We start from the raw sequence: 57,671 nt of genomic DNA on the forward strand, positions 1-57,671 counted from the left end.
GCTGGTGGTCGCCTCCACCGCAAGGCATTCGGCGCAGAACATCGCGTTTCACGAAGTTGGCCGGCAGGCGATCATGGCGGACCCGGCCTGGGGCGAGGGAGACTATTACGCGAGCGGGGCCAGCCCCGACAACGGCCTGGCGGTGGCGCGGATGGCGGCGCATATCACCTACCTTTCCGAAGAAGGGCTGACGGAGAAGTTCGGGCGGCGCTTGCAGGATCGCACGTCCAAGAGTTTTGGTTTCGACGCCGACTTTCAGGTCGAGTCCTATCTGCGTTATCAGGGCAGCGGCTTCACCCGCCGCTTCGATGCCAATTCCTACCTCTATATCACCCGCGCGATGGACTATTTCGATCTTGCCGAAGAGCATGGCGGCAAGCTCGCCAATGCCTTTGCAGACAGCACCGCGCGGTTCTGTCTGGTGAGCTTTGACAGCGACTGGCTCTACCCCACTGCCGAGAGCCGGCACATTGTCCACGCGCTTAACGCAGCCGGAGCGAAGGTGAGCTTCGTCGAGTTGAGCGCGCCCAACGGCCATGACAGCTTTCTGCTCGAACACGAACAGCTCGACCGCGTGGTGCGGGGGTTTGTCGAATGAGCCAGAGCCCAAACTCAACCCTGCGCCCTGACCTCGCGGCGATTGCCGACCATGTCGCGCCCGCATCGCGCGTGCTCGATATCGGCTGCGGCGATGGCGGGCTCATGGGTGTGCTCGAAGCCGACAAGCAATGCGATGTGCGCGGGATCGAGATTGACGGGAGTCTGGTCGAGCGCTGCGTCGCGCGCGGGCTTTCGGTAGTGCAGGGCGATGCCAATATCGACCTTGCCGACTATCCCGACAAGGCGTTCGACTATGCGATCCTGAGTCAGACGCTCCAGACCGCAACACGGCCGGACCTGATGCTGGACGAGCTTCTGCGGGTGGGCCGCCGCGCCTTTGTCTCGTTCCCCAATTTCGCCCATTGGCGCACCCGAACCGCGCTGCTGCTCGGCGGGCGGATGCCGGTCACGCGCGCGCTTCCGGTCAGTTGGTACGAGACCGAGAACATTCACCACGTCACCGTTGAGGACTTCTGCGACCTCGCCACTGCCAAAGGCGCGGTGATCGAGCGGCGGTGGTTCTTTGCGAATGAGCGCGCCATTTCACCCATCGGGGCAAACTGGCGCGCTGAGTTCGCGGTATTTGAGCTGAGTCGGTAGCCGTTTGTTTGCGGCTCGCTAATGCTCGCGTGCCGTAGCCACCCGCGCCCTCCACCCTTCCACCCGGAGCCTACCGGGACACAATCCGGGTGGAAGGGTGGAGGGCGCGGGTGGCTACGGCCAAGGGACGGGCGGAGGCCCGTCCCGCACGTATCAAGAAGGCCGGTGGATGCCGCAGACCTTGTGGCCGTCGGGATCGGTGAAGTAGCACAGGTTCATCACGCCCATGCTGCCCTCGCGCGGGCCGGGAGGGTCTTCGATGCTGGTGCCGCCATTGGCGACCGCGACATCATGAAGCTCTTGGATTTGCTCCAGCGAATCGCATTTCAGGCCGATGGTAAAGCCGTTGGCGACATTGGCCGGCTCGCCATTGATCGGCTCGCTGATCGAGAAGGTGTCGCCATTGTGGTTGTAGAACAGCCGCGTCTGCCCGGTGTCGTTGACATGGGCGAAGGGCTCGCCCGCGCCCAGCACGCCGAGAACCGCATTGTAGAAGGATTTGGACCGTTCGATATCGTTCGAACCGATCATCACGTGATTGAGCATGGTTTGAGTCTCCTGTTTGAAACCTGTCTCTGTGAGGTAGGGGCGCGCCAGCGGCTCCACAAGAGTGTTCTTGGCAGTTCATGCGCGACCCTCTCTCGCATTCCCGTAGCCAGCGGTTCATCTGCGCGCCTATAGGAAGAGGCATGACCTCGCTCTTCCTCGCTGCGATTGCGGCACCGCTCGCCCTTCAGGCTGCCGCGCCCTCTACCGGCACCGCCGAGACTCCCGCCGCGCCCGCGATCGCGTCCTTCGATGAGCTGCCGATCGAGCAGTCCGCCGCGCCGCGCTGCGCGATTGCCTTTGCGGTTGTGTCCCGCTGGCAGAAGGCAGGCGATGCGCGCGGTGCGCCCTATGACGACATGGAAACCAATGGCGGGCGCGAGTTCTTCGTTCAGTCGCTCGCCGCACTGATGGAGCAGGCGCAGCTGCAGCAGGGCGACGTGCTGGATCTGGCCTTTGCCGAGGTCGACAAGCTCGACAATGCCGATGGCGCGCTGCGGGTTGAGGCGATGATGCCAGCCTGCCTGTTGATGAAGGAGGCCGCGGGTCTGTGAGAGCGCTGGATTCGTCTTCGCACTTGCGGCAATAGGACGGACACGATGTGGCAACTCTACCAATTCCCCCTGTGTCCCTTTTCGCGCAAGATCAGGCTGCTGATGGGCGAGAAGGGCGTTGCCTATGATCTGGTGCGCGAGGACCCCTGGGCGGCCTCCGACCATTTCCTCAACCTCAACGCCGCTGGCCGCACGCCGGTTCTCGTGAACGAGGAGAAGGGGATCACGCTCGCCGATAGCCGCGCGATCGCTGAGTATCTCGAAGAGACCATCGACACCTCGCCAATGATCAACGGCACCGCGACCACCCGGGCTGAGATCCGGCGGCTGGTCGCTCTGTTTGACGAGAACTTCTACAACGATGTCACCGCCCCGCTGCTGCTGGAGCGGATGAAGAAGCGCATCGTGCTGCGCCAACCGCCCGACAGCCGCGCTTTGCGCGAAGCGATGCGGATGGCGCACGGGCATCTCGACTATATGGACTGGCTGATCGACAACCGCCCGTGGCTGGCCGGATCGACCATGAGCCTTGCCGACCTTGCCGCCGCCGCGCAGATCAGCGTGGCCGACTACCTTGGCGGGATCGACTGGGCCGGGCACGAACAGTCGCGCGGCTGGTACTCTGTGTTCAAGAGCCGCCCGAGCTTCCGCCCGCTGCTGTCCGAACGCATGGACGTGATCAAGCCGCCTGCGCATTACGCGCTTGTCGATGGCTAGGGGGTCGATGGCTAGGCTGATCGGGCTGGACTTGGAACGCGCAGGCCGCCTGTTTAAGAAATTGACTTTCTCCCCAAAGCTCTGAAAACACTGCGCGAATGCCGGTTTCGGCGTGGGCAATGTGTCAACTTTCACTTTCGGCGCACCAAAACCACCGTCACCCCTGCGCAGGCAGGGGTCTATCCACGCTATCGAGGTCAGCTGGGCCCCTGCCTGCGCAGCGGCGACGGGATTGGTGTTTTGCACGAGGCCAATCTACCAATCGCGCGCGCTGTAGGAAAACTCGAAGCCTGTCCTCAGCCGCTTGCAGATCGCGCCTTCGGCCCCGATATTGGGCGCCCAGTTGAAAGGCACCTTTTATGAGCGATGATCCCAAAGCCCTCACAGAAGCCGAATGGCGTGAGCGCCTGTCAGCCGAGCAGTTCCACATCCTGCGCGAAGCGGGCACCGAGCGCGCCTTTACCGGCGAATATGACAAGTTCTACGAAGCGGGCGAATATATGTGCGCAGGCTGCGGCACGCGGTTGTTCATCAGCGCGGCCAAATACAATAGCGGCTGCGGCTGGCCCGCCTTCACCAAACCGGCAGAAGGCGGCACCGTGGACGAGCACCGCGACACCTCGCACGGCATGATCCGAACCGAAGTCACCTGCGGCAATTGCGGCGGCCACCTAGGCCACGTCTTCCCCGACGGCCCGCCCGAAGAAGGCGGCCTGCGCTATTGCATCAATTCGGCTGCGCTGAGCTTTGCGCCCGAGGAGTAGGGTGATGGCGGCTTAGAAGCGAAGGTCGCGTCTGGTGCCTATGACCAGGGCTGGGTGTGATAGCGGACGTAGCACGAGGCCGCAGTCCATTTGTCAATGAACTCCCACGCGCACCAAGACTGCAGGCTCTACCTAAGAAAAGTACGTAGATCGATTGAGATGGCGTTTGGAAATTGCGAGAAGTTTGGGCCGAGACAGTGGTGATTCGGCGACTTGCCCTCGAAAAATTGGGCCGTTTTGAGATATAGGAATTCGGCTATTACCAGCATAAGAGAATGGATCCAGGTCGAGCGCTGGATGCATCGTTGATCTGTTCATTGCCACAGGCAATATTCCGGTCAGCCTTCAATCATTCGCGGGTAAAGTCCAGGCGCTCAAGCCAATCATTGGCATTGAAGCGCAGCATCAATCGCTGACGCTGATAATTCGTCGGTATAAGTGATCCAAATTTCCGAACGCCCGTCAATCAACTTTGTACTTACTCTAATGCGGCCGTCGTCGGCTATAAATGTGCTCCCATTGCCGCAGTATCCACCTACCGATCCCTTCCCTCCGCAGACCCCAACTCGTGTCAAATTGGGGTGGAATTTTTTGGAAGCAATATCGACACATCTACTAACCGAATAAATTGAACGATCAGAATCCAGCTTCCAAACGCCAACATCTTTCCGTTCAATCCGATCAATATAAATTGCCAGTGACGCTAAGATTATGAGAATACCTGACAAATAGAAAATTCTATTATTAAGAATTCGAATCACTATTACACCCACTTTCGATCGTTATTTGACAGTGATCTGCAATACTGGAGCATTATTTAAGACGGCCTGATATTGCTCCTGGCAAGCGCTCGGGCCTCCCCTTGAGCAATGGTAGATAACCGCAGCATTTGAAAACCTCGCCGCATATGCATCGTTTGCGGATTCAAAATTTGCCAACATTCGTTCGAGCTCGCCGATATTTGAAGCTGGAGCGAAAATCGAACCGGCCACACAGTTGCCTTCAATTCTCGAGTATTGAATATTCAGAGCGAGAGCCAGATCGAACCGGAAATGCTGGCGTAGCGCATAGGCAGCAAAGGACAAATCTTCCCGCACAAATCCTTCTTCCGGAATGCATAGATCCACTGACATCAGGCTCGAGTATGACGGCGGCCTAAAGTCAGCTTCAGCAACGAACAAAAGGTCGGAGATGTCGATCATGTCAGACGTGGGAATTCCTGCCCTTTCGAAGAGCACCAAATCGCCAAATGAACGGTCGCTTCTGTCAGACTATTGCCAGTTTCCAAACGGTGAAACTTGGGGTGAATGCGAAAATTCCTTTTCAAATTACAGACTTAGCGCGCCTACCTTTGAACGATGGTCAGTTTTCCTGCCGCTTCGTCTACCACTACCAATTTGTCCAAGAAGTATGGGAAGCCGATATGCCCATCGATACTATCATCAGGGTGATCTAACCGCGTGGTTCTAACAATCGCCGAAAACCGGCCCACATCGAGTCTGGTGTTTTGGCGTACTTCAGACGCTCTCACGTTTCCGGTAGCATCGGCGCTCATCGTTCGCTCAACGCCAACATTGTCGGAGAAGAAATTTTCCCAAGAATGTTCGAAAATGGTCAATTGATGATTGCTTCCTAGATCCAATTTCAGCCTGGCAGGTTTCCCATCGACCAATGTGTCGATGACACCATTTACCATCGTCAGATTTTGGATGTTGCCACCAGACAGGTTCATTGTCCCGCTTGGAACGAATAACACTCGACTGAATTGCGGGTCGACAACGTAAGTCAGATTACTGAGAACATCATTACCAAGCACCAACCCAATTCGACGACCAATACGCGCTGAAATGGGTTCAAAATCGACAGCATACAGATCGGCGGTAAACTCAATTTGTGTTGGGATATTGAGATTGATCTGCCGAGCGACCCGTGTTTCGAGCTGGCCAGAAGGAGCTCGGATTCCATTTTGCAACACAGTTAGATCGCTTCCAACTGCCTCGGCAAGGCTTGTGTCGATAACCGTGTTCGCCGCGCCATTATCCAATAATATCCAAACTTCCTGCCCGTTCACCAGCGCTTTGAAAAAGACGACCCCTTTACTGAGATCAACAGGCATCAATTCCGGGCTACCAGAGTGGAGAAAGTCGACTTCGAATGTGTTGGCTGTAGTCGGGGGGCTCGGTGTACTGCTTGATTCGCTTGCCTGAACGGCCTGCACTGCAAGTGCAGTGCAGGCCAAAGCGAGCAGAGAGACTAAACGTACCATTCTGCTGTTACCTTATTCAGTTATCTAGAATGTGACACTGATTCCACCAGAGATACTAAAACCTCCATTGCCTGACACTGAACCAGATACTGATCCTGTCACACCACCACCAAAGTCAACGTTATAGGTTCCGGATGCCGTTTGACTTAAGACATTTCCAGTTATGCTGAAATCAGGAGTAGTAATCGTAACGGTAGGGATATTCAAATTATTCAAATCAAACTCGAGGCTAATGACGCCAACATCTGTCAAGGCATTGATCGTCAACGATCCGCTACTTGGATCGACCTCCGCACTGACACCTCCGCCCAGATCAATGTTGCTGTCGCCGTCTGCGCCGTAGACGATAATACCCCATTGAGCCAAAAACTGGTCCAACCACCATCAAACTTGAAAAACAATCAAGTTTTCAAAGGTTTTGTTGGTAGCGGAGGAGGGACTTGAACCCCCGACACGCGGATTATGATTCCGCGTATAAGCAGCGGAATACTGCGGCTCTAGCGTCTCATGTTGCACAGGTGTTGCATTGAGCCAAATTCACCGGCTGCTATTGAGTGGGACTTAGCGCCCCTACAATGTCCGAAACTTGAGGTTGGTTACAGCCAACTAGTCAAGAGAATTGTCGCAGCGCAGAATTGGTATTAAACTGGGTAGATAAACCTCATGGCGCCAAACAAAGTGCTGCCAGCTTGTATTGCGAGCACAACACTTGCCATCCAGTACCCCCAAGCTGTTTCAGGGTTTTTTCGCGCCAAAACCGTGCAAAAATAGGCAAGCCCCCCCAAGGCCAAGAACCAAGAAATGAAGGCAATCAAGTAAAGTGCAAATATCACCTCTCTAAAACCCTTACCCTTCCAGCCGTTAATTCTTCCATTCCTCTTGGTGGAACCACATAGAATGGATTTCTTGATTGAAAAACAAAGTTGCTACAGCCGTTAGTATTTCCCGCCAGTTTGGGCGAGCCTTTTTTAAATTCCAATGCGTCTAGGATAGCATGGCTCCATTCCCTCGCTGAAACAACACCTTCAAAGTTTCCTTCATACCAATCCGCTCGCTTCTGGATACAGTTTGGAATTGAGAAGCTAGCGCGCTCTAGCAGGACCAATGCGACAATGGGGTTCATGTGAAATTTAATTGATGCACTCTCGGTAAGAATTACTGGTTTCTCTATTGTCATAAGGAGTTCGGCACATGCGGAATGGCAGATTGCTCCTACAACGACACCTGCAAACTTGTCATCAACCAGTTCAGAAAGTTCAATCATAGCATCGGCATCTCCGCCCGGTGAGTTAATAAAGAGCCATGGTTTGTGAGTTGCAATCTTCTCGCCGTGCTCCTCTAGATTGCCTCTAAGATCATCAAGTGCCTCTTCGGAAATTGCGGCAGTAAACCCAAATACGGGGGCAGACTCATCGAAGTTTTCGACAACCGTATCACGGTCCTCTGCACGGAGGAATGATGTGTGTTGGACGGCCAGAAGGCCGCCCAACAATGTTGTCGCAATTAACCGTTTGCGCAATGGTCTGCAGCCTGTGTACGGTCCATGTTCTCGGTTTGAGCCGGATACTCATAGCCGAGGGCTTCACCTAGGTTATCAATCAACTGACCGAGCGGCCCTAAGTAATTATTCCCTTCTGACGCTCGTGTGTCTTGTATGTCTTCTGTGCCTGCATCGACGCACGAATCGAAGTCTGCCCATACCCCGCCGTCTGCATCAATGAAATAGCCTGTGTTTTGGTCAATATAGCCACCGCCATCGCCATTTTGCACCCAGCCAAACGCAAGAGCAGCGCCGTCTGTCGGTACAAGACTGAAGGTAAAATAGTCTGGCTGGTCATCCCCCAACGGATTCAAAGCTGCGTCCCCGTCAATATGGAGAACTTCGCCTCCGCCTACCGCTTCGATCTCGGTCATGTCCAATGTCCTAAAACCAGTCTTCGTTTCTATCACATTTTTATGAAGCATGCGCCTCTCTCCATTTGTCTGCACCTTTGTTGATTCCAACCGAGGCGGCGCAGGTTGACCTCAGCTAGTTTGTCACATCTGAAACATCGTTGTTGTCGGTGTCTGATGCGGGATTGGTTTGGGGTGCGGCAGTAGATGCATTCTGCGATTGCAATTGTGCGAGTTGGGCTTTGCGTTGTGCTCGCATCTTTGCCGCAAACTGTCGGTCGACTGCCTGCCCGGCCATGACCTCGAAAACCTCCTGCGCCGCCTCCAACGTCGCGGGTCTATGTGCGACAGCGATGCGGGTGATCTCCAACGTCTGAAGCGTCTTCAGAATCTTCGCTTCGTTTTCGGCGTCGAGGTTCGCGGTGCCCTCGTCGAGGATGAGGACCTTGGGATCGGGGTAGAGCGCCCTTGCGAGCAGCACCCGCTGCAACTGCCCGCCGGAGAGGACCGAGCCCATGTCGCCGACGAGCGTTTCGTAGCCCATCGGCATAGCCTCGATCTCGCCCTCGATCTGCGCCATGCGGGAGACTTCGCGCACACGGTCCATGTCGATCTCGGGGTCGAAGAAGGCGATGTTTTCGGCCAGCGATCCGGCATAGAGCATGTCGCCTTGGGCCACCGAGCCGATACAGCGGCGATACTTGGATTTGCGGTACGATGAGATCGGACGCTCGCCGAGACGGATAGCTCCGTTGGTCGGTTCGAACAGGCCCATCAGGATCTTCATCAGCGTGGTTTTGCCGCCGCCAGATGGGCCGGTGATCGCGATAAATTCGCCGGGTTCGATCTTAAGATTGACACCTTGAAGCACCATCGGTTCGTTGGTGCCGTAGCGATAGAATACGCGGTCGAGCAGCAGTGGCTTGGTAAAGTCAGGTTCTTCGTTGCTCTTTTCCGCTTCGCCCTCTTCCAGCGGTGACAAGGCGATGTCGGCGATGCGGGTGAGGTGGACCTTGACGATCTGGTAGTTGATCATCTGCTCGGTCAGCCGCATTCCGGCGTCCAGGAACTGCTGCTTATAGGCCTGGAAGGCGAAGATCATGCCGATGGTCAGCACGCTGTCGAACGCCAGACCGATCGCGATATAGACGAACAATACCCGCTCGGCCCCGATGATGAACTGCCCCAGTGCATCAAACCCGGCTTGTAACCGGCCCAGCTTTACCTGCGCGTTGACCGCATCCGCCTTGCTCTTCTGCCACAGGCGCTGGCGGTTGCCCTCCTGCCCGAAGGCCTTGATCGCAGAGATACCGCGCACACTCTCGATAAAGTTCGAGTTCTCCTTCGCCATTGTGGTGATGACATCGAGATTGCGCAGCTTGATGGATTGCAGGAACGCAAGCCGCAGACCGACATAGAGCGCCAGCGCGGCGCAGGCGACCCCGCCAAGCAGCGGCGAGTAGACGAACATCAGCGCCAGTGTGAGGATCGCCATCAACCCGTCGACAAAGGCCGCGATCATCCCTTGGCTGATCAACTGGCTTATCGGCTGCGTTGAACCAAAGCGCGAGATGATGTCGCCGACATGACGCTTCTCAAAATAGTCGAGCGGCAGCCGCATCAGATGCCGGAACAGGTTGACGATCACCTGATAGGATAGCGAGTTGGAAAGCGTCACCAAGACCAGCGAACGCAGCCAGCTTGCGAGCAAGTTCACGATCACCAGCCCGCCAAAGCCCAACGCCAACATCAGCAGCAGATCGCTGTCGAAGGCTGGGAACACCGTGTCGATCGAGATTTGCAGGAAAAACGGCGTGGCCAGCACCACCAGCTGCATCACCAGCGACAGCAGCACGATCTGCCTGATCGTGCTCCAGAAGCCGGTCATCTTTGACCAGAGCTGGGTGATATTGAGCTGTTTGCGCTCGATCTTGGGCTTGAAGCTTTCCGAACGCAGCAGATCGAGCGCAACACCGGTCCAGTGCCGCGACACGTCCTCCTCGCTCAGCACCAATGCGCCGCGAGCCGGATCGTGGATGTGATAACGCCGCCCACGCACGCCGCCGGTGATCGCGGTCAACACAACGAAGTGATTGAGGTTCCAGTGGAGGATCGCCGGCATGGCCAGATGCGGCATATCTTCAACTTCACCGCGCAGTGGCCGCGCGTTGAAGCCGATGTCTTCGGCAACCTGCATCACCTGTTTAAGGTTCGCGCCTTTGAGGCTCATGCCATAACGCTGGCGCAGCGCGATCAGGTCTGTCTTATAGCCGTGAAAGCCAGCCACCATCGCAAGACAGGCCAGCGCACACTCACTCGCCTCACCCTGCGGTATATAAGGCGTCTTCTGCCGCCCTGTGAACTCAACAAGATCAAGCGGCGAATTCATCAGGTTCTATTGAGCACCGCGTTTAGGGGTTGAAGAATCCAAGCAAGGAAACTCTGGCGCTCGAGCACGATATTGGCTTGCAGTGTCATGCCCGGTTGCAACGGCGCGGGTTCGCCGAACGCCTCGATGCGCTGTTGATCTAGGTTGACCCGAACGCGGTAAACCGGCTCCTCGAAGGGAAAGGGAATTTCGGTCTCGCGCGGATCAACCGCTATGCGTGAGATTGAGGCAACACGGCCTTCGAAACTGCCAAAGCGTTGATAGGGAAATGCGTCATAAAGCAGGCGTGTCTCCTCGCCCGGTTCAACGAACCCGATCGAACGTGTGGGAGCATATAGCTCCGCTTGCAGCTGAGCATCGGTCGGCACAATCACCATCAAGGGTCGGGCGGTTGCTGCAGCGCGCCCCTCTCCGGTTGTTAATGCGGTTACACGTCCGGCGATTGGTGCCTTAATCACATAGCTCTGCTCACCTTCAAGTCGGGCTTGCTCCGAAAGCATCGACTGAAGGTTGCCCTGGATTTGTGAGATGCCCTGAGCGGCATCGATATTGACGCTGGCAAGCTGACTGCGGGCCTGTGTTGCATCTGACAAATGAGCTGAGCGACGCTGCTGGAGGCTGGCGAGCGATTGTTGCGAAGAAAGAAGTGTTTGTCTGCGCCGCTCAAATTCGACTTGCGAGACGAAACCCTGCTCGACCACTTCGACAACCCGGTCGAATATCTCCTGATTGGAAGCGACCACCTGTTCTTGAAGTGCGATTTGCTCGCCAAGGCTCGCCGCCTGATCTTCAGCCGAGGCGATCATTGCCGTCAGCCGTGAGCGCTCAGCCGAGGCTCGGCTCCCTGCCAGAACAACCTGTGCCTCGCTTAGCTGCCTGCGCGCCTCAATCGCTCCGATCCCGCGGCTCGCAACGTCCCCGCCTGCTGCGGTTTGCCGATCAGAGTTGATGACGAGCAAAATCTCGCCCTGATCCACAAGCTGGCCTTCAACCACATTGAGTTCGACGATGACACCAGGCTGCGGCGCAATAACCTTGGCACTGGGAATATCGGTAACAAGGATGCCGGGAACCGTCTCGATACGAGCATAGGTCCCAACCGAAACCCAGATCGCCGCAATCGCAAGGATGACAAACAGCGCGCCAGCAAACAGTTTGGTCGAAAGCGGCTGGGTAAATACCACTTCGCCATGCAGCCGATCCTGGGTGGCCTCAACGACCTCTTTGCGAAACAGTGTCAATTGCGATCCCGAACTCTTGATTCGCAATGTACGCTATCGGAGTCGGTGTTTCCGCCTACTTCAGAAAATCTGTAGTGCGTTGAATTTCGCGGTATTCTTTCTGTTGTTATCCGCAATACGGTCTTCTGGTTGTTCAACTCGAAGCAAGAGTTTTCTCAGGTTGGGGTAGATATTGCGTGGCCTTCTCGTGTCGGAAACTGGGTGTGAGCAGAACGCCAGCCTTCCAGTTCCCGAAAACAGAAGTCCGACCTTTTCCGACTAGCCCGTCCCACCCCAACAATCCCCGATCTCCTCGCTTGCGCCGTTCACGCCATGTTACAAGTGCCCTATACATTGCCTAAAGGCGAATGTGTGGGTGCTTCCAAGGTGCGAATAGGAATTCATGTCGAAGCGGGGTGAACGTCTGACCAACAAGAACAAGCGAGGCTCGCGCCGCGCGGCGAGCGAGCGCGCCAAGAGCGGCTCGGGCGGCGGGTCCAGCTCGGGTAAGAAGCGCCTTTCGCGCAGTGGCAAGAGCAAGAAAGAGGGTGAGCCCGGCGAGCCTTCCTTCCTGTGGAAGTGGACCAAGCGGATCACCCTGTGGGGCGGCGCGGCGGCGCTGCTTGGCGCGATCTTCCTCGCCTTTGCGGTTGGCTTTGCCGCGCGGTCGATCCCCAGCTTCTACCAGCTAAAGGCCAGCCAGACCGGCCAGACCATTCTGGTGAGAGCGCGCGACGGGACCGAAATTGTCGAGATCGGGCCAAGCTTCGGCAACTGGCTCGAATATGACGAAATCCCGGAGAATATGCGCAACGCGATGATCGCGGTCGAGGATAAGCGCTTTGAATCGCATTACGGGATCGACCCGATCCGGCTGACCGGCGCGCTTGTTGAAGGCGTTACCGGTGCGCGCTCGCGTCTGGGCGGCACGTCGACCATCTCGCAGCAGCTGGCGCGCAACCTGTTCCTGTCCTCGAACCGGACGTTTGACCGCAAGGCGCGCGAGGCGGTGCTTGCGATGGCGCTCGAATGGCGGTTCTCCAAGGAGCAGATCCTCGAGCTGTATCTGAACAAGGTCTATTTCGGCGGCGGGGCCTACGGTGTCGACAGCGCGAGCCGCAAATTCTTCAGCCATCCCGGCACCGAATTGTCGGTCGCTGAAGCGTCGATCATCGCCGGCCTTGTGAAAGCGCCGAGCCGCTATTCGCCGACTGCCGACACGCAGGCCGCGGTGGACCGCGCGCAGGTCGTGCTGCGGCTGATGCGCGAGCAGGGCTATATCACTTCTGAGCAGGCCAGCGTCGATGTCGATACGGTCGAACTGAAACAGCAATCGGGCCAGAATTCGGTGCGTTACTTCACCGATTGGGCGCTGCCGCAGCTCGACATATTGCTGCCCGAAACCAACGCTCCGCTGGAGGTCTGGACGACGCTGGACGTGGGCATGCAGCGCGCGGCGACGGCGGCGATTGATTCCAACACGCCTGACGGCTCGCAAGGGGCATTGGTCAGTCTCGACCGCGACGGTGCGATCCTCGCGCTGGTGGGCGGGACCGACTATGTCGAGACCAACTTCAACCGCGCGACCAATGCGATGCGCCAGCCCGGCTCTTCGTGGAAACTGTTCGTGTTCCTCGCCGCGCTGGAGGCGGGTTACACCCCCGATGACCGCGTGGTCGATACGCCGGTGACAATCGACGGCTGGTCCCCGCGCAATTCCAACGGGCGCAATGTCGGTGAGACCGATTTGCGCACCGCCTTTGCCTATTCGATCAACACGGTCGCTGCGCAGCTGGGCAATGAAGTCGGCTTCGGCACGGTAGCCTCGATGGCGCGGCGCTTTGGCGTGACCAGCCCGATCTCGACCTTCCCTTCGATGGTGCTGGGATCATCGGAGGTGCGCCTGATCGAGATGACCAGAGCCTTTGCCGCCGTTTCCGCAAAGGGCACGGCGGTCGAGCCCTACGGCATCGTGCGCGTCCAGACCGCCGATGGTGAGGTGATTTACGAGCATGAAAGCGCGCGCGAGACGCAGCTGGTGCCCGATTACGTTGCCGCCGGAATCACCGATTTGCTGCAAGCCGCCGTGCAAACAGGAACGGGGCGTGCGGCGCAGATCGGCAGGCCGGTTGCGGGCAAGACCGGCACGACCAGTTCGAACAAGGACGGGTGGTTTGTCGGTTTTTCCAGCGGGATCACCACCGGCGTGTGGATGGGCCGCGACGATGCGCGCGCTGTGCCCGGATTGCAGGGCGGTCGTGCGCCCGCGCAGGCCTTTTCCGCCTATATGCGCTATGCGGTGAAGGACCGCGCGGTAGAGGAGTTCGATGTCGAGCTGAACCTGCCCGAATGGCGGCTTGAACCCGATGAAGAGGCGCTGTTCGGCGATCCGGACGATTACTATTTCATCGACGAGCAAGGCAATCTGATCGAACCGGGTCGCCGCGATCCGTCCTCACCCGACTTTGACATCGAAGGCGAGCGCCCGCCGCCCGTTGCCGAGCCGCCGCCTGCGGTGAGCGAGGACTTTCTGGAGGAGGCCATCGGCGCTCCGGTGAGCGGGGATGGACCGAGAAACGAGCCCAGAGCGCCGCCCGCTCCGCCCCCGCGACCTCCGCCTGATGGCGAGCGGGTGGATGACGATTTCCTCGACGCGCTCTAGCGAAAACAAAACCCCCGGAAGCGAAGTGCTTCCGGGGGTTTTTGTTTGGTCGTGAGTTCCTGCGGAAGCAGAAGTCCATTCGCAAGGCTTGCAATGGGTTCCTGCCTTCGCAGGAACTCACGCTAGCCCTTCTTACCTCATCCGCACCGGCACAAAGCGCGGGGGAGCGCCGCGGCGCTGGATGCGCAGCAGCACGGCTTCGCGGTTGTCGGATTGTGCAGCGGTCACCTGCTCGCGCAGGCCTTCGATCGTGCTGACGACCTGATAATTGGCGGACAGGATGATGTCGCCCCGGCGCAGGCCCTTGCGGCCCGCATCCGAATTGGGATCAACCGCGCCGATCACCAGACCTTCCGTATCAGCGCCCACGCCCAGACTGCGCGCGATCTGCGGGGTCATTTCGAGCACTTGCAGGCCGAGCACTTCAGCGATCATGGTGTCGGATTCGTCTGGCTCCATAACCTCTTCGCTGTCAGGGTCGAAATTCTGGTTTTGCTGGGCGAGTTCAGCCTCACTCGGGCGGCGGCCAAGGGTCGCGTTGACGGTGAGCGAACGCCCATCGCGCAGCACTTCGATCGGAATGCTCTCACCCGGCGCGATATTGGCGACGAGGAAGGAGACCGTTTGGTCCGAGGTCACATCCTGCCCGTTAATGCTGGTGATGATGTCGCCTTCGCGCAGGCCCGCATTGGACGCTGCGCTATCGGGCTGGATCGACTGCACGATCTCGCCGCGATTGCGCGGAACGCCGAGCGAGTCGGCGAGATCATCGGTCATGGATTCGAGGCCCACGCCAAGGAAGCCGCGCTCAATCTCGCGCCCTTCGCGCAGCTGCGCGACAATCGGCTCGGCGATTTCGCTGGGGATGGCAAAGCCGATCCCGACGCTGCCGCCCGAAGGCGAGAAGATCGCATTGTTGATGCCGATCACATTGCCGCGCATGTCGAACAAAGGCCCGCCCGAATTGCCGCGATTGATACTGGCATCGGTCTGGATGAAACGGTCATAGGCGCCGCCCTGACCGGTGTTGCGATAGACCGCCGAGACGATGCCCGAAGTCACCGTTCCGCCAAGCCCGAAGGGATTGCCGATTGCAACCACCCATTCGCCCACGCGGGTCTGCGCCGAATCGCCGAAACGCACAAAGGGGAAGGACTGGTCCGAATTGATCTTGAGCACAGCGAGGTCCGACTGCGCATCCGCGCCGACCAGTTCAGCTTCGTATTCGGTGCCGTCAGGCATGGTGACGGTGATTTCTTCAAGCGTCGCGCGGTTATCGGGCGCAACAACGTGATTGTTGGTCACGACATAGCCATCGGCGCTGATGATGAAGCCCGAACCCAGCGATTGCGCCTCGCGCGTTTGCGGTTCGTCGCTGCGGCCGCGCCGATTGAACAGTTCGGCAAAGGGCGTGCCGGCGAAAGGATTGCGGTTGACCTGGATCGACTGGCGCGTGGCGATGTTCACCACCGCCGGCTGCAATTGTTCGGTCAGGTCGGCGAAGCTTGCCGGAGCGCCTTCGATCGGCACCACCCGGTCCATCACCGCGCTGTCGTTTTGCGCCACCTGCGCGCCTGCGGGGAATCCGGTCATCAGCGAGACCGCCGCACCCCCCACCAAAAGCGCGCTCGTCAGTCCATAAACATACCGCACGTTGCTCACGTCCTCTCGTTCCTTCCATAGTAGAGCGCCGTCAAAGGGCGCTCCGATTACGTTACAAATACGTGTCCACTATCAGGGCAGACGCACTTAACCGCGATTGAACACAGTTGTAGTCGGTCGCACCATGTCAGCGTTTCGTCGGTGCGTGGCAATTCGCCGGACGCCTATCGCCCGTTGAACTGGTTGAAATATGCATTGTCGGCATCGAGCACCATTGTGCTGTCTCCGCTGCCGTCAACAAAGGTCCGCCGATAACTCTCCATCGCGCGATAGAAATCGTAGAATTGCGGGTCTTTGCCGTAAGCCTCTGCATAGGTCGACGCCGCATCGGCATCGGCCTCTGCGCGGATGATCTGCGCATTCTTGCGGCCCTGCGCACGGATCGTTTCCGCTTGTTCCTGCCGCTCCGAAATCATCCGGTTGAGCGCAGCCGTCAGCGGCGTGCCTTCGGGCAGGTCGGCCGCCTTGATCCGCACATCGATGATCTGCACGCCGTATTCGCGCGACTGCGTGTCGAGGCTGTCGCGGATCTCGGTCATCGCGCTGCCGCGTTCGGCGGTGAGCAGGCTGGCGAAGGTCCGGCGACCCAGCTCCTGCCGCAATACCGAGCGAAGGATACGGGCAAGCTGCGTGTTGAGCTGACCTTCATCGCCCGCACGTTCAATCATCGTGACAGGCTGGATGATGCGATAGCGAGCATAGGCGTTCACCCGCAGGCGTTGCTGATCGCTGGTGAGCACCTGTTCGTTGTCCATGTCGAGATCGAGCACACGGCGCTCTACCATCTGGACGCGGTCCACGAATGGAATGCGGTACCAGATGCCCGCACCGGTCTGGCCAAAGGGCTGATCCGGGCGATACATATTGACGATATCGAGCGGCTCACCGGTACGGATGATAACCGCCTGCTTGGTTTCAGGCGTCACGAATAAAGTCGATGCCAGCCCGACCAGAAAGACTGCGGCCAGGACAATCGCAATGCGGTATTGGGTCCAGATGTTTTGCATCTTACTGGCCTCCCTGTTCGGTAGCCGGTGTCGGGGGCTGCACGGTTATGGTTCGCTCGCGCTCGACTTCGCGCAAGGGAAGATAGGGCGTGACCCCGTCGGCATCGATTATGGTCTTGTTCGTGCGCGACAGGACGGTTTCCATTGTCTCGTAATAGAGCCGGCGCCGCGTCACTTCGGGAGCGAGGCGGTATTCGGCATAAAGCTGATTGAACTCTTCCGCGCTACCTTCTGCCGTTGCCAACTGGCGCTGTGCATAAAGCCGCGCGCCGTTGAGCGCGCGTTCGGCATCCTGCTGCGCGGCGAGCACGTCGTTAAACGCCTCGACCACATTTTCAGGCGGGTCGGTTTCGTCGACTTCGATAGCGAGCACGGCAATGCCTGCGCCATAGCCATCGAGGATGTCCTGCATGCGGGTTTGCACATTGGCCTGAATGTCGGCGCGGCCTTCACCCGAGATCACGGTGTCGAATGTCTTTTCCGCGACCGAGGAGCGCATCGCGGTCTCGGCAGCCTCGCGAACGGTTTCGATCGGGTCTTCGAGCTGGAACTGGAACAGCGGAAGGTCGCTGATATTCCAACGCACAGAGTAAGAAAGGTCGACGAGGTTCTGGTCGCCGGTGAGAATCAGCTTGCTCGGCACTTCCTCAATCCGCGCGGCTTCGACATTTTCAATATCGACAATGCTGATCGGCCACGGAAGGGACCAGTTGGTGCCCTGATTGAAAGTGTCGACATATTCGCCGCCAAAGCGGGTGACGGTTGCCTGCTCACCCGGCTGGATGAAGTGGACGCTGCTAAAGGCGAGCCATGCGAGGCCTGCGCCGACTGCGAGGACCGGAAGCCACGAACCGCCACCGGGGCGCTCGGGAATGCGGAAGCCCGCTCCGCCGCCGCCGCCAGTGCGGTTGGGGCCTTCGGGTCCGCGGTTCTTGAAGATGTCTTCGATGCTGGCGGATTTGCGCCCGCCGCGTTTCTGGCCATCGCCGCCGCCGGGCAGCCACGGATTGCGCGGCCCTTCCTTGGGTCCGTCGTCGGAGCCGCCCGAAGGCGGTTCTCCATCCGAGCCGTCGCTGCCGCCAGAGCCACCATCACTCCCCGGCTTACCCCAGGGATTTTTCTTGCCTGCCATTGCAAGGCCAAGATTTTTCTTGAAACCATCGAAAATACGCATGCACCTCTTATAGGAACGCCGATTGAGGAAAAACAGGGGTTGGCTAAGCGAAATTGGTGGTAGAGGGCCAACTTCATGACTCAAACTGATGATCCAGGGCGAAATCCGTCCGAAGAAGAGACGCTTATCCGCGAATGCCTGCCGGTGGAGATCCACGGGCGGCTGCGTTCCGCGCGGATCAAGGAGCGCCGCGCGATTATCGTTGCCGAAGCCGGCGATCTGGGCGCGAAAGCGCGCGAGGAGCTTGAAGGGCTGATCGAAAATGCGGTTGGCGAACTGGCGCAAGTTGACGAAGTTCGCGTCGCTTTGATCGCGGATCGCAAGCGGCGCATGGTGATCGCGGTCGGATCGGGCAAAGGCGGCGTGGGCAAATCGACGCTCACCACCAATCTCGCGGTCGCTCTGGCGCGCAAGGGACGCAAGGTCGGGGTGATCGACGGCGATGTTTACGGGCCCTCGCAGCCGCGCCTGCTCGCAGTCGACCGCGAAAAGCCGAGGGTTGAGGGCGACAAGCTGGTCCCGATTGACAGCCCGCACGGGGTCAAGGTGCTCTCAATGGGCAATCTGGTCGCACCGGGCAAAGCGCTCGCATGGCGCGGGCCGATGGCGGGCAAGGCGCTGAGCCAGCTGATCGACGCGGCGTGGGGCGATACCGAACTGCTGCTGATCGACCTGCCGCCGGGCACAGGCGATGTGCAGATCACGATGATGGCCGATGCCAAGCCTGACGGCGCGGTGCTGGTTTCGACCCCGCAAGACCTCGCGCTGCTCGACGCGGCGCGCGCGGGGCAATTGTTCGACGATGGCGAAGTGCCGATCATCGGTCTGGTTGAGAATATGGCGGGCTATGCCTGCCCCCATTGCGGCGAGATCAGCGATCCCTTTGGCACTGGCGGGGTGGAAAGATTCGCCGCATCGCTCGAAATCCCGTTCCTTGGCCGCGTGCCGCTGACGATGGAAACGCGCATTGCCGGTGATGCTGGCACGCCGCCTGCGGCCGGCGATGGCGAAGGGGCCGCGCCGTTCCTTGCGATTGCCGACAAGCTCGACCGCTGGCTGACGAGCGGGGCTGTCTAAGCGCATGCAGGTATCGCGCCGGGGATTGATGACAGGAGCCGCTGTGGGCGGCGGCTTGATCGTCGCGTGGTGGTTCCTGCCGCGCTCCTATCCCAACCCGCTCGAACCGTCGGCGGGCGAGCATGTTTACGATGCGTGGATCAAGATTGCCGAGGACGGCGTAGTCACGGTCGCGGTGCCGCAGCTCGAAATGGGGCAAGGGATCACGACCTTGCTGCCGCAGATCGTCGCGCAGGAACTGGGCGCGGACTGGCGGCAGATCGCGGTCGAGCCTGCGCCGGTTGCGGCGGCCTATCCCAATGTCCCGCTGGCGAAACGCTGGACCGAATTGTGGGAGCCGCTCGCATCGGGTTTGTCCGAGACCACGGACGACATGTTCGCGCGGCAATTCGCCCGCAATTCGCGCTTTACCGCGACTGCGGACGGCACCTCGCTCGCCGCCTATGAGGCGCCCTGCCGGGAGGCTGCGGCGGCGGCGCGCGCAATGTTGGCGCTCGAAGCGGCAGACCGTTGGGGCACTTCGTGGGAGGAATGCGAGGTTTCGCGCGGGATCGTACGCTGGCGCGACAACAGCGCCACATTTGGCGAGCTCGCCGCAGGCGCTGCCGAGCAATCGCCGCCCAGTCCCCCGCCGATCAGACCTGAAGCTCCGAGCGAATCGCCGCTGCTTGGCGTAGGAGGCGAAGCGCAGGGGCCGAGCATTTCGACCGTCAATGCAAGCACGGTTGGATCGGACAATGCCGCCGCCGCTTATCCGCGCATCGACCTGCCCTCCAAAGTCGATGGCAGTTACATGTTCGCAGGCGATGTGCGGCTGCCCGGCATGGTCTTTGCCGCGATCCGCCACGGTCCCAACAATGGCAGCGAGCTGACCGGCTTCAACGAAAGCGGCGCCGAAGGCATTCGAGGGCTGGTCGGCGCGGTCAAGACATCGCGCTGGCTCGCCGTCGCGGCAACGACATGGTGGAGCGCCGAACGCGCGCTCGACGCGATGCAGCCGCAGTTCACCACCAGCTTTCCGGTCGATAGCGACGATGTGGCAGGCAGGCTCGACACATTCCTGACCAGTGGGGACTCGTTCAAGATCGCCGAAACCGGCTTTGGCGAAGAGGCGATGACGCGGGTCGATCTGGCCCGCCGATACGAGATCGAACCGGCCCATGCCGCCCCGCTCGAAACCGCGACCGCAGCCGCGCGTTACAAGGACGGGCGGCTCGAATTGTGGATCGCCAGCCAAGCCCCTGAACAGACCCGCATCGCCGCCGCCCGTGCGGTCGGCATCGCGGCCGAGGACGTTGCGCTCTACCCCATGCCCGCAGGCGGGAGCTTCGACGCGCGGCTCGAACACGATCACGCCATAGAAGTCGTGCATATCGCCAAGACGCTCGACCGCCCGGTTCAGCTGACATGGAAGCGGCGCGAGGAAATGATCCGCTCGCGCCCACGCGCACCGGCCTATACGCTGGTTGGCGCGCAGCTTTCAGCGGCTGGCGACGGAGCCATCGATGCGCTCAAGCTGCGGATCGCGACCCCGCCTGCGAGCCACGAATTTGGCGAGCGGCTGTTCGGCAATCGCACCGCATGGGCCGCAATCCGCGAAAGCTCGGGCCGCAAGGATGCGCTGGCCTGCGAAGGCGCGGTGCCGCCTTACGAGCTGCCCAGTGTCACGGTGCGCCACATTCCGGTCGAGATCGGCCAGCCGGTCGGGCGGGTGCGCGGCAATTCCCATGTGCCCGGTGCCTTCGCGATCGAAAGCTTCATCGACGAGGTCGCCGCAAGCGCTGCGCGCGAGCCTTTGTCCTACCGCATGTCGATGCTGGGCAGCGATATCCGCCTCGCCGCTTGCCTGCAGCGCGCGGCTTCGATGGCCGAGTGGAATGGCGGGGTGAACCAGAGCGGGCAGGGGATTGCCTGCCACCGGATCGGCGATGGGGAGACAGGCGGGCGGATTGCCTGCGTTGCGACTGCGCGGCAGGGAGAGGGCGGCGTGCGGGTTACGCGGCTTTCGGCAGCGGTCGATATCGGGCGGATCATCAATCTCGACATTGCCCGCCAACAGATTGAGGGCGGATTGCTGTTCGGCCTCGGCATGGCGCTGGGCAATGCGCTCAAGATGCGCGGCGGGCTTCCGGCGAGCTTCGACTATGCCGATCTGGGCCTGCCATCTTTGGCCGAATGTCCCGAGATCGAGGTGGATTTCATACCTTCCGGAGCCGCCCCTGCCGACCCCGGAGAGCTGGGCGTAGCGGTTGCGCCGCCTGCGATAGCCAATGCGCTGTTTTCCGCGACAGGCTTGCGGCTGCGGCGACTGCCCCTACTTTCGGACGGGTTATGACCTGGAGCGAGCAGAACCTTCCTAGTGACCACCCGCCAGTAAAGAGCGGCAAGGTCGGCGTGTTGCTGGTCAATCTCGGCACGCCTGATGCGCCCGATGCGAAGTCGGTGAAGCGCTATCTCAAACAGTTCCTGTCCGACCGGCGCGTGATCGAAATTCCGCCGATTGCGTGGCAGCCGATCCTGCGCGGGATCATCCTAAACACGCGGCCCAAGAAAAGCGCCAAGGCCTATAAGAAGGTCTGGACGGATCGCGGATCGCCGCTGGCCGATATCACCTCGCGGCAGGCAGAGGCGGTGGCGGATGCGCTGGGCGAAGCTGCGGTGGTGGACTACGCCATGCGCTATGGCTCACCGTCGATTGAGCGGCGGATCGGCGAGCTGACCGAAAAGGGCTGCGACCGCATCCTGATCGCGCCGCTCTATCCGCAATATTGCGCCGCGACGAGCGCGACCGTTTTCGACGAAGTGGCGCGGATCATGGCAGAGCTGCGCTGGCAACCGGCTTTGCGCTTCCTGCCGCCCTATCACGACGATCCGGCCTATCTCGATGCGCTCGCCCGCGATCTGACGCGGCAGGTTGGCACGCTCGCCTTCAAGCCCGAAGTGATGCTCTTAAGCTTCCACGGAATGCCGCAGCGCACGCTTGAGCTGGGCGATCCCTATCACTGCCACTGCATGAAGACCTCGCGGCTTTTGCAGGAACGGCTCGCCGCGCGAGAAGAGTTTGCCGGCGTGCGTTTTGCGACCAGCTTTCAGTCGCGCTTTGGCAAGGCGAAGTGGCTTGAGCCTGCCACCGACACCACATTGGAGGCGGAGGGCGCCAAGGGCACCAAAGGCCTCGTCGTCGCGGCTCCCGGCTTCTCGGCCGATTGCGTCGAGACGCTCGAAGAGCTGGCTCTCGAAGGCCGCGACATCTTCCTCGAGGCGGGCGGGAGCGATTATGCGGTTCTCGACTGCCTCAACGTGTCAGCCGACGGGGTGCAGATGCTCGATCAGGTTGTGCGGCGCGAGCTTTCCGGCTGGCTCTGATCTTTGGCCCAACTGGGCGGATTGATCCTATCGTATTCATGCGAGGCTTATTTACACTGTGGTAAGTTAAGGGCAGGATAGAGCGTTCTTGCTGCCCACCCACACCCTCGGAGTTCGCCTGAAATGGCCACCCTCGCCAATCCTGCCGACAAGCCCGCCGACGCTGCCAATGAAGCGCAAAGCTTCGACCATTGGAGCGAAGGTCTGCCCGATGAAGCCGCGATCGCGCATATTCCGGGCGAGGCCGGCTGGCCGCTGGTGGGCAACACATTCCGCCAGCTCGCCGACCCGCACGGCTTCACCCAGCGCATGGTTGAGAAATACGGCAAGGTTTACAAGACCCACGCCTTTGGCGGCTGGAATGTTGCGCTGATCGGCGCGGATGCGAACGAGCTGGTGCTGTTCAACAAGGACAAGATCTTCTCCAGCGAACAGGGCTGGGGTCCGGTGCTCGACCAGCTGTTCCCGCGCGGGCTGATGCTGATCGATTTCGACCACCACCGGATTGACCGGCGCGCACTGTCTATCGCGTTCAAGCCGGGGCCGATGCGGCATTATATGGGCTCGCTCAATTCCGGTATCGCGCGTGAGGTTGAAGGCTGGGCCGGTCCGATGAAGTTCCAGCCCGCGATCAAGCAGCTGACGCTCGATCTGGCTGCGGAGAGCTTTCTCGGCATTCCGTGGGGGCCGGAAGCCGACGCAATCAATCAGGCCTTTGTCGATATGGTGCAGGCCTCGGTCGCGCCAATTCGCACGCCCTTGCCCTTTACCAAGATGAAAAAGGGCGTCGATGGCCGCGCCTATATGGTCGATTATCTGACCAAGGAAACGCATCGCCGCCGCGCGGAAGGCGCCGATAGCACTCGGGGCCAGGACATGTTCAGCCAGTTCGCCAATGCGACGCGCGAGGACGGCTCGCTGCTGCCGGTGGACCAGGTGGTCGACCATATGAGCTTCCTGCTGATGGCCGCGCATGACACGATCACATCCTCTGCGACGTCGATGCTGTTCTACCTTGCGACCCAGAGCGAATGGCAGGAGAAGCTGCGCGAAGAGGTGATCGCAGTCACCGGCGGCCCCGACGCAGACGGCAATCCGCGCCCGCTTTCCTACGACGATCTGGGCAAGCTCGATCTGACCGAGATGTTCTTCAAAGAGACCCTGCGGATGATCCCCCCTGTCCCCTCCATGCCGCGCCGCGCGCTGAAGGATTTCGAGTTTGGGGGCTATCACATTCCGGCAGGCCAGATGGTCGGTATCAACATCCACTGGACCCACCATTCGGAGGAATACTGGGACAATCCGGCGGTGTTCGACCCGATGCGCTTCACGCCCGACAAGGTGAAGGCGCGGCACAAATATGCCTGGGTCCCCTTTGGCGGCGGCGCGCATATGTGCCTGGGTCTGCACTTTGCCTATATGCAGGTGAAGGTGCTGATGGTGCAGCTGCTCCAGCGCTACCGCGTCAAAGCAGCAGAAGGCTACACGCCCGAATGGCAACCATGGCCGATCCCGCAGCCGAAAGACGGGCTGAGGGTGGAGTTTAAGAGTCTTTGATTTCCGCAGCGGCTCCGCGCTGCGATTTCCTCGCTCATGCGACCTAAAGGTCGCGTCGCTGCGGGCGGGCGGTCGCCCTTGCGGTTGCTACGCAACCGTCTGGTGATCTTCAGTGAGATCACTAGCCCTCAAAAATCCACCGCGATCCCGTCCTTCTCCCAGTCGCCATAGCGGGTGGGGGAGAGCTTCTCGTCGTGCTTCACCGGCTTCGGCTCGGGCGCGGGGTCGTTGGACCAGTGCGCGGGCTTCTTGAAGGTCTTAGCTGCCCGAGACTTCTGGGGGGATTTTTGTTTGGTCATGTCGCTTTATCCATGCGCGCGCTGGCGCTTGGTTGCAAGCACGGTTAGAGCCGCGCGCGATGGCTCAACCTTCCGGAATTCACGCGCGCCGCGCCGCGCTCAAAATGCTCGACGCGGTTATGCGCCGGGGCGAGACGCTCGAACAAGCGGCGCCCTCTGCCTTGCGCGATGTGCGCGACGGCAAGGACCAGGCCTTGGCGCGCGCGATTGCGGGGGAAAGCCTGCGCTGGCTTACCGATATCGACGCTCTGATCGACAGCGCGACCAAGAAACGCCTGCCTGACGATGCCAAGCCGCGCATGGTGCTGCGCATGATGCTGGCCCAAGCGCTCAGGCTGGAGACACCGCCGCACGCAGTGCTCGCCACGGGGCTGGACTTGCTCTCTGGCGGGCCGAGGCGGCTTGCGCATGGGGTGTTTTCAACGCTGACCAAGCGCGAAGTGACTTTGCCCGAAGTGCCGACCTTGCCCGAACGGGTGGTGGAGCGCTGGGGTGAGCGCGCTGCGCCCATCGCCGCCGGTCTGGTCCACCCGCCCGAAGTTGATCTGGCGCTTTTGCGGCCAGAGGAAACCGCCGAATGGCAGGCGAAGCTGGGCGGGATCAGCCTCGCCACGGGCCATGTCCGCGTGCCGCGCGGGACGCCGGTTGAACAGCTTGCCGGTTATGACGACGGCGCGTGGTGGGTGCAGGACCTCGCCGCGCAGATCGCGCCGTCGCTGCTGGGTGCTGGGGAAGGCAGGCACGCGCTTGACCTCTGCGCTGCGCCGGGCGGCAAGACGATGGCGCTCGCAGCAGCGGGCTTCGAAGTGACCGCGCTCGACATGTCGAAGCGCCGTCTTGATGTGCTCAAGGCCAACCTCAAACGCACTGGCCTCAAGGCCTCGCCCGTGCGCGCCGATGCGATGGCGTGGGAGCCGAAGCACCAATTCGACGTGATCCTGCTCGACGCGCCGTGCACCGCGACCGGCACCTGCCGCCGCCACCCCGACGTGCTCCACCGCATCGGCCCGCGCCAGATCGGCGAGATGATCGAGCTCCAGCAATCGCTGCTGCTGCGCGCGGTCGCGTGGCTGAAGCCCGGAGGCACACTGCTCTATGCGGTGTGCTCGCTGGAGGCCGAAGAGGGCGAGGAACAGGCGGCGTGGCTGAGCGAAAACAGCGATCTCGCGCTTGCACCGATCACCGCAGAAGAACTTCCCGCTGGCCTGAAGCCCTCAGCAGAAGGCTGGCTGCGTACCGATCCGGCAATGCTGGCCGATCAGGGCGGGCTCGACGGGTTCTTTATCGCCCGCTGGAAGAAGCGCTAGCCCCACTCCATCGCGATTTTCGCGCAGGATCGCTCAAGCTGCGACACGGTGAGTTCAACACTGCTCGCTGATGGCCGCTCGATCGCGATGTCGATCCGCGTGCCCAGCTCGATATAGCGGTGCATGTCCATCTCGGCCCCTGTGATGGTGTGCGCGATGGTGCGCGCCTCGCCCTCGCTCACCAGATAGGCCGCTTGCCGCCCGATCTCGGCCAGATGCGGCGCGTTCACATGATCGCCTGAACCGCTGAAATAGGGATGGCCCGGCATCAGGCCGTTCTCGCGCGTGACCAGAGCGGCGCTGCGGAGCGTGCCGCCGACTTCCTCCAGTGGCGCGAGCAAGGGAGGTTCCGCCTCCGGCAGTCCCAGAGCCTCGCGCGGGGCATAGGTGAAGGTGCTGTGGTCAGGCGCGGAGCTTCGCACATCGGCTTTGGACTTGCCGCGCCAGCTTTCGAAATTGCGCGTGCGGAACACCACACCCTTGCCGCGAATGCGCGTGATCAGCCGGTCCTGCGCATCGAACAGGCGGGTGCAGAAATCGAGCTTGTCGCCCTCTCCGGTCCGCTCAAACACGCCGCGAACAGCCATTCCCGCATCGCGGTCGCCCAGCACCCAATCGGTCCAGGTGAGCGCGCTCCACTTGCTGTCATCGCGGGTGCGCGCTGCCTGGGTCGCGCCGACGCTGCACCAGAAATTCTGGGTCTGGATCACCAGCGGATGCTGCGCGGGAAGCGCCAGCCATGGCCATTCGCCGCTATCGGTCGAGCAGGTGAAGGCGACCGAACCGCCTGGCTCTATCGCGCAATCGGAGACATAGGATCGATCGAGCGCGGGCATGGCTGCCCTAGTCCTTCACATATTTCTGGAAGCTCTTGCGCAGCTTCATGATCTTGGGCGGGATCACCGCGAGGCAATAGGGATTGCGCTGGCCTTCGCCGTCCCAATATTCCTGATGGTAATCCTCTGCCGGATACCATTCTGCGGGGCCTTCCACGGTGGTGACAGCCGTGCCGGAATTGTCCGCATTCCAGCGTTCGATTGCGGCCTCCGCCTCTGCCTTCTGATCGTCCGACAAAGGGAAGATCGCGCTGCGATATTGGGTGCCGACATCATTGCCCTGCCGGTTCAGCTGGGTCGGATCATGGGTGCCGAGGAAGACGTCGTAAATCTCGGGTAGAGTGATTTGCGCGGGGTCAAAGGTAACGCGGATACCCTCGGCATGGCCGGTCGATCCGGTGCAGACCTCTTTGTAGGTCGGGCTGGCGACATGCCCGCCAATATAGCCGCTTTCGACTTCGCTCACGCCGATGACATCGCGGAACACCGCTTCGGTGCACCAGAAACATCCGCCTGCGATGATTGCCTGTTCCATACCGCTCTGATCTCCTTTTCGATGAACGACATAGTGCGGACGACAGGGATTGCCAGAGCGACCAGCCCTCGCAGCAGCGCATCTTGTCTTTCGCCCGCCTTGGCGTCAGGAGGTAGCCACGTATTTCGACTGGAGAGGACTGAACCCATGAAACTTGCCCTTTTGGCTCCCATCGCCGCGCTTGCCGCCGGTACCGCGCTTGTCACTTTTTCCGGCCCGCTGGCCGCCGAAGCACACACCGACACTGCTGCTCCGACGCTTGAACAAGTGCTCGCAATGGAACATCGCGACGATGATCGTGCGCGCGACCAATATCGCCGCCCTGCTGAAACACTGGCGTTTTTTCAGGTTGAACCGACCATGACCGTGGCCGAATATGGACCGGGCGGCGCATGGTACACCCGCGTGCTCGCGCCGTGGATCATGCCGCAGGGCACTTACATTGCCTTCAACGGAGACAGCGACGCGCGCACCTATCGCAGCCGTGCGCAAGAGGCTCGCTCCAAGGCTTGGACCGAAAACTTCATCCGCGGGATGGAAGAGGGATCGGGCATGGAAGTTGACCCCAATACCGTGTTCGAAATCGATGAGATGCCTGAAAGCGTCCACGGCACGGTCGACCGCGTGTTGATCTTCCGCTCGATGCACGGCCTTGCCAATGGCAACGTCGCTGATGATGTGCTCGACGCCGTGCGCACCATGCTGAAGGATGACGGCATGGTCGGCGTGGTCCAGCACCGCAAACCCGATGATGCACCGGATTACGATTACGGCTCTGCGCTTGGCTATATGAAGACCGCGCAAGTCGTCGCGATCTTTGCCGCCAACGGCTTTGAATTGGTCGATTCTTCCGAGATCAACGCCAATCCGAACGATCCAGCGGACTGGGCGCGCGGCGTGTGGACGCTGCCGCCCGTGCTGACCACCGGCGAAGATGACCCGCGCCGTGCCGAATATCTCGCCATCGGCGAAAGCGACCGGATGACGCTGCTCTTCCGCAAGGCCGACTAAATCGCTATCGGGCGGCGCATGAGCACACTCACTGTCGCCGCCCTTCAGCTCCCGCTTGCAAGCGAGGACGAGGCCGAAAATATCGCTGCGGTTGCCGCATTGGTCGAAGAGGCCGCTGCGCGCGGGGCAAAGCTTGTCCTGCCGCCAGAGCTCTTTTCCGGCCCCTATTTCTGCCGCGAGGAAGACGAGGCGCTGTTCGCGCTCGCCCGCCCTACGGCAGAGCATCCCTCGGTGCTGGCGATGCAGGAACTGGCAGCGAAGCACGCAATTGCGATCCCGACCAGCTTCTTTGAGCGCGACGGGCATCATTATTACAACACGCTCGCCATGATCGGAGCCGACGGCGCGATTGCGGGCACTTACCGCAAGAGCCACATTCCCGATGGTCCGGGCTATGAGGAAAAGTTCTACTTCCGCCCCGGCAATGACGGGTTCAAGGTCTGGGACGTCGCCGCCGATGATGGCAGCACGGTGCGCATCGGCGTCGGCATTTGCTGGGACCAGTGGTATCCCGAATGCGCGCGGGTGATGGCGCTCAAAGGGGCGGAAGTTTTGCTCTACCCCACCGCCATCGGCTCTGAGCCCTATGATGCCGACCTTGACACCAGCCGCATGTGGCGGCGCGCGATGATCGGCCATGCGGTGTCGAACTGCATGCCGGTGATGGCCGCCAATCGGATCGGAACTGAAGGCCCAGAGGGCGCGCAAAGCTTTTACGGCCATTCCTTCATCAGCGACGAATGGGGCGATCTGCTCGCCAGTTTCGGCGCTGAGGAGACAGGCGTTCTCACCGCGGCGCTCGATCTCGCGCAGGCGGCCAAACACCGCGCGGGCATGGGATTCTTCCGCGATCGCCGCCCGCAGCTTTATTCGCGCATCGCCGAAGACATCTAAGTCCGTTCGGCTTTCGTAACTCCTTATCGTGATACACACCTATCTGATCGCGCTGGGCAGCAATATGCGCTCGCACCGCCACGGGCCACCGCGCGAAGTGCTGGCGCGTGCGGCGGAAATGATTTCGCTTGTCGGGATCGAAGTGGTCGCGGTCGCAAAGCCGATTGCGAGCCGCCCGATTGGCCCTTCCAGCCGCGAATATGCCAATGGAGCCGCGATTGTGCGCGGCACGATGGAGCCGCGCGGCATGCTGCTGCTGATGCAGGATATCGAGCGCAAATTCGGGCGCGAGCGGCGCGGACAACGCTGGCGTGCGCGGGTGCTGGACCTCGACATCGTGCTTTGGAGCGGGGGCACTTATCACTCGCCCGAGCTCACCATCCCGCACCCCGAATTTCGCCACCGCGATTTCGTGCTGGGTCCGGCGGCGAGCATTGCAGGCGATTGGCGCGACCCGGAAACCGGGCTGAGTGTGCGGCAACTCGCCGCTCGGCTGGCGAAGGGCGCCCCAAGATAGAACAAGGCATTGAAAATTGGCCCGCCAGTTACTCCGCAAGGCGCACCGGCCAAGTGCAAGATCGGCGAAGATTGGGCAATCATTGACGCCGAGCGAAGCGGCAATTTCGCCGCCCGCGCAAGTCACGCTTGACGGTGAGGCCGACCCTGCCTAGGTGAGCGCTCCGCACAGCGCCGCGAACCGCCGCGCCGTGACCCTCAGGGGGCCCTTAGCTCAGTCGGTAGAGCAACTGACTTTTAATCAGTAGGTCGCTGGTTCGAACCCAGCAGGGCTCACCATCCATCCTCCTGAAATACAAGAGAAACTTAATGTCCTTGCCTCTCAGGAGGTGGTGGAGGGCGAAGTGGCAACCGCAAGGCAACCACTCCGCAGGAAACTAGACGGGTCTGCCTCCTCCAGTGTTTACCTGTTCGCCCGCCTCGACAAAGGCCTCTAGATCGCGTGGTCTGTAGCGGACCAACCGCCCGCCTAGCTTTACGAACACAGGCCCGCCTCCCTCATAACGCCACGCCTCAAGGGTCCGCTTGGTCGTGCCAAGGCAGGCTGCGGCTTGGTCGGTTGTCAGGAGCGGTTCAAGCATTGCCACCGCCTCTCTTCGACAAAGAGGCCGGGGCCCGCCTAGACCCGGGTAAGGGGGGACTGGCACGGTCGCTCTCACTTATTTGCGGGGCCTCGGAAGTTTGGGCCAAATTTTGCAAGCGCTGGCGGCTGACTGAACTACTCATCATTCCCGCCTCCGTCGGCTTGAGGTTCCCAAACGCGAAAGCCCTCCCCAATCGAATAGGCAGCGAATACTCCCGGTTCATTTTGTTTGGCGAAGTGCTTGCTATGGATGAGCGAGCCGTAACGATCCCAAATCGTATCGACCGTGCGGCTATACTGATCGCTGTCGCCCAACGCACGGTATAGGTGTCTATTGAGGACGAGTCCCGGCGCTTGCGAAACAAATCGGACATATGCCGCCGCTTGACTTCTGGGTATCTCAACAGCGCTTTTGCCATTCTCCCGAAAGCATATTGGGCCATCGAATGCGGGTCGGATTTCGAATGCACCGCAGTTGGGGCAGATTGGGAAGCGCGCAATTGAGCTGATTTGATTGAGGTTAGGCATGTTGCAGTCTCCTAAAGGTGACAAGGTTTCAACCCAGTCCCGCAGGAGCCCGGTCGGATGGCGCGGGGTGACCATCCACCAGATACCCAAGGTTCTTACGGCTTTGCCTGCCTTGGGGCTCGCATTTTGCAGCCCATTTCCTGACTGCCGCCTCTTGGGGCTCTTCACCTCCCTCGTCTCCCGGGAATGAAAGAGACAGATCAGGTCTGAGGCAACGGCCCAAGCGCTCTTCCGCCATCCGTGCTCGGTTTGCTGCTGACGCGCAATAAGAGACCCGCACCAGCGTCAGTGGAGTTGGGCGCTAGAATCCCATATTTCAAGTGAAATAGGATTCGACCGTCGACGCCGCTTCAAAACTGGACTTGGCCGCAGGCCGAAATTCTCGATGGATGCCGAGATCAAATAGTCATGGTTTCATAAATCTTGGGATTATGTTGACTAGTTACCCCGAGCAATGCCTTGATTGGCTAAGTTTAAGTGTACGACGTAAATCGCGACACACAAGTGAGCAAGCTTGGCGCCTTTGGAGGACAGAATGAGTTTTGCACATTGGAGGAAATGCGACTTTCAAGTCCACACTCCTCGTGATCCGGGTTGGAAAGGAGCACGCCCTGTTGGACTTGGTGAAGAGTATCAAGGACGCATAGCAACTTCAGAAGATGTTGATCGAGATCGAGAGAAGTGGGCGTACGAGTTTGTCGATTGGTGTATCAAGAGAGGGCTAGAAGCGGTTGCCCTTACTGATCATCATGAGATGGTGATGTTCCCCTATGTTGCGGCTGAAGCAGCCAAACGACATGAGGCTGACGAATCATTTGGCTTATGGTTCTTCCCCGGAATGGAATTGACCTGCAGGGGGGGCGTTCAGTGCATTATTATCTTTGATGCCGATTTAGCGGCAGAATGGCGTACGACGGCTCAGGCTAGACTTGGTATTGTCGCTGCCAGCCTTAATGAGTCCGCGCGGCAGGGCCCAGCAGTGACGCAGCTAGATTACGACTACCCCGACATTGCGTCGCGCCTTGAGCCAGTCGAAGAACTGAGAGGCCGTTTCATTGTATTGCCCAACGTGTCTGATGGTGGAGCTCATACGGTTGTCACGCAAGGCGCACACGCCAACTTCAAAGCGATGCCCTATGTAGGTGGCTACGTCGATTGCGGACAATCAATCGATACCATACCTCACAAGCTCCGTGTACGCCTCTCTGGTGAAGATCCTTATTGGGGCGATAGATACATCTACCCTCTGCCAACATCCGATGCACGATCCGCAGATTACTCGAAGCTCGGTAACAATAGCTGCTGGATCAAGCTTGCCGAACCGACCGCTGAGGCCATCAGACAAGCCTTTCTTGGTCACCCATCGCGAATACTCATTACTCCGCCAGTCACCCCCTCAATTGCAGTGCAGTCTTTATCGGTTTCAGGCTCCTCGATCCTCTCCGATCAAGAACTGCGTTTCAGCCCAGAGTTTAACTCGATCATTGGTGGCCGAGGTAGCGGAAAGAGCACCGTCCTTGAGTATCTTGCATACGGCCTTGGGCGAAGCTGTTCCGACATCAGCAAAGGGAGCTATTCAGGATCAGACAGGCTCAAAGGTGTCATTGCGGATACGCTTGTTGCTAGCGGAGCCACAATTGAGATTGGTATCGAGCAGGATCGAGCTAACTTTTATGTCAGGCGCGGAGCTGAAACGGGACATGTCGCTACGGTAACCTATCCTGATGGCACCAAGCATGAGATGTCAGTGGCGGAACTTCGAGCCCTCTTTCCTGCAGTGGTGTATAGTCAGGGTGAACTATCCGAACTCGGCAAGATTGCTGGGAGCCGCGCCCAGCTATCCCAATTACTCCAATTTGTTGATCCAGAATTCAAGCGGAAAGATCGACGGCTTAGCAATGAGATCGAGCAATCTAAGCTGGCAATTCGGAGGGCGATTCAAGCGCTTGTGAATGGATGGCTACAAGAAGAGAAGGTTAGAAAGCTCAACGCCGCCAGAGCCACTTTGGAGCAACGGATAGCGGCCCTTCAGAAGTCTCTTCCGACCCTTTCTAAAGAGGAACAAGCACATATCGTACGATATGAAGCGCTCGCAGAATTGGATGGCAAGCGGCAGGCTGCCGAAGCTCAAGCACAAACAGTACTAGATGAATTCACCGGACTTTGGCAGACATCTCGTTCTCCGGTCGATCTATTGTCAACCGCTCCTGAAGCGGCGGATTTTCAAGCAGCCTACGAAGAATTCAGAAAGGTGTTCTCACGTGGCGTGGAAGCGCTAGGGAAGGATCTGGAGGCTCGTCGCGTCGGAATGGCGACGAAAGGCGCAGAGATCGGCCGCACCCTCATTGATGCAAAGTCTGAGCGTGACAGGGTGATGGAGGAGTTGACCGAGCACAAAGTCCAGACAACACAAATAGCGAAACTTCAAGAAGAGCTGCAAGCCTTAGTTGGCCATATCGCAAGCCTCGAATCACGTCAGGTGTCCGTCTCGGAGAAGCAAGGCGAATTCAATGCTGCTATCGACAACCTGAAGGCACTGGTTGAGGAAGGTGCCAAGACGACTGAGCGTTGGGTCGGCGCAATAGAAATGCTTTCCGGCAATTGCATTGACGCCGAATTCGTTGCTGCTGGCGATCACTCAGAGGTTCACGCCTCAATTGATGCTCTAGTTGCCCAGACTGGATCGCAAGAGGCAACCCGCAAGCATCGAGTAGTCGAGCAACTCGCGGATTCTGGGGTCTGGCCATTTTTAGACACCATCCGGGCTGAGTGCCTTTCACTCCTAAGGTGGAAGACACTTTCTCCAGAAGGAGGTGGCGGTGCTCCTGCATTTCCGACGATAGAGAATGCGATAGGCGGGACAGAGAACATGAAGACTCGCCTGAAGGAGCTAATTGATCTTCAGCGAGTGGAGGCAATTGCTACCGCAACACCGAAGCCCGATGTGTCCTTGTACTATGTCGATGGAGGCAATCGATACGCGTTTGAGAAAGCTTCGGAGGGACAGCGCGCCGCCGCCCTGCTTCTTATGCTACTCGAACAGGCGGGAGGACCCCTGCTTGTCGATCAACCTGAGGGCGATCTCGACAATAAGGTCGTATCTGATTTGGCCGAGAAGCTACATTCGGCGAAGCAGCATCGACAGGTTATCTTTGCGAGTCACAATGCAAACATCGTCGTAAACGGCTCGTCAGAGTTGGTCGTGTCGATGGAAATCACACAAGATGCTAAGCGCTCAGCCTCCGGCCCGGGCGCAATTGACCGCCAAGATATTCGCCTGAAGATTACTGAGACAATGGAAGGGGGCGAGAAGGCATTCAAGGATCGTAAGAACAAGTACGGGTACTGACCACCTCCCCTTAGACCCCTCCCCTGCTCGTTCGGGTAGACCCTCTCTACTGGAGACCCTCCGTAAGGAAGCTGGTCAGTAGGATGAGGTTAGGGGAGGTGGTGGAGGTAGGGGGTTCTCTTCCTAGGTGCAGGCCCGGGGCGGCTGGCAAGGCTCGCTGAGATGCCAATAGGGTGTGACCCGATAGGGGGTCTCTATATAGTAGCTACGAGTGGCAGAGAGCTATTCTGAGGCCAGCCTGAGAAGGTCCGCTGCCTCAACCTCCAACGCCCTAGCCAGCAAGCCCAGCGCATGAACAGAAGGGTTTCGTGTTCCGCGTTCAAGATCAGAGAGGTAGCTGCGGGTTAGCCCAGCCTCCTCCGCAACCTCCTCCTGCGTTCGACCTTGGCGCAGCCGCTCCTTGCGGACATTCTCTCCAAGTAAGCGCACCAAATCCATTCGCCCGATTGACACGATTGGAGAACATTGGTCTGTCTACTGTCCGTGTCATTAGAGGTTGAGGGCGAATTGTGATGGATGAATTGAATGGCCGACAGGCAATCAATCAAGCTGAGGCCACCGGGGCGCTCTTTCTCCCTGCCATCGTCGCTTGCGCGGCTGGAGGTTACAAGCTGGCCTCGCACCCTTGGCCCAGCACCAATGGCCAATTGCTGCTCATGCTCGGCGTTCTAACGCTGTTTGGGGCCTTTGGAGTGGGGTCTCGGCCGCGCCTTGCTTTGTTCGCAGTGCCGCTAGCGATATACACCTTTATCATCATCGGCTGTCTAGCCCTCGGGTTGGCAATCTCTGAGGGTAGCGGATGGTGGACCATTGGAGAGGCAGCGTTTTGGGTCCTGTTCGGCTGGTATGTTTCCTTTAGGATTACACGCTCTCTAAAGACCGCACAGTCTACCTAGCCTTCTCGATTGCGCTTCCTTGCCAAGGCTCTTTCCATTGCCTCAATCTGCGGTTTCATTTCCTTGAATATCTGCTCTTTTTCTTCTGGGGTCATTTCGTCATGAGGGTTCGCGGCATCGTAGCGCCAGCCGGAAACCATCTGGTCGTAAATCTCGTGGATCGTAGTTTGAAGCGAGAGGGGCGGATAAGCGGCAAATTTCATCGACCCTTGTTTCTTTAACTCGTCCTCGTTCGCCGCATAGTATGAAGCTATCTCCCGGAGTCCCGGCCTTAGCTTCTCAATGTCGAAGTATCTCTGGTCGGACCGGAGAAAGAGCGGAGCCAGCTCATGGTGCAGCTTATCCGCTGACACGAATATGCGGCAGAAGGGCAGGTAGAATAGATACTCTAAATCAATCAGATTTGTTGGCTTCTGACCGATCAAATTGAGTGCCACTGCATAACGCAATGTAAGAGCAAGCCTTAGGCAGAAATGCAGATACGGCAGAAAGTGTTTTATGGGCGGGCGGCGGTATTTCACCCACATTTTTGCAACATGCTTCTTGCTCTTCGCGGGCTGCTCGAATTGGCTCAATCCGAATTTGAGTGTGCGAAACTGATAACCCGGAGCATCGAGGAACGTGTCTACGGCGGCGACCACCTGATCCAACGTCTCAGGATAGAGGGCATCTCGCTTCCTCGAATGGGAGAAGATTCTAACCAACTGCTCAAGCGACTTGTCAGACTTTGCTCTTTTACGGAGCATTGCCCCTTGGGAACGTTCTGCATCATCGAATATCTGGTCGCTCCACCGTTTGAGTGCCCGTTCCTCATCACTCTCATCGACGACCGCCCCCAATTTACCTTCCACGTCAAAGAAGGTCTCTGCCGCAACAACCGGGTGCCCCTTCATCTCGACGGGATTCCCCAATACCTCGCCATCAATTAGGGCTTGGAATGACATCTGAAGATAGTTCCCGAGACCATCAGAAGCGCGGGCGGCTAGCGCAGCTACAGCAGACTCAGGCGTGCCTCGCCTCGGCTTTTTCGCAATGTTGCCTAGAACTTCTCGAACGTAAACGGGAGTGACGAGGGTGATGAAGAAGTGAACGAGCCACCTTGCCTCGTCCTTCGACAGCCTCTGCATTGCTGACTTGTCATAGAGAAGAGGAGGGCCGTGAGTCATTGAACGCATCTGATAGCAAAGCGCAGCACGCGGAGAATAGCCCTATGCTCACAGATTATCTTAAAGCTCCGAGCTACCGACCATTCGTTCCCCAGCCGCCTTGAGCCCCTCACGCTGTACTGAGTCCTCTAGGGTGGCATAGCGCGCCGTGGTGCTCGCCTGTGTATGTCCTAGCGCCTTTCCTACAGTGGCAAGCGTAGAGCCGCCCGAAAGCATAAAGCTGGCGAGGGTCCGCCTCAGATCGTGCAGCCTCACCCCTTCCAGCCCGGCTAGAGCTGTGATTGCCCTCCAAGGGTGTTTCAGGTCGGCGCGAGGGCCAATCCCAACAGGCTCTCCGGAGTTGATGTCTACGGGGGCCGACTTGCGGCGCTTCTCAGTGCTCCCCGGAAACAAATAGACCGAGTGGCTCTTGCGCTCGAACATCGCCTTGAGCGTCTCAAGCGCAGGCCCCTCAAGCTCAAGCCTATGGATGCGCTTCGTCTTGGTGTGGGCTGAGGGCTTCTGCCAAAGGCCCCGTTCTAAATCGAATTGAGACCACTCAGCTTTGAGCACCTCTTGAAGCCGCGCCCCGGTGAACAAAAGGAGGCGGATTGCATCAGCGGCTTCCCTGTCGGTTGCGCTTCTCTCAGTCTCAGGGAGGGGCTTGGTCTTGTGCTCGACCGTCTCAGGGTCATCATCAGGGGAGACGGGTCTAAGGCCCGCAGCGTAGTCCTCACAGGCCCGCAGCAGCCGCTTCACCTCGCCTTCGCTAAGGTTCTGCCATCGCTGGTCCTCAGGGAACTTGCGAACGCCCCTACACGGATTGTCATTCCTCCACCCCCGCTCAATCGCCAGCGAGAACAACTTGCTCAGCAGTGCGAGGAGGCGGTTGGCCTGATAGACCCCCTTGGTCCCTCTTGCGATGCCAGCGGCCCTTGTGTCCCCGTGCAGCTTCCGAATGTCGGTGATGGTCACCGCCTCCACCTTCTTCGATCCAAGTGCTTCAATGGCTATGCGGGAGAGCTGGCGCGCATGGCGGATAGTCGACGATCTAAGGGCCTGTGAGGGCGCATAATCCTCTAGGTAGACCTTGGAGAGGCTCTCAACCGTTGGGGCGTTCTTAGCGGCTTCCTCAGCCTCCCTCGCTGCCCTCTCCTCGACATGGGGGTCTACACCTGCCCTCACCTTCCGCAGCACTTCGCGGGCCATATCGCGGGCCTCTTGAACGGTGAATGTGGGGAACGCGCCGAGCGCCTTCATGCTGGACCGCCCGTGGATACGATAGGAGGCAACAAAGCGCCGGGTCCCGCTTTTGGAGACCACAAGGCGAAAGCCCCTCACCTCGCTGTCCGAGATGGTCTGACCGGGCTGAGCAGCTTCCACCACGCTCTTGGTGAGCCGTGTGTCTGAGAGTTTGGGCATTCAGGCCTCCTTGCCTTTACACCTCCCTCATAGCCGAAACCGGGCTAATCCGATAGATAGATAACCACACCGCAACCACAAAAGTCCCAGAACTGGCAGGGACAGACAGATGCTCAACCGTAGAGAAATTTGCTTATACCCCTGTAACTACGAGATATAATGAGGATTAACCGCATTCCTCAGAACTGCGCAGAATTAATGACGCGCTGACTTTTAATCAGTAGGTCGCTGGTTCGAACCCAGCAGGGCTCACCATCTTTTCCCGTCATCCACCGCATGCTGCAACGCGAGTGAAATCGTTCATGCTTTGCTGCGCACAATCGGGAAGGCATCCAACGCCGTTTTGTCGAGAAGCAATTGCTTGACCATCTCATATCCTATTCGGCGATAGCTTTCCCATTGTGCCTCATCAAAGAACTGATCGGAGGTCTTGTGATTCGGGAAATCCGGTTCGGCCCTTTTGTAGGCGATGATGTCTGCGGGCAATTGATCGAACATCCGCGGAATTAGCCAGACGATCGAGGCTTGTTCTGGGCGATGGACGTTCTTGTCGGATGCGCGTTTCGTAATCTTTTTCGCCTTGAGAAGCAGGGCAAAGGCATTGCCGCCCGGCTGAGCAACCGTTTCGCGCCAATTGCTTTGCATGTTCAGGAAGCATCGGTGGGTGCGGCTTCGATATCGACCGCAGAATTCAACCGTTTCTTCTACCGTCGCTTCACGCACTTCATAATTTTCATCAATCCGTGCGGTCCTGATGAAAGTCTCCAGATCAGCGAATTCATAATTCGGATCGGCGCCATTGTCACAGACAAGAAGGGTCGCGCACCCCTTGTCCAGCAATGCCATTGCGCCGGTATTTTCCGAATGACCCGCATCAGACAGATATATGCGCCGTTCGTTCAGCGGGAACCGGGCGCGCATTTCGTTGAGCAGATTGCCGTAAGTCGGCAGCCAACGCGTTAGCGGCTTTTCGTCCAGATTGGCTTTGATGTAGCAGTCCGGATCGCCCTCTGCCGAGCCATCCTTCGTCTGGATATTGAGCGGCTTGTGCCCGCGATCCCACCAATATCCAAGCCGCACATTGGCAAAGCTCATCGCCAGGGCGCCTCCCATCGTGGTGCGCCGACCCATGCCCGATGACGCCGCTGCGCCGGAGATTGCGCAAAGCTGGCCCGCGGTCAGCCTTTCGGCGTCGTTAAGCTCTTTCGCCCAGGAGTTGCTGGCCCCTTGAATGGTCAATCCGTCATGTTCGAAAGTCGCTCGCCGGCTTTTGCGATCGCGCGCTACCAGGCTGCTGTCGGAAACGGTATCGTTGATTGTCACATTCAGCAGGTGAAAGGGGGCGGGCAGACTCGCTCTAAAATAGGAATACGCATCGATGTGGTCATGCCGCCTATCCAGTTGGTCGGACCGATCCTGATTCCAGTCCAGACGCTGGACATTGGTCGCACCAAGATATGCTCGGGTCAGCCGGGCAGCATAGAATGTGTGGAGCGATAGCATGTTGGCCAGACTGCCCGACATGCCAAGTACTGCAGTCGTTCCTATGACTGCCAATCCAAAAACTGCAGCGTTGCTGTAATCCAACGGGCCCCACGGCCCGACTTTCCAAATTGCCAGATGCACGAGCAATGCGGCTGTGATCGCACTCACACTGAACAGGAAAGCACCGGCAACCAGGGAGGTCAGTGAGACGCTTTTACGAAAGAACCCGACGATCGCGTTTTGGCTGCCACCATACATTTCCGGTATTTTTTTGATGAGGAAGGCACCGATCGGCTGCAGGATGACCACCATAATTCCTGACACCAGGGTCGCTTCGGTTGCTCCGGACACATTGGATCCCTGCAACCGAATATCTGCATGCAGATACATCGCAATCGTATCGACAATGGCAAGATAGGCGAGAACGAGGAAATACAGATTGAAATTGCTCTGCGTCACGAGCAGCCAGCGCCGCAGTCGCTGGGCCATGTTTGCCGCATCTTTCAGATATCCGATCCGCCACGCGCCCCACACCAGAAAGACGCAGCCTGCAGCCAATGCGAGCCAGAGCGGGCCAAACAGAAGCAATCCCAAGTCTTGCGAACCAACAATAGTTTGGGCGAGGTCGAGGCCCGTTGACGGGAAATCAAGCGAGATAGCAGCGGCCAGGAATCCACCAAACAGGATCGCAAGAGTTGCCAGTACCGACCGGAAAAGCGCCAGGTCGATCCTTTGATTGGTGCTGTGGCCGGACAGCGGATTGTACGGGATCTTGTGCGCGATAAAATAAGCCGCGGCCACACTGAGCGAGAGGAACGCAAACAGGCCGGCGAATAGCGCGATCTGGCTGATTTGCAGGTCGGCTCCACCCCATTCAAGCTTCATCCAGCCGGAGAGTTGCTGCTCCATTGACTGGTCGACGCCATAGAGTGCCATCTGGATCAGAAATTGAATGCTCGCAAAAGCCAATCCGATGGCGAGCATCAGCGTGAGCCAGTTGCGGGCTACATAGCTTAGGCCGCTTAGCCAGTCTGCGGCTCCGCCCGGGGCCAGGTAACGTCCATGTTCGCGAAGCCAATATATCGGGTGGCGCAGGAATTCGGGCGCCAATGGTCCTTCCACCAGACCATTCGCGGGCACCGCCCGGTCGCCTGGAGCGCTGGTGAGAACTTCGTTGGCGAATTTGAACCGATGACTGCGTGGGATCAGTTTTGTGTCCTGATGGGCCAGTTCTGCCGCATCGACGGCCGCCATCAGCCGGCCGATGGCTCGCTGCGTTTCCTTGTGCTCTGCTGCGGCATTGCCAAGGCTGGCGCTTTTCCCGTCAATTGCGGCATCAAGTGCTGCACGTTCGGCCTGATCAGCTGCAAGGACAACTTGTGCAAACATGCTCTCGGCATTGTCGCACAATTCATCAAACGACAATTCATCCGTTTTATCGCTTTCGGGCGTCTGGGCCTGCCCTGCAGCTTCGGGCTCATCCTCCTCCGATTTCGAGCGCCCGCTCCACAATGTCAAAGCGGCCCGTTTGGTGCGCAGCCACAAGCCGTAAGCAGCCTTCTGAAGGCTTCGGCGCTCTGCGTATCTTGCCCGAGCCTTTTCCAGGCTTGCGTGAGCCGCTTCCTCAAGATCATTCGCCCGTGCTTCCATGTTGAAGCAACGGGCAATTCTCGTGTCGCGTTTTTCAGCGTGCGTTGCAGTGGTGCGGTGCCCTCTGACTGGTCCTGCCGATAGCGGCTCCCGCTCACGATCTGGCAGAAAGAGGCTGCGCAGAAAGCAGGCGAAGTATCCGCCGCCTGACGAACTGGACATGAAGTCGAACCCGTAGAAGCGATCCCGCCGCGCCAGCGCCTGGACGACTCCCAGCGAAATGGTGGCGCTGCGGATGCCGCCTCCGGAAAAGGCAATGCCAACCGGCGGAGCATCGTGATCGGGATGCACAAGGCCAATATCGTCTTCACCCAACATCTTGCGGCGATGCTGGATGTAAGGATATTTCTGCAGCGGATCTTCCCTGGTGCCGTTACTCATTGCACGCCCCCCCCCATAGAGCATAATGGCGAATTGAAGTTCTTAACTATCTCTTTCAAATACAAAAATTACGAAAAATGATCTTTTGAAGGATCAAGAGGATCCAGTTCACCGCGACCCTTGATCAATTGGTGCAGCATGGCGCTACTGGCCGGTCGCTCCATTCTTCTGGGCCGGGTCCGCGAGACGATCGACTAAGCCTGCCCGGCCGCAAACTCCTCGAAGATTTGAGGGATGAGCTGGTTGCGATAGAGCCCTTCAAATTCAGCTGGCCCGATGGCTCTTTTCTTGCCCGCCCGCTCGAGCATGCGGAAGAATGAACCCCATTGCTTTCTGGTCAGACTGTCGAGCGCGTCTTTCGCTTCGAGCATCTGGAGGAATTCCGCTTCTGGAATAAGGCCGTCCGGATGGGCCTTGGCCCTTTCGCCCAATTCGCCGAGATAGGATGCCAGCAGAGCTTCATCGACCATGCCGTTCTCGTCGAAGACGCCGGTTCGCTTGGAGGGCCTGCGCAGTGCCATTTCGTCCATCGGAATGCCGCGCCCGAGCAACAGATTCTTGAGACCGCCAAATTTGAAGGTCGAGCCGATAGCGAGATAGAGCGCGCGCAGGCCGCTGCTTTCGATAATGCGCCACCCTTTCAGATTTTCCGAGAATCCAGCCCGGCCTGCATCGTCTGAGAGGTTGAACGGGACCAGATGCTTTTCAAGGTCGGTCAGGTTCAGCGCGACACCTTTGCGCTGTTTATCGCCATCATAGGCGCGCAATGTGTTGACCTCGTCCTGCGTCAGTTTCCAGCCGCTGACGAAACCCGGATGCGCATTGGATTCATAGCCGGGCCAGGGCCAGCGTGTCTCTGACTGGATCGCAGCTGCGGCCTGCAGCAATTCGGCCCGCGAAACATCTTGCGGATCTTCGAACAGGACATTGTGACCATAGACCCGGCCCGCGCCTTCGAAATCGGCGAGCACAAGCCCGTCGGTCACATCGACGATATAGGTCGCGCCGGAATGTTCGATCCGAAGCATGTAATTGGGAGCATCGCCGAAATGCTCCTCTTTCCACGCATCGCCTAGCCCGAAGTCCTGAAGGTTCTGCTGGCCCCAGACGATGATGCCATTGGTTTCGAGAGGGTGCTCTTCCGGATTGTCTTTGGGATTTGTTCCCGCATATTCGTAGGTATTGATGGTCTCACGCTGTTCGAGCCATTCGCGCAGTTCCGGGCAATGCAGATAAAGGAGCTTCTCCTTGTCGATTGCCTCGACCAGATTGATCGCAGTCCAACTCACCTCGTTGGGGCGCCATTTCTCGGTCAGATACGGGTTTTTGCGAATCCGGCTGGTGGCTTCCTGAACGAATGTCTGGAAGCCCTCATTGGTGATCGCCAGACCTTCGGGCTTATGTTCGTTGAGCGTCAGGCCGATTATGGCGTCGAGCGTGCTGATCCCCTTGGGGTAAAGGCGCTCGAGCTTGGCAATCTTTGCTTGCGCATCGGGGCTCGCCGGATTGAGGAACAGATGCTCCCACTTCTCGCTCGGCGGGATGTTGTGCGCCTTTTGATAGTCGGTCCATGACGGTGTGCCGCGCTGCCGGTCCTTGCGGATTTCCTGCTCCAGCATGTTCATGACACCTTCTTCGGTGGCCATGTCGCGGAAGAAATCGGCGGTGTTGCCCGCCGCTGGCGCGCCGAGCCGGGTGTTCATCATGTAATAATAGACCGCGCCGAGCCCTTCTTGCTGGATGAATTTGTGCCCATCCAATTCGCGCAGGTTCTTCATATTGACGGTGCGCGTTCCATCGCCCGAAGTCTCGCCGATCGCTGGGCACTTGAGCTCGTCGACCCAGATCTGGTGGCCAAAGCGATAGGCTTTGCTGAAGAAGTTGCCTTTGACCTCCGGCTTTGCCTTGTTGACCTTGCCTGCCGCGATACCGTGCGCAATCGGATCGGTGCCTTGTTCGGGGCGATAGATCTTCTTGTCGAAATGGGGGAGCTTGCGCTCTGCCCGTCCGAAGAGATTGGCGTTCAGGCCGTTGACCACCTCTTCATTGGCGAACAGCGTGTGAGTCCAGGTGCCGGTGTGGATTTTGACATAGGTCATCGTCACGACGCGGCGGGCGATCTGGAAAATCTGGTTGTCCGACCAGTCGTATCGCTCCTTCAGGACCGAGGCGACCCAGTTGTGGTGACGGGCATAGAGAGTGTGTTCAGCCTCCAGCGGAGCGGTCATATTGCGCCCAAAGCCGGTCAGGATCTGGTCCTGAATGCGCCCGTCCTTACCCGTAGAAACCTTGCGCAGCGGCAGGAAAAGCCCGCCATTGCCCTCATCATCCATCCCTTCGAGAAAGATTTTACCATCGGGCACTTGCCTGCCATCGGGGTAAGAGCGGATTTCGGCCAAAGTCTCGATATCGCTGCCGTAGATGTGGCTCATGTCCCACCAGACGGTGGTGCCATGCATGCCTTCGCCGCCGGCTCTCATCGAGTTTGGCGCATCGGACCTGCTCCATTGATACTTCACCCCCAGGCGGGCCCACTCGCTCTCCGGGTCGATGGCAATGGCATGTTTGCGTTTGTTGTCAGGCGCGGTCTGCGCGACGTCGTGAACCAGTTGCTGCAAATGTGCTGCGGCGTGAAAACTGGCCGTTTTCGCCTCGATTGTGCGTCCATTGCGATAGCCGAACTCGCGGGCGATCTCAGCCTCGCTCGGAAGGTCGGGATTGCCGGACTGGTCCTGTGGCCGGTAGCCTTCGGGCATACCGTGATCGACAAATTCCTGCCCGACACGGCCTTCACCCGGTCCGAACATCGCGTCGACATGCGCGCCATCGGGGGTGAAGCCGGAGCCTGCCCAATCCGGCGGATCGCGCTCAGGCAGCTGACCGGGCCGATCCCCGCGCTCTCCATCGGGATTACGCTCGCGATTTTCCATCCAGGTGCGCGCAGCCCCTAGCGCTGCCAGCCGGAAAATCCCGATCTTTCGCTGCGTCCAGCGCCCCGCATTTCCGGGAGTAGCGCCGCTATTGGCCAATTCACCGATTGGGCCGAGCGCGAGCGACACAAGAGAATCTTTGAAATTCCGGATCCGGTTGGCAAGTGACTTTGGCGGGATATAGTCGCCGGGCACCTTAAAGTCCGTGCACAAAACCCAGGCATGCGGGCTGTCCTTATATGCATCGGCAGGGTCTTTGGTGAGATATTCTGCGGTCAGGTTGTTGGGGCGCAGGATTCCCGATCCCGCTTCTCCATCAACCTTGTTCTGCGCAATCTGGTCCGCCCAGCTTCGCGCAAATTCGTGATCAGGCTCTTTGTCGAGCGCGCGTTGCATCCATTCTGCCGCGAGTGTGAATTCACCGGTGTTGCGATAGGCATACGCTGCCAGCGCGTAATCTTCAGCCGAGGCACTGCCCGATTTATCGCGCTGTTCGTAGAGTTCGATTGCCTTGGCAAAATTCCCGGCATTCAAATGCGCCAGAGGATCATCAGACGCCAGTTCAGGTTGCTGATTGTGTGCATTAGCAAATGGGCACGATCCGGTTGTCGCTGCTTCTTGAGTCATGCTCGCTTCCCCCAAAACATTCCAAATCAAAAATTCGGACTGGCCCGCGGCGAATTGCATCTTTGCAAACCCGCCGCAGATAATATTCATTGCGGCTGTGACTTTAGGCAAACTTGCTTGGAAAGCAAAGACAGATCGAGCGAAGTGGACTTCTAAATGGCCTTTACTGTTAGGGTTCCAGTTGCCTATGGTCTTTTTGGTTGATCTGATTGAGCGGCCTGTTCTGAATGCAGAATGCGGCCACCGGCCCTGGAGATTGGGTCAAATGGGGGAGATGAGTATGTCTTTAAATGCAGCAAAGATGCTGACGATGTCACAGTCAGAACTTGATGATCTTTTTTCGAGCTGTGAGGCCGGTCCTATCCCAACCGGCGAAGCAAAGGGCACTCCGGTCTTCTTCCCCGGCTCAAGTTTTTCGGACGAGATCGCGCAGGTGATAAATTTCTTCGCCTGGCAGGGCAAAGTGTTTGATCCCGAAGGCGGCTATCTGCGCAACCAGATCCTGCCCTTCGGAATTCAGGCGATCATGGCCAAGGTGTACAAGCAGGAAAGCTGGCTCGACGGGAAGGAGTGCATAGTCCTCGACTATTCGGAAACGTCGATGGTTGCACAATTGGTCCGTGATGAAATGCGCATGGTCGCTCCCGATGTCTATCTCGGCAAAGTCTATTGGGAAAAGACCCGGCTGATCGACTTCGTATTGGAGTTCTGACCGACTGTCCCGGCAGTCAGGTCTGGCGCTCTTCGGTCATGAGCCGATAGCAACGCATCAGCAGGAAGACGCCCGCAATATTGACCAATGGAAGCGGCGCGAGAACGAGCCAGCCGCTTGTCGTCAAGGGCTGCGCGCTCAGCATGTAGAACAGGTCAGTGAAGATATCCGAGAAGCGGATCCCGGCCATGATGACCAGCCAGATCGGATGTCTGCGCAGCAACAGCAGCGCCAGAGCCTGCGCGAGGGCGAAAGCCGTCCACTGCCCGGCGGCCCTGCGCAATAGAGCAACCTCCTGACCCTGCGGCGCAGTATCATGGAAGAACGCGAACCAGAGGTGCGGATCGCTCCATGCCAGGATGGAGATTACAACATCGAGCGCCAGTCCGCCCCACAGATAGATGAGCGTGAGTTTCAGGACCCAATTGCCATCATCAAGCTTCAACTAAAGGTTTCCTCGCCAGTTGGCTCAATATGATCGACGCCGTTATTGGCCTGGCGAAAGCGTGACAGTTCGTAATAGAGCTTGCGCCGCGCCCGATTGAGATTTCCTAGCGGCCTGTGCTCGGCAATGCTGTGCCAGGGATTGTAGGAAAGGTTGCGCGCGAACGCCATCTGGGCCGGGCTGTCAAAAACCTGCGCGGGGATCCGCAATGTGGCCACCGGCACGCGCGGCGATAGCTTTTCGGGCCAGAGTATCCCGGCATGTTCTATCGGCATCCTGTGCGAGTCAGTCTGAAGCTGCACCGTCATGGCGAAGCACACTTCGTGCTTGCCCAGCGTCTTGGCCATATTCTCGCGCAGATAATGATCCGAAGGCCGTCCCGGCAGCCCTTCGACTTTCATGTCCACCTTGCCTTGCGGAAAGAATGCGTACTGCATCGCGGCGTCAGGGCCGAGCATATAGGGCACGCAGCTGTAATAGGCGGTCCCCAGCGGGTTGCCCTGCGTCTTGCTCCACAGGCCCTGCATCAACAGATCGAGGATATGCGGGCGCCGGCCCAGGAAATACCAGAGCGGCAATTCGCGTTTGCTCCAATATTGCAGATAGGCGTTTTCGCGCGTGTTGGGGGTGGTGAAGGTCGGGCAGCTTATTCCGGTGAAGTCCTGCGTGTGCTGCTCGTCCTCCATCAATTTGGGACCGGGGACATCCATCAACTTCACGCCGATGCTCAGCACGCCGACATCATCAATGTCAGGAGGGGTGTGCGGACCCGGGCCGCCAAGCCTGACCCACGCGGGAAATGAACGCGGATTTGCGAAGATGCCGTGCCTAAGGTGATCAGGCAGATCCGGGTGAACAACCAGCTCGCCGCGAACAACCCCGTGCGTCTTGGTATTGCCGCCGCGCTCCATCTCTTCAGGCGCAAAATCCTGGCTCATATGCGCGCGCATCCGCTCGATGATTGTTTCGAGCAGTTCCTCTTCGTCGGCGCTGATTGTTTCCTGCGCCAGAGCCAGTTTCTCGTTGCGCCGAAAAGCCATAGCGATTTTCTGGACAATTGCGGTGCCCGGCCGCTGAAAAACAGCATCAAGGAACGGGCGCATCCACGGGTCAATGCGCCGCTGGGCAAGCAGCAGGCCCTGTAGAAAATCGTGAAACCAGCGCAAAGTTGCTCTCTCCCCCCAAAATCAGAAGCGAACGTCCCTTATACTTAAATCATTGATCTCAATTGTCATCAATAAAGCAGGTCCGAATGGCTCACTTGCTATTCGGCCGACTTTGCGGAATACAGTAACGATAAGACAGCGGGTCAAATTAAGTTTCAAACTTCTGGAATGGTCATTGAAACCATATCCATCTCCAATGAGCGACCTCTAATGGCACGCAAGTCACTTCTGATCATTGCAGCTGAAATTGACGATGCGGCAGCTGTGCAGGTTAAAGCGCTCCTCGCTTCCATGACTCTTGCGCCCGGTCAGGCCGATCCTGCGAACCCGCTGATCCCGTTCGGCCAGATTGCCTCAATCCATTTCGCGCGGTTTGTCGTACTCGAAGATCCATCACTTGGGGACCGTGCCGGAATAACCGATCTGCCCGTCAGCGAGCCGACACGGCTGGCACTGATGGTCGATGGAGATGGCGCGGCCGGCGATATGCTGGAGCAACTGGTCGCTAGAGCCGCTCCTGGGCTGGCGCAGATCTTTGCCCATTGCGATCCCTCGGTCACGGCGCAGAATATCGGCGAATGGATGCATCGGCACCGGATTCGCGCAGCTGCCCAATACGCCAATGCTCCGTCGCGAACTGCCCTGCAGGCCCGCGAAGAAGCCGCATTGCATGATGCATTGCTGAGTGTGCGGCTGGCGCATCCCGGCGCATCGCCCAAGGAGCTTTGGCCGCATCTAAAAGCCGCCGCAGCCTCGGTTGTGCTTAGCCCGCAAGTCCAGCCCTCATTTGCCCAGCGGATAAAGAATTTCGCGCATATGCTGTCGGTGCCGGTGCTCGCAGTTGCTCTCCTGCCAGCCTTCTTGCTCGCTTTGCCAATCCTTATCTGGATGCTGCGCAAACGCGAAAAAGTGGACCCGGTCATCGCGCCTCGCCCGCTTAGGGCGCGCAACGCGATGCTGTCCGGGATTGAGGACCATGATGTCGCCAATCAATACAGCGCCATTGGCAGCCTTAAGCCGGGGCGATTTCGCAGATGGCTGACCATCGTCATCCTGTTCGTCATCAATTGGGGCAGCCAGCATATCTTTAGCCGAGGGCGACTGGCGCGGGTCAATACGATCCACTTCGCCAGCTGGACGTTTCTGGATGATAAGCGCCGCATCTTCTTCGCCAGCAATTATGACGGCAGCCGCGAGGCCTATAATGATGACTTCATCAACAAGGTCGCCTTCGGGCTGAACCTCTCATTCTCCAACGGACTGGGCTATCCACGCACCGATTGGCTGGTCAAAGGCGGCGCGCAGCACGAACAGGACTTCAAGTGGTATCTGTTTCATCACCAGATCCCGACCCAGCTCTGGTATAACGCCTTTCGCGGTCTGACCACTTACGAGATGGCGCGAAACGCGCGGTTGCGCGCTGCAATCGAGCAAACGCCAAGCGGTGATGCGCTGGCGCGGCTGGTGGCGGAGATCTGACAAGATGACCCCCGATTTCAACGATATTCAGGCGCTGGTGCGGGCAGGTTTCGGATCGCTCGACGGGGCCAGATATCTGCTCTTGCGGGTCGCTGACAACGCTGCTGCAAAAGCCTGGCTGGCGCAGGCCGAACCGACCCGCTCGAGCGATGTCGGAGGCGGCAATACACTCGATCGCGTCTTGCAGATCGCTTTCACAAGCGCGGGGCTGAGAGCGCTGGGTTTCGCAGAGGACGAACTGGAAAGCCTGGCACCCGAATTCCTCGACGGAATGGCGAGTGATGAAAGACGCTCGCACCGGCTGGGCGATGTCGGCGAGAGCGGCCCGGAAAACTGGCAGTGGGGCACGCAGGAGCGCGAGCCACATGTCCTCTTGATCTTGCTGGCCAAGGTTTCGCAGATTGAAGCATGGACGGATGACATCAGCCAAACCCTTCTCGCCAGCGGATTTTCGCTGGTCGCCGACTTTGCCAGCACCCTCACTCGCGACGAGAAAGGTGTTGCGCGCGAGCCGTTCGGTTTTGCCGACGGGCTATCCCAGCCCAAGGTTGATTGGGAAAGCAAGGACATCGCCAGCCCTGGCGCGGACCGCAACTATCGCAGGACAATTGCGGCAGGCGAGGTCGTGCTGGGATATTCGAATGAATATCGCGCGATTGCGGGCGATCAGACCGGTCCCTTGACGCAGCAAAATGGTAGCTACCTGGTTTACCGCCAGCTGGAGCAGGATGTTTCCGGTTTCTGGCAATGGGCAGTGCAGGCAGCGGGGCGTGAAAATGCAATCGGGCTGGCAGAACGGATGGTGGGCAGAGGCATTGACGGCGAGCCGCTGCCGGGCCTTGAAGCGGCTGATGCGTCAGCCGACTTTCTGTTTGATGCCGACCCGCACGGTCAAGTTTGCCCGTTTGGCGCGCATATCCGGCGGGCCAATCCGCGGATCGGTGACAATCCGATTCCGCAGCGCGGGTTCTTGCGCGATTTCCTCTCCTTCTTAGGCCTCTCGGGCAAGGCCAGCGGCGATGCGGTCGCCAGCGCCCGCTTTCACCGGATTTTGCGGCGCGGGAGGCCCTATGGCGAGATCGCGTCACCCGAAGAGGCGATGGGCGATGGCGGCGGTCATGGCGCAGCGGGGTTACACTTCATGTGCCTCAATGCCAGTCTGGCGCGCCAGTTCGAATTTGTGCAGGGAGCGTGGCTTGAGAGCCCGACATTCGGCGGCCTTTCGCAGGAAAGCGATCCGCTGGTTGGATCGCGCTGCCCGTTTCCCGATGACCGCCGGACTGACCTTTTTCGCTATTACGACAAGGAAGGGACGCCGCGCATTGCAGGAGACATTCCCCGCTTCGTCAAAGTCCTTGGCGGTGCGTATTTCTTCCTGCCCGGCATTGCGGGATTGAGGTCAATTGCTGCGCGTTAGAGCGCGGACCGCACGGCTTTATTCCTCTTCAAGAAACCGCGCGATGTAGTCGTCGGAATAATCGACTTCCAGCTCCATCCAGATCGGCAGGTGGTCGGACATTTCGAAGGTTGTCCACCCGCCATAGCTCTTGGCGAAGTCCTTGTAGGGCTCCTTCGGCTTTTCCGCCGTGGTGCGCTGGAGATCGCAGATCGGTTTGTAATGCGCGAGCATTTCGGCATGTGAGAGGCGGCGGGTGAGGCCTTGTTTTTCCTCATCCGGCAGCGCGTCATATTCGGCCTGCGGGTAGGGGCCAAAGACCGATTTGCGCCAGTCAAAGCTCCCCCGCCGGATCAGGCGGGTCTTGTTCTCCGCCTTGCCCTTCACCGTATAGGCCATCTGGTCGTAATGCTTGTCGCCCTTCAGATTGGTCGCGCCGAACAAGGGCACTTCCATTTTGCTGTCGAGCAGCGCCTGCATGATCGGGCCGTTCTCCTTCTCGATATTCATATCGCCGAGCAGGATGTAAACTTGGTCTTCTTTCTTCGCGCGCTTGACCAGAATTTCGGAAAGTTCGCGGATTTCGTCCTTGCGCATCTGCTTTTTCTGCGCGTCGGTCCCGCCGAAAAAGATGTGCGTTGAGCACAGGCAGAAGCGGAACCAGCCAGCCTGAAACGAGGCGAAAAAGGGTGAGCGGGCGAATTGCGCCGCATTGCCGAGATCGTCGGGATCGAGCACGATTTCACCCACCAGATTGCGGAAGAAGACGCGGTTTGTGTTGTAGACGAAGGCCATCCGCTCGCCATTGCCGCCCTTGTGGGTCGAGACGTCGGAGGCGAAGTAATCCCAGTTGGGACCCAGCAGTTTGACCAGCCGCTTGAGCGGTTCGAGATCGCCTTTGATCTCCTGGATTGCACAAATGTCGAAGGCACCGATGATTTCGGCGATGTAGTGATAGCTTTCATCAAGCCTTGGCAGCCCGTCATCAAAGGCGCGGATATTCCAGCTTCCGACGATCAGTGAGCGCGGCTTGCGGCGGCTCACAATCGCCTCATCAAGATCCTTGCGCAGATTGAGAAGCCGTCCTGCGATCCATTGCTTCTTGCCCGGATAATGCGGAAAATCAGCGTCGCCAGTGTGATCGTAGGTTTTGAGCCCGTGATAGAACGGCATGATTATGCTCCCTCAATTTGCGGGAATTCTAACCCGCAAAGCGGTGAAGCCATAGGATCGAGCCGTCAGGTTTTGCTGGGCCTGGTATCAAGCCGGGCGGTTATCGAGCCATTGCGCCGCCTTCACGCCAAAGGTGATCAGGAACGGCACCAGCACGATGCTGAGCGTGACCTTGGCGATCACCTGACCGATCAGCAGGTTGGTGATGTCGAACTCGCCATAGAAAGCCAGCGTGATGAAGATGATCGAATCGACCGCCTGACTGAGCGCAGAAGCAATCGCGCCGCGCACCATCAGCCCCCATGTGGTCGCCTTTCCGGTGCCGCGCAGTTTTGAGAATATCCAGACATTGAGCAGCAGCGAGGTGATATAGGCCGCCGGGCCCGCCATCAGGATGCGCGGGGTTTGGCCCAGCACCCGCTCGAACGCGGCGAGGTCTTCACCGCGGAAGTCGAGCATTTCGGGCGAAGCGGGCAGCGAAAGCACCAGATATATGAGGGCAGCTGACAGCGCGAGCGGCAGAAAACCGACCCAGATCAGCCGGTTAGCGAGCTTTTGACCATAGAGCTGCGCGATGGTGCTGGTGATGACAACCAGCAGCAGGAAGGGAAAAATCCCCGCTTCAACCGCGAGATTGCTGGGCCACAATTGCACCTGCTTGAACGCGACCACGCCGGCCAGCACCGTCATTCCGCCATAGAGGATGATGAAGACAAACAGACCCATCGGCGCGGCCAGCGCGCGTTCTGCATTGGGACCGACGGTTTCGCTTGGGGTTTCGTTCTCGCTCATGCGGCAATGGCGTAATGCGCGCCTTGGCAAAAAGGAAGCCGCGCGGCTCGCTCTTTCACCGGTCCGCTATGGCTCTGTTCGCTGCCCGCTTGCCTTCGGAGACGCAAACTGCCACCCATCCGCGCGAACAGGCATGGCTTTGACAAGAGCTATGCACGGTCTTCGGGAACAATCACAGACAAAGGGCAGCCACCCGTGAGCGAGAGTGTCACCTCCATCCTTTTCAGCCTTGTAGGGATCATCGCCATTTTGGGGATCGCCTATGCGCTGTCCTCTGGCAGGAAGAACATCAATCTGCGCGTTGTGGGCGCGGCGTTCGCCTTGCAGGCTGTTATGGCGCTGCTGGTTCTGCGCACCGATTTCGGCGTGGCGCTGATCGGGTTCCTGTCTGACGGCGTGATCGCGCTGCTCGATTTCTCCAAGGTTGGCATCACAAGCGTGTTCGGCCCGATGGAGAGCAATCCCTTCGCCAACACTTTCGTCATTGCCGCTTTGCCGGTGATCGTGTTCTTCGCGGCGATTGTCTCGATCCTCTACCACCTTGGCATCATGCAGAAACTGGTGCGCTGGGTCGGCGGAGCGATCGGCTGGATCACCGGGATCAGCAAGGTCGAGGCTTTGGGCAGCGCGGCCAATATCTTCGTCGGCCAGTCCGAAAGCCCGCTGGTGGTGCGCCCCTATCTGGCGGCTTTGTCGCCGTCCAAGCTCTTCACTTTGATGACTGTCGGCATGGCAGGCGTCGCCGGGACGATCCTGGCAGCTTACGCGAGCTTCATCGGTTCCGAAGCGGTGCCGTTCCTGCTGGCTGCGGCCTTCATGTCGGCGCCCGGCGGTATCCTGATGGCCAAGATCATCATGCCCGATCCGCCTGAGCCCGAGCTTGCCGAGGGCGCGAATGTCGCGCGCGCGGCGGGCGAGCAACTGAAGAAGGGGCAGGGCCTCTCCGACGATAAGACACGCGTCACGATGGTTGGCGAATATGGCGAAGAGGTTGAGCTGCCCCAGTCACGGATCAGTGCGGGCGGTCCGGCGGCTCTGGTCGAAAGCGGCAAGCCTGAAGAGGTCGAAATGGCCGAAACCTTCGAGGAAGGGCACCGCCCCGCCAATATCATCGAGGCCGCCGCGCAGGGCACGCAGACCGGCGTGAAGCTGGCGGTTGCGGTCGGCGCGATGGTGATGGTGTTTGTGGCGCTGGTGGCGTTGGCCAACGGCTTGCTCGCGGGGCTTGGCTCGGGCCTTGTCTCGACCGCCGCCGTGATCGGCGTGCCGTTCAGCGAGAGCACCGCCGCGTGGCTCAGCGCGCTCAGCTTCCAGCAATTGCTCGGCTATGTGTTCGCGCCGGTGATGTTCCTGATCGGCATTTCGGATTGGGAGCAGGCGCAGATCGCAGGCGGGTTGTTCGGGACCAAGATCGTCCTCAATGAATTCGTCGCCTTTATCGAACTTGGCGCCATGACAGCAGGCGAGCTGACCGACCGCAGCCGCGCGATTGTGACCTTCGCGCTGTGCGGCTTTGCCAATTTCTCATCAATCGCGATCCAGATGGCAGTGACGGGGGGGCTTGCTCCCAATCAGCGCCCTGTGATCGCACGGCTGGGCCTGAAAGCGCTCGCCGCAGGCTCGCTCGCCAATCTGATGAGCGCGGCCTTGGCGAGTGTGTTCTTGCCGCTTTAGGTCGACACGCGCATGCGGGCTGGAACAACCGCCTGCACCCTATTAGATAAGCAGCATGACACAGATCGACATCGCCTCCGTTTCGCTTGCCAAACCGCTTGAAGAGATTGCCGACGAGTTGGGCCGCAGCTTTGCCGAATATGGCTTTGCCGTCGTGCGCGATCACGGCATTCCGCAGGATCTGATCGACAAGGCCGATGCGCTGTCGAAAGCGTTCTTCGCGCTGCCTGACGATGTGAAGCGCAGTTACAAGCTCGAAGGCGGAGGCGGCGCGCGCGGTTACACTCCGTTCGGGACCGAGAAGGCCAAGGATGCCAACATCTTTGACCTGAAAGAGTTTTGGCATGTCGGGCGCGAACTGCCCGAAGGCCATGATCTGGCCGAGTTTATGGCTCCCAATATTTGGCCCGCCGAAGTTGACGGGTTCGAGCCGACATTCAGCGCGCTCTATTCAGCATTTGAAACAGCGGGCGGGCGCGTGCTCGAAGCGATTGCGCTGCATCTGGGGCTGGATCGCGGCTATTTCGCGCCAACCGTTGAAGACGGCAATTCGGTCATGCGCCTGCTCCATTATCCGCCGCTTAGCCCTGATGCTCCCGAAGGCGCGATCCGGGCGGCTGCGCATGGCGACATCAACACGATCACCCTGCTGCTGGGAGCGGAGGAAGCGGGGCTCGAACTGCTAACCAAAGCGGGCGAGTGGCATGCGGTTGAAGCCGAAGAGGGCGCGCTGGTCATCAATGTCGGCGACATGCTCGAACGGCTGACCGCGGGCAAGCTGGTTTCGACCACGCACCGTGTGGTTAATCCGCGCGGCGCACGCGCGCAGAACTCGCGATATTCGATGCCGTTCTTCCTGCACTTCCGGCCCGACTTCATGATCGAGCCTTTGGCCGATTGCGCCGCAGAAGAGGGCGCGGATGTTCAGCCCGCGATCTCCAGCCATGATTTCCTGATGCAGCGACTGCGCGAGATCAATCTCGCCTGATTTAGGCTTTGACTGATTGAGGCTTTACTGGCCGCGACTCGGCAAGTGTGAGCGCCTTGACTCAGGCGCGCGAAGCCCGTTTTCGAGCCGATCTCCCGAGGCATTTCCGGCAAAGGCAAAATTCCCCACTCGTTGCAGCTTTGCAACAGGGGGGCGGAGTCCTGCGGATTCCTGCGGGTTTGGTTGCAATTGCGAACCGAGATGTCCACAGGGCGCCGGACTCGCACTTTGCGTTTCACAATCATGTCATAAAAACAGTCGCCATGGTGCAGCGCATCGCGCCTAAGGTTCGCGCGCTTTGCACATTAATAGCGTCAGTCACTCTTCCACGTACATTGCATGTACATTCCATGTTTAGGGGCATTCCTCACATGAAACTCAAATATCTCCTCGCAGCGAGCGTTGTCAGCCTCTCGGCTGCCGCCACTATCGCTACACCCGCCGCCGCACAGCAGATCACCTCGGGCGTTGAAGGCCAGGTCACCGATGCCAATGGCAACGCGCTTTCCGGCGCGATGGTCACCGTTGTCGACACCCGTACCAACCAGACGAGCACGACCAGCGCCGATTCCAGCGGTAACTTCCGCATTCAGTCGCTTGCGCCGGGTGGCCCCTACACTGTCACCGTCACTGCTGACGGCTATGAAGGTCAGACTGTCGAAGACGTCTTCACCAACATCTCGGGCAATACCGGCTTCTCTTTTGAGCTGGCGCAGAGCACGACCGGCAACACCATCATCGTCACCGGCGCGCGCGCTCAGGTCACGCAGATCGCTGTTGGCCCGGGCACCGCATTCGGCACCGAAACGCTCGAAGCGTTCCCCTCGATCACCCGCGACGTGCGCGATATCATCCGCATCGACCCGCGTGTCAGCCTCGAACGTTCGAACGAAGTTGATCGTATCTCGTGCCTCGGCGGCAACGACCGCGGTAACACTTTCACCGTTGACGGCATTGTCCAGTCGGACGTGTTCGGCCTGAACGGCACGCCGTTTGCCGCGCGTAACTCGCTGCCGCTTCCGTTCGACGTGGTTGAGCAGACTTCGGTTGAGTTCGCGCCGTTCGACGTCGAATATTCGGACTTCACCGGCTGCCTCGTCAATGTTGTGACCAAGGCCGGTACCAACCGTTTCAGCGGCTCTGCCTTCATCACCTATTTCGACGGCGGCATGCAGGCCGACTCGGTCGAGCAGGCTGATGGTTCTGTCGATCCGTTCAATGCGGGCGAAGAAAAACGTTGGGGCGTCACCCTTTCGGGTCCAATCATTCCTGATCGCCTGTTCTTCTCCTTCGGCTACGAAGAGACCGATCTTGGCGACGGCTTCAACGGCGGTCCGGGCGCTCCGGGCGTCGACTTCGTCACTCAGGCACAGTTCGACCGTTTCGCGCAGATCGCACGCGACGTTTACGGCCAGGACATTGGTGGCATCCCCACCCAGCTGCCTGAATCGAACGTCCGCTATTTCGGTCGTCTCGACGCGCAGATCACCGATGATCACCGCCTCGAAGCGACCTATCAGCGCCTTGAGGAAACCAATATCGAGCCGGACTTTGGCCGTGATAATTTCGGTGGCTTCAACTCTTTCGAAGACGAAGGCACGATCTCCGACTATTATTCGGTCCGCCTCTATTCTGACTGGAGCGACACGGTCTCGACCGAACTGCGCGTGAGCCGTGCAGAAGTGGGCGACGTTCAGGGTCCGGTTGGTTTCGGTGAAGCGCAGGCCGAAAATCCGACCGTTCGTCTCGTCGTCGGCGTCGACGGCCCCGGCGACATTGGCACGCTTTCGACTGGCCCCGGCATCTTCCGCTCGGCCAACCAGCTCGACACGAAGATCGACCAGGCGCGCTTCATCATGAGTATCGATGCGGGCAGCGGCCACTTCGTAAAACTCGGTGCCGAAATCAACGACCTAGAAGTCTTCAACCTGTTCGCAATCAACGCAACCGGCTCGCTGTACTTCCAGAACCTCGATGACTTCGCGGCCGGATTGCTTTCGCCGGGTGATGAGTTCTTCCCGAACAATGATGAAATCTTCAACGGTGAAGCTTACGCCGCTGACATCAACGTTGCGCCGGGCTTTGACATCAACAATGCTGCTGCATTGTTCAGCCGTCGGACCTATTCGGTCTTCGCGCAGGACGAATGGCAGGCCACCGATCAGCTGAGCCTCACCGCCGGTGTTCGCGTCCAGCTGTATGATGGCGATGCTCCGGTTGCCAACCCTCTGTTTGGCCAGCGTTTCGGCTTCACCAACGCAAACTCGTTCGGCAGTCTTGATCCTGTCGTGCTGCCGCGCCTGGCCGCAACTTACGAGTTCGACAATGACGGCTTCCTGTCGTCGAGCCGACTGACCGCCGGTATCGGTGTGTTCTCAGGCGGTGACCCGGTTGTGTTCTTCTCGAACGCGTTCTCGAATAACGGTTTCTCGACCGGTCTGGGTACGTCGAATGGGTGTAGCGATGCCGAACTGAACCGTGACGCCAATGGCCAGCCGCAGGTGCTCAATAACGGAAACTTCACCGGCCTCCCGCAATGCGTCATCAATATCGGTGAAGCTCAGGCTTCGCAGGGGCGTGCAGATGTCCAATCGACCGATCCGGATTTCGACATTCCGACAGCCGTTCGTGCCAATATCGGTTTTGCGACCCAAATCGGCACTGAAAGCGGGTTTTTCTCGGGTTGGTCGCTGAACCTTGACTATATCTACACCCGCTTCAACGACACTTTGAGTGTGGTTGACCTGGTGCAGGTCGTCGACACAAGCCTCGGCAATAACGGCTTCACCGTCGATGGTCGTCCGATCTACCGTCCGATCGATCCGCTCAATGACGGCTGTAATGCGACACTTCAGGGTACAGGTGGCACGCCGCCGGTCTGGAACGGCGTTACCGATGCCTGCTTTGGCGCCATCAACCCCGACGGTTCGCGTGGTCGCGGCACTGGTCTCGACGACTTCCTGCAGCTGACCAACGGACCGAGCTTCGACAGCCACAATGCCTCGCTGATCCTCACCAAGCGTTTCAGTGAAGGTCTCTTCACCGAAGGCGGCAGCGTGAACGTCAACTTCGGTTATGCGTTCAGCGACAGCGAGCAGACGATCAACTTCCGTTCGTCGACCGCTGGTTCGAACTTTGACAATACTCCGGGTTTTGATCGTCAAAATCTTGGTGTGTCGCAGTCGGGATTCGAAACGCGTCATAACATCACAGCGTCGCTCTTCTTCCGCGAGGAATTTTTCGAAGGCTTTGACACAGGTCTCGGCATCTTCTTCCGGGCTTCGGAAGGTCGCCCGTACAGCCTCGTATTCGACGATGGTCGCCCGTTCTTCAACGATTCCAACTCGCGTGAAGAGAATGCGCTGCTTTACGTGCCGACAGGTGTGAATGATCCGAAC

At 59.0% G+C, this 57,671-nt stretch carries 45 protein-coding genes and 1 tRNA gene (2 of these 46 cut by a window edge); 22 read left to right on the forward strand and 24 right to left on the reverse strand.

Features of this window, described 5'->3' with window-relative positions:
- Both Q0887_RS14035 and metW read left to right on the forward strand, forming a co-directional pair.
- On the forward strand, positions 1-598 hold the 3' portion of the coding sequence (locus Q0887_RS14035) for a homoserine O-acetyltransferase (RefSeq protein ID WP_299196473.1). 512 nt of this gene lie to the left of the window's left edge; the window shows 598 of its 1,110 coding nt (coding positions 513-1,110); the start codon falls outside the window, past its left edge; its stop codon occupies positions 596-598.
- On the forward strand, positions 595-1,200 hold the full coding sequence (metW, locus tag Q0887_RS14040) for a methionine biosynthesis protein MetW (RefSeq protein WP_299196475.1): 606 nt from the start codon (positions 595-597) through the stop codon (positions 1,198-1,200). The genes Q0887_RS14035 and metW overlap by 4 nt, the downstream gene beginning before the upstream one ends.
- A gap of 153 nt (positions 1,201-1,353) precedes the next feature.
- On the opposite strand, the gene Q0887_RS14045 is transcribed toward metW, so the two are convergent.
- Complete coding sequence (locus Q0887_RS14045) at positions 1,354-1,746, reverse strand: VOC family protein (RefSeq protein WP_299196477.1); 393 nt, start codon at positions 1,744-1,746, stop codon at positions 1,354-1,356.
- 143 nt (positions 1,747-1,889) lie between these two features.
- Between Q0887_RS14045 and Q0887_RS14050 the strand changes: the two genes are divergently transcribed.
- From Q0887_RS14050 to msrB, 3 genes are all read left to right on the forward strand, one after another.
- Positions 1,890-2,300, forward strand: coding sequence for a hypothetical protein (locus Q0887_RS14050; RefSeq protein WP_299196479.1), 411 nt, complete (start codon positions 1,890-1,892; stop codon positions 2,298-2,300).
- A 45-nt stretch (positions 2,301-2,345) separates the two neighbouring features.
- Entirely contained in the window at positions 2,346-3,017 is a 672-nt protein-coding gene (locus Q0887_RS14055; RefSeq protein ID WP_299196482.1) for a glutathione S-transferase family protein, read from the forward strand.
- 359 nt (positions 3,018-3,376) lie between these two features.
- Positions 3,377-3,781: a peptide-methionine (R)-S-oxide reductase MsrB gene (gene msrB, locus Q0887_RS14060; RefSeq protein ID WP_299196483.1), complete on the forward strand. Its 405-nt coding sequence runs from the start codon at positions 3,377-3,379 to the stop codon at positions 3,779-3,781.
- A gap of 782 nt (positions 3,782-4,563) precedes the next feature.
- On the opposite strand, the gene Q0887_RS14065 is transcribed toward msrB, so the two are convergent.
- The 7 genes from Q0887_RS14065 to Q0887_RS14095 form a co-directional block, all read right to left on the reverse strand.
- A complete protein-coding gene (locus tag Q0887_RS14065; RefSeq protein ID WP_299196484.1) occupies positions 4,564-4,983 on the reverse strand; it encodes a hypothetical protein in 420 nt (139 codons plus the stop codon).
- A gap of 143 nt (positions 4,984-5,126) precedes the next feature.
- Entirely contained in the window at positions 5,127-6,047 is a 921-nt protein-coding gene (locus tag Q0887_RS14070; protein WP_299196485.1) for a retropepsin-like aspartic protease, read from the reverse strand.
- A gap of 24 nt (positions 6,048-6,071) precedes the next feature.
- Positions 6,072-6,413 (reverse strand): hypothetical protein, encoded by a 342-nt coding sequence (locus Q0887_RS14075; RefSeq protein WP_299196486.1) that lies wholly within the window; start codon positions 6,411-6,413, stop codon positions 6,072-6,074.
- A gap of 463 nt (positions 6,414-6,876) precedes the next feature.
- On the reverse strand, positions 6,877-7,536 hold the full coding sequence (locus Q0887_RS14080; protein WP_299196487.1) for a hypothetical protein: 660 nt from the start codon (positions 7,534-7,536) through the stop codon (positions 6,877-6,879).
- 14 nt (positions 7,537-7,550) lie between these two features.
- Entirely contained in the window at positions 7,551-7,961 is a 411-nt protein-coding gene (locus Q0887_RS14085; RefSeq protein ID WP_299196489.1) for a hypothetical protein, read from the reverse strand.
- A 115-nt stretch (positions 7,962-8,076) separates the two neighbouring features.
- Positions 8,077-10,329 (reverse strand): peptidase domain-containing ABC transporter, encoded by a 2,253-nt coding sequence (locus Q0887_RS14090; protein WP_299196490.1) that lies wholly within the window; start codon positions 10,327-10,329, stop codon positions 8,077-8,079.
- Positions 10,329-11,570 (reverse strand): HlyD family efflux transporter periplasmic adaptor subunit, encoded by a 1,242-nt coding sequence (locus Q0887_RS14095; protein WP_299196491.1) that lies wholly within the window; start codon positions 11,568-11,570, stop codon positions 10,329-10,331. Before Q0887_RS14095 ends, Q0887_RS14090 begins: the two co-directional genes overlap by 1 nt.
- Before the next feature lie 382 nt (positions 11,571-11,952).
- Here Q0887_RS14095 and Q0887_RS14100 point away from each other — a divergent pair, with 382 nt between their 5' ends.
- A complete protein-coding gene (locus Q0887_RS14100) occupies positions 11,953-14,211 on the forward strand; it encodes a PBP1A family penicillin-binding protein (protein WP_299196492.1) in 2,259 nt (752 codons plus the stop codon).
- A 132-nt stretch (positions 14,212-14,343) separates the two neighbouring features.
- On the opposite strand, the gene Q0887_RS14105 is transcribed toward Q0887_RS14100, so the two are convergent.
- The 3 genes from Q0887_RS14105 to Q0887_RS14115 form a co-directional block, all read right to left on the reverse strand.
- Positions 14,344-15,873: a Do family serine endopeptidase gene (locus Q0887_RS14105; RefSeq protein WP_299196493.1), complete on the reverse strand. Its 1,530-nt coding sequence runs from the start codon at positions 15,871-15,873 to the stop codon at positions 14,344-14,346.
- A 164-nt stretch (positions 15,874-16,037) separates the two neighbouring features.
- Positions 16,038-16,880, reverse strand: a complete 843-nt coding sequence (locus tag Q0887_RS14110) for a protease modulator HflC (RefSeq protein ID WP_299196494.1) — start codon at positions 16,878-16,880, stop codon at positions 16,038-16,040.
- 1 nt (position 16,881) lies between these two features.
- Positions 16,882-18,054 (reverse strand): protease modulator HflK, encoded by a 1,173-nt coding sequence (locus Q0887_RS14115; protein WP_299196495.1) that lies wholly within the window; start codon positions 18,052-18,054, stop codon positions 16,882-16,884.
- A 75-nt stretch (positions 18,055-18,129) separates the two neighbouring features.
- Here Q0887_RS14115 and Q0887_RS14120 point away from each other — a divergent pair, with 75 nt between their 5' ends.
- The 4 genes from Q0887_RS14120 (at position 18,130) to Q0887_RS14135 (ending at position 24,054) form a co-directional block, all read left to right on the forward strand.
- Positions 18,130-19,131 (forward strand): Mrp/NBP35 family ATP-binding protein, encoded by a 1,002-nt coding sequence (locus tag Q0887_RS14120; RefSeq protein ID WP_299196497.1) that lies wholly within the window; start codon positions 18,130-18,132, stop codon positions 19,129-19,131.
- Positions 19,132-19,135: 4 nt separating this feature from the next.
- Entirely contained in the window at positions 19,136-21,466 is a 2,331-nt protein-coding gene (locus Q0887_RS14125) for a molybdopterin cofactor-binding domain-containing protein (RefSeq protein ID WP_299196499.1), read from the forward strand.
- Positions 21,463-22,497 (forward strand): ferrochelatase, encoded by a 1,035-nt coding sequence (hemH, locus tag Q0887_RS14130; RefSeq protein WP_299196500.1) that lies wholly within the window; start codon positions 21,463-21,465, stop codon positions 22,495-22,497. Before Q0887_RS14125 ends, hemH begins: the two co-directional genes overlap by 4 nt.
- A gap of 123 nt (positions 22,498-22,620) precedes the next feature.
- Positions 22,621-24,054 (forward strand): cytochrome P450, encoded by a 1,434-nt coding sequence (locus Q0887_RS14135; RefSeq protein WP_299196501.1) that lies wholly within the window; start codon positions 22,621-22,623, stop codon positions 24,052-24,054.
- A gap of 128 nt (positions 24,055-24,182) precedes the next feature.
- On the opposite strand, the gene Q0887_RS14140 is transcribed toward Q0887_RS14135, so the two are convergent.
- The gene (locus Q0887_RS14140) at positions 24,183-24,353 is read right to left on the reverse strand and encodes a DUF1674 domain-containing protein (protein WP_299196502.1); all 171 of its coding nucleotides are present in this window, start codon (positions 24,351-24,353) and stop codon (positions 24,183-24,185) included.
- A 59-nt stretch (positions 24,354-24,412) separates the two neighbouring features.
- Here Q0887_RS14140 and Q0887_RS14145 point away from each other — a divergent pair, with 59 nt between their 5' ends.
- Complete coding sequence (locus Q0887_RS14145; RefSeq protein ID WP_299196503.1) at positions 24,413-25,660, forward strand: RsmB/NOP family class I SAM-dependent RNA methyltransferase; 1,248 nt, start codon at positions 24,413-24,415, stop codon at positions 25,658-25,660.
- On the opposite strand, the gene Q0887_RS14150 is transcribed toward Q0887_RS14145, so the two are convergent.
- The gene (locus Q0887_RS14150) at positions 25,657-26,496 is read right to left on the reverse strand and encodes a hypothetical protein (protein ID WP_299196506.1); all 840 of its coding nucleotides are present in this window, start codon (positions 26,494-26,496) and stop codon (positions 25,657-25,659) included. The two genes, Q0887_RS14145 and Q0887_RS14150, sit on opposite strands and share 4 nt — an antisense overlap.
- Positions 26,497-26,503: 7 nt before the next feature.
- Entirely contained in the window at positions 26,504-27,031 is a 528-nt protein-coding gene (msrA, locus tag Q0887_RS14155; protein ID WP_299196507.1) for a peptide-methionine (S)-S-oxide reductase MsrA, read from the reverse strand.
- Between the two features lie 147 nt (positions 27,032-27,178).
- Between msrA and Q0887_RS14160 the strand changes: the two genes are divergently transcribed.
- From Q0887_RS14160 to Q0887_RS14175, 4 genes are all read left to right on the forward strand, one after another.
- Positions 27,179-28,042, forward strand: a complete 864-nt coding sequence (locus tag Q0887_RS14160; protein ID WP_299196509.1) for a hypothetical protein — start codon at positions 27,179-27,181, stop codon at positions 28,040-28,042.
- Between the two features lie 18 nt (positions 28,043-28,060).
- Positions 28,061-28,936, forward strand: coding sequence for an N-carbamoylputrescine amidase (gene aguB, locus Q0887_RS14165; protein WP_299196511.1), 876 nt, complete (start codon positions 28,061-28,063; stop codon positions 28,934-28,936).
- A 28-nt stretch (positions 28,937-28,964) separates the two neighbouring features.
- The gene (gene folK / locus Q0887_RS14170) at positions 28,965-29,453 is read left to right on the forward strand and encodes a 2-amino-4-hydroxy-6-hydroxymethyldihydropteridine diphosphokinase (protein ID WP_363317681.1); all 489 of its coding nucleotides are present in this window, start codon (positions 28,965-28,967) and stop codon (positions 29,451-29,453) included.
- Positions 29,454-29,655: 202 nt separating this feature from the next.
- Positions 29,656-29,731: transfer RNA gene (locus tag Q0887_RS14175), tRNA-Lys, on the forward strand.
- A 98-nt stretch (positions 29,732-29,829) separates the two neighbouring features.
- Here the strand turns inward: Q0887_RS14175 and Q0887_RS14180 are convergent.
- On the reverse strand, positions 29,830-30,033 hold the full coding sequence (locus Q0887_RS14180) for a helix-turn-helix domain-containing protein (RefSeq protein WP_299196513.1): 204 nt from the start codon (positions 30,031-30,033) through the stop codon (positions 29,830-29,832).
- A gap of 1,065 nt (positions 30,034-31,098) precedes the next feature.
- On the opposite strand from Q0887_RS14180, the gene Q0887_RS14185 reads away from it, so the two are divergent.
- Positions 31,099-33,912 carry a TrlF family AAA-like ATPase gene (locus Q0887_RS14185; protein ID WP_299196514.1) on the forward strand — a complete coding sequence of 938 codons (2,814 nt, stop codon included), beginning with the start codon at positions 31,099-31,101 and terminating at the stop codon, positions 33,910-33,912.
- Positions 33,913-34,134: 222 nt separating this feature from the next.
- On the opposite strand, the gene Q0887_RS14190 is transcribed toward Q0887_RS14185, so the two are convergent.
- The 5 genes from Q0887_RS14190 to Q0887_RS14210 all read right to left on the reverse strand — a co-directional run bounded on the left by Q0887_RS14190 (position 34,135) and on the right by Q0887_RS14210 (position 44,448).
- Positions 34,135-34,350, reverse strand: coding sequence for a helix-turn-helix transcriptional regulator (locus tag Q0887_RS14190; protein WP_299196515.1), 216 nt, complete (start codon positions 34,348-34,350; stop codon positions 34,135-34,137).
- Positions 34,351-34,804: 454 nt separating this feature from the next.
- Positions 34,805-35,974 carry a hypothetical protein gene (locus tag Q0887_RS14195; protein ID WP_299196517.1) on the reverse strand — a complete coding sequence of 390 codons (1,170 nt, stop codon included), beginning with the start codon at positions 35,972-35,974 and terminating at the stop codon, positions 34,805-34,807.
- Between the two features lie 60 nt (positions 35,975-36,034).
- Entirely contained in the window at positions 36,035-37,375 is a 1,341-nt protein-coding gene (locus tag Q0887_RS14200; protein WP_299196518.1) for a site-specific integrase, read from the reverse strand.
- 300 nt (positions 37,376-37,675) lie between these two features.
- Positions 37,676-40,891 carry a hypothetical protein gene (locus Q0887_RS14205; protein ID WP_299196519.1) on the reverse strand — a complete coding sequence of 1,072 codons (3,216 nt, stop codon included), beginning with the start codon at positions 40,889-40,891 and terminating at the stop codon, positions 37,676-37,678.
- Between the two features lie 194 nt (positions 40,892-41,085).
- On the reverse strand, positions 41,086-44,448 hold the full coding sequence (locus Q0887_RS14210; protein WP_299196520.1) for a peroxidase family protein: 3,363 nt from the start codon (positions 44,446-44,448) through the stop codon (positions 41,086-41,088).
- Between the two features lie 280 nt (positions 44,449-44,728).
- Between Q0887_RS14210 and Q0887_RS14215 the strand changes: the two genes are divergently transcribed.
- A complete protein-coding gene (locus Q0887_RS14215) occupies positions 44,729-45,160 on the forward strand; it encodes a hypothetical protein (protein WP_299196522.1) in 432 nt (143 codons plus the stop codon).
- A gap of 16 nt (positions 45,161-45,176) precedes the next feature.
- On the opposite strand, the gene Q0887_RS14220 is transcribed toward Q0887_RS14215, so the two are convergent.
- Together Q0887_RS14220 and Q0887_RS14225 are read right to left on the reverse strand one after the other, a co-directional pair.
- On the reverse strand, positions 45,177-45,605 hold the full coding sequence (locus Q0887_RS14220) for a hypothetical protein (protein ID WP_299196523.1): 429 nt from the start codon (positions 45,603-45,605) through the stop codon (positions 45,177-45,179).
- Entirely contained in the window at positions 45,602-46,645 is a 1,044-nt protein-coding gene (locus tag Q0887_RS14225; RefSeq protein WP_299196524.1) for a catalase family protein, read from the reverse strand. Before Q0887_RS14225 ends, Q0887_RS14220 begins: the two co-directional genes overlap by 4 nt.
- Positions 46,646-46,981: 336 nt before the next feature.
- Between Q0887_RS14225 and Q0887_RS14230 the strand changes: the two genes are divergently transcribed.
- Together Q0887_RS14230 and Q0887_RS14235 are read left to right on the forward strand one after the other, a co-directional pair.
- Positions 46,982-48,250, forward strand: coding sequence for a hypothetical protein (locus Q0887_RS14230; protein ID WP_299196526.1), 1,269 nt, complete (start codon positions 46,982-46,984; stop codon positions 48,248-48,250).
- A gap of 4 nt (positions 48,251-48,254) precedes the next feature.
- A complete protein-coding gene (locus Q0887_RS14235; RefSeq protein WP_299196528.1) occupies positions 48,255-49,667 on the forward strand; it encodes a hypothetical protein in 1,413 nt (470 codons plus the stop codon).
- 18 nt (positions 49,668-49,685) lie between these two features.
- Here Q0887_RS14235 and Q0887_RS14240 read toward each other — a convergent pair whose 3' ends face one another.
- Together Q0887_RS14240 and Q0887_RS14245 are read right to left on the reverse strand one after the other, a co-directional pair.
- Entirely contained in the window at positions 49,686-50,819 is a 1,134-nt protein-coding gene (locus Q0887_RS14240) for an endonuclease/exonuclease/phosphatase family protein (RefSeq protein ID WP_299196530.1), read from the reverse strand.
- A gap of 87 nt (positions 50,820-50,906) precedes the next feature.
- Complete coding sequence (locus Q0887_RS14245; RefSeq protein ID WP_299196784.1) at positions 50,907-51,545, reverse strand: queuosine precursor transporter; 639 nt, start codon at positions 51,543-51,545, stop codon at positions 50,907-50,909.
- Positions 51,546-51,806: 261 nt separating this feature from the next.
- Here Q0887_RS14245 and Q0887_RS14250 point away from each other — a divergent pair, with 261 nt between their 5' ends.
- From Q0887_RS14250 to Q0887_RS14260, 3 genes are all read left to right on the forward strand, one after another.
- Complete coding sequence (locus Q0887_RS14250) at positions 51,807-53,285, forward strand: nucleoside transporter C-terminal domain-containing protein (protein WP_299196532.1); 1,479 nt, start codon at positions 51,807-51,809, stop codon at positions 53,283-53,285.
- 55 nt (positions 53,286-53,340) lie between these two features.
- Positions 53,341-54,273: a 2-oxoglutarate and iron-dependent oxygenase domain-containing protein gene (locus Q0887_RS14255; protein WP_299196534.1), complete on the forward strand. Its 933-nt coding sequence runs from the start codon at positions 53,341-53,343 to the stop codon at positions 54,271-54,273.
- Positions 54,274-54,644: 371 nt separating this feature from the next.
- A protein-coding gene (locus Q0887_RS14260; protein ID WP_299196536.1) for a TonB-dependent receptor crosses the window boundary here: on the forward strand, positions 54,645-57,671 show its 5' portion. Its footprint extends 441 nt past the window's final position; only the first 3,027 of its 3,468 coding nucleotides appear in the window; its start codon is at positions 54,645-54,647; its stop codon lies off the right edge, out of view.

The organism is uncultured Erythrobacter sp., from assembly GCF_947492365.1.
In the GTDB taxonomy this organism is placed as follows: domain Bacteria; phylum Pseudomonadota; class Alphaproteobacteria; order Sphingomonadales; family Sphingomonadaceae; genus Erythrobacter.

Coding starts and splice junctions, on each gene's coding strand:
- Q0887_RS14085 (WP_299196489.1), bottom strand. CDS start 7,961: ATGACCGAGATCGAAGCGGTAGGCGGAGGCGAAGTTCTCCATATTGAC.
- Q0887_RS14180 (WP_299196513.1), bottom strand. CDS start 30,033: ATGCTTGAACCGCTCCTGACAACCGACCAAGCCGCAGCCTGCCTTGGC.
- Q0887_RS14190 (WP_299196515.1), bottom strand. CDS start 34,350: ATGGATTTGGTGCGCTTACTTGGAGAGAATGTCCGCAAGGAGCGGCTG.
- Q0887_RS14110 (WP_299196494.1), bottom strand. CDS start 16,880: ATGCAAAACATCTGGACCCAATACCGCATTGCGATTGTCCTGGCCGCA.
- Q0887_RS14070 (WP_299196485.1), bottom strand. CDS start 6,047: ATGGTACGTTTAGTCTCTCTGCTCGCTTTGGCCTGCACTGCACTTGCA.
- Q0887_RS14215 (WP_299196522.1), top strand. CDS start 44,729: ATGTCTTTAAATGCAGCAAAGATGCTGACGATGTCACAGTCAGAACTT.
- Q0887_RS14195 (WP_299196517.1), bottom strand. CDS start 35,974: ATGACTCACGGCCCTCCTCTTCTCTATGACAAGTCAGCAATGCAGAGG.
- Q0887_RS14235 (WP_299196528.1), top strand. CDS start 48,255: ATGACCCCCGATTTCAACGATATTCAGGCGCTGGTGCGGGCAGGTTTC.
- Q0887_RS14125 (WP_299196499.1), top strand. CDS start 19,136: ATGCAGGTATCGCGCCGGGGATTGATGACAGGAGCCGCTGTGGGCGGC.
- Q0887_RS14055 (WP_299196482.1), top strand. CDS start 2,346: ATGTGGCAACTCTACCAATTCCCCCTGTGTCCCTTTTCGCGCAAGATC.
- msrA (WP_299196507.1), bottom strand. CDS start 27,031: ATGGAACAGGCAATCATCGCAGGCGGATGTTTCTGGTGCACCGAAGCG.
- aguB (WP_299196511.1), top strand. CDS start 28,061: ATGAGCACACTCACTGTCGCCGCCCTTCAGCTCCCGCTTGCAAGCGAG.
- Q0887_RS14240 (WP_299196530.1), bottom strand. CDS start 50,819: ATGCCGTTCTATCACGGGCTCAAAACCTACGATCACACTGGCGACGCT.
- Q0887_RS14145 (WP_299196503.1), top strand. CDS start 24,413: ATGGCTCAACCTTCCGGAATTCACGCGCGCCGCGCCGCGCTCAAAATG.
- Q0887_RS14245 (WP_299196784.1), bottom strand. CDS start 51,545: ATGGGTCTGTTTGTCTTCATCATCCTCTATGGCGGAATGACGGTGCTG.
- Q0887_RS14210 (WP_299196520.1), bottom strand. CDS start 44,448: ATGACTCAAGAAGCAGCGACAACCGGATCGTGCCCATTTGCTAATGCA.
- Q0887_RS14140 (WP_299196502.1), bottom strand. CDS start 24,353: ATGACCAAACAAAAATCCCCCCAGAAGTCTCGGGCAGCTAAGACCTTC.
- hemH (WP_299196500.1), top strand. CDS start 21,463: ATGACCTGGAGCGAGCAGAACCTTCCTAGTGACCACCCGCCAGTAAAG.
- Q0887_RS14065 (WP_299196484.1), bottom strand. CDS start 4,983: ATGATCGACATCTCCGACCTTTTGTTCGTTGCTGAAGCTGACTTTAGG.
- Q0887_RS14090 (WP_299196490.1), bottom strand. CDS start 10,329: ATGAATTCGCCGCTTGATCTTGTTGAGTTCACAGGGCGGCAGAAGACG.
- Q0887_RS14050 (WP_299196479.1), top strand. CDS start 1,890: ATGACCTCGCTCTTCCTCGCTGCGATTGCGGCACCGCTCGCCCTTCAG.
- Q0887_RS14135 (WP_299196501.1), top strand. CDS start 22,621: ATGGCCACCCTCGCCAATCCTGCCGACAAGCCCGCCGACGCTGCCAAT.
- Q0887_RS14205 (WP_299196519.1), bottom strand. CDS start 40,891: ATGAGTAACGGCACCAGGGAAGATCCGCTGCAGAAATATCCTTACATC.
- Q0887_RS14185 (WP_299196514.1), top strand. CDS start 31,099: ATGAGTTTTGCACATTGGAGGAAATGCGACTTTCAAGTCCACACTCCT.
- Q0887_RS14045 (WP_299196477.1), bottom strand. CDS start 1,746: ATGCTCAATCACGTGATGATCGGTTCGAACGATATCGAACGGTCCAAA.
- metW (WP_299196475.1), top strand. CDS start 595: ATGAGCCAGAGCCCAAACTCAACCCTGCGCCCTGACCTCGCGGCGATT.
- Q0887_RS14200 (WP_299196518.1), bottom strand. CDS start 37,375: ATGCCCAAACTCTCAGACACACGGCTCACCAAGAGCGTGGTGGAAGCT.
- Q0887_RS14225 (WP_299196524.1), bottom strand. CDS start 46,645: ATGGCTTTTCGGCGCAACGAGAAACTGGCTCTGGCGCAGGAAACAATC.
- Q0887_RS14230 (WP_299196526.1), top strand. CDS start 46,982: ATGGCACGCAAGTCACTTCTGATCATTGCAGCTGAAATTGACGATGCG.
- Q0887_RS14255 (WP_299196534.1), top strand. CDS start 53,341: ATGACACAGATCGACATCGCCTCCGTTTCGCTTGCCAAACCGCTTGAA.
- msrB (WP_299196483.1), top strand. CDS start 3,377: ATGAGCGATGATCCCAAAGCCCTCACAGAAGCCGAATGGCGTGAGCGC.
- Q0887_RS14150 (WP_299196506.1), bottom strand. CDS start 26,496: ATGCCCGCGCTCGATCGATCCTATGTCTCCGATTGCGCGATAGAGCCA.
- Q0887_RS14160 (WP_299196509.1), top strand. CDS start 27,179: ATGAAACTTGCCCTTTTGGCTCCCATCGCCGCGCTTGCCGCCGGTACC.
- Q0887_RS14115 (WP_299196495.1), bottom strand. CDS start 18,054: ATGCGTATTTTCGATGGTTTCAAGAAAAATCTTGGCCTTGCAATGGCA.
- Q0887_RS14100 (WP_299196492.1), top strand. CDS start 11,953: ATGTCGAAGCGGGGTGAACGTCTGACCAACAAGAACAAGCGAGGCTCG.
- Q0887_RS14120 (WP_299196497.1), top strand. CDS start 18,130: ATGACTCAAACTGATGATCCAGGGCGAAATCCGTCCGAAGAAGAGACG.